This is a genomic window from Streptomyces thermoalcalitolerans (genome assembly GCF_039525155.1).
Taxonomy (GTDB): domain Bacteria; phylum Actinomycetota; class Actinomycetes; order Streptomycetales; family Streptomycetaceae; genus Streptomyces; species Streptomyces thermovulgaris.
The window spans coordinates 1-57306 of the sequence record NZ_BAAAHG010000011.1; the positions used below are offsets into that span (position 1 = coordinate 1).

The following is a 57306-nucleotide window of genomic DNA, read 5'->3' on the forward strand; positions in this document are numbered from 1 at the left end:
CCGGCTGGGGATCTATTCCCTGGCGAAGGCCAATATGCGCAAGATCTTTCCCGACCACTGGTCGTTCATGCTGGGAGAGGTCTGCCTGTACAGCTTCCTCATCATCATCCTCACGGGTGTGTACCTGACCATGTTCTTCGACCCCTCGATGAGCGAGGTGGTCTACCGGGGGTCCTATGTCCCGTTGCAGGGACAACTCGTCAGCCGGGCCTTCGACTCGGCCATGAACATCTCCTTCGACGTGCGCGGCGGTCTGCTCATCCGGCAGATCCACCACTGGGCCGCCATCGTCTTTCTCGCCGGCATGTTCGTGCACATGATGCGCGTGTTCTTCACCGGCGCGTTCCGCAAGCCGCGTGAGATCAACTGGCTGTTCGGGTTCCTGCTGTTCGTCCTGGGCATGTTCACCGGTTTCACCGGCTACTCGCTCCCGGACGACCTGCTCTCCGGCACCGGTGTCCGCTTCACCGAGGGCGCGATCCTGTCGGTGCCGGTCGTCGGCACGTACCTGTCGTTCTTCTTCTTCGGCGGCGAGTTCCCCGGCCACGACTTCGTGCCGCGGTTCTACGCGATCCACATCCTGCTGCTGCCGGGCATCATGCTCGGTCTCGTGGTCGCCCATCTGATCCTGGTCGTCTACCACAAGCACACGCAGTTCGCGGGCCCCGGGAAGAACAACGGCAACGTCGTCGGCATGCCGCTGCTGCCGGTGTACATGGGCAAGGCCGGAGGCTTCTTCTTCCTGGTCTTCGGCTTCCTCGCCCTGATCGCCGGCCTGGTGCAGATCAACCCCGTCTGGTCGATCGGCCCGTACCGCCCGGACATGGTGTCCACCGGCGCCCAGCCGGACTGGTACATGGGCTTCGCCGAAGGCCTGGTCCGGGCCATGCCCGGCTGGGAGATCAACTTCCTGGGACACACGCTCGCCCTGGGCGTGTTCGTCCCGCTGGTCCTCTTCGGCGTCATGCTCGCCGTGCTGGCGCTCTACCCGTTCATCGAGGCCTGGATCACCGGCGACAAGCGCGAGCACCACATCCTGGACCGGTCGCGCAACGCCCCGACCCGCACGGCCTTCGGCGTCGCCTGGGTCACCGCCTACATGATCATGCTGATCGGTGGGGGCAACGACATCATCGCCACGCACTTCCACCTGTCGATCAACGGGGTCACCTGGTTCGTCCGGATCGCCTTCTTCGTCGGACCGGTCGTCGCGTTCATCGTCACCAAACGGATGTGCCTCGGTCTGCAGCGCCGCGACCGGGAGAAGGTGCTGCACGGCCGTGAGACCGGCATCATCAAGCGCCTGCCGCACGGTGAGTTCATCGAGGTCCACGAGCCGCTCAGCCAGGAGCAGCTCTACACCCTCACGGCGCACCACCAGTACGAGCCGGCCGAACTCGGCCCGGCGGTCGACGAGAACGGCGTCGAGCGCAAGGTGGGCTTCATGGAGAAACTGCGCGTCAAGCTCAGCAACGCGTACTACGGCGAGGGCAGCCAGATCCCGAAGCCGACCGTCGAGGAGTACAAGGAGATCACCAGCGGCCGCGGCCACCACTGATCACACCGTCCGAACGGCCGCGTGGCACTCCTCAGCCCAGCGAGGGGGCAGTCCCACCGCGGGTCCGAGCGGACCGGCACACCGGACGCCCTTCGGCCGGGCGGGCAAGGGGTGGGGCGGCCGGCGGTGTCACGAGCCGTCGGCCGCCCCACCGAGTCTGCTCTCGATCCACTCGACGCCGAAGCGGACCACGTCGGGGGCTTCGAAGAGGTGGCTCACGGCGGCGCCCACGCGCCCGGTGCGTCCGATCCCGGCGGCCAGCATCTCCTCGGCGATGACCGTGAACGGCCATGTGCCCTCGGGCACCACCTTCCCGTACGGGAACGCCTCCGTCTCCGTGTCGACGTCCCGGAAGCGCCGCCACACACGGCGCCCGTCGACCATGATCGGCTGCTCGTACTCCACATACCGCTTGCCGGGCGCCTCGGCCAGCGCCTCCGCGTGGTGCAGCAGTGTCAGCGTGTCCAGCGGCGCGCCGAGAAGCAGCACCCGGCCGCCGTCGCGCACGAGCCGGCCGAGCGGACTGTCCGGGCCGTGCGGGTCGTCCCAGGGGTGGTCGTCCATCAGCCGGTGGGCGGCGGGTCCGACGGCGACGAAGCTTGCGTCGGGGTGGCGACTGCGCACCGCTCCCGGCCAGTGGCGCAGTGCCTCGGGGACCCGGCCGACGCTGTGGTCGGCCTCGCTGAGCCGCGGGTCGTACGCGGGCCACTCGGCCCGTGCCGCCTCCCGCCACTGCGGTGGCCAGTCGGCGAGGTCGTAGGGCGGGGCGTCGTTCCAGCCGCAGGACGCCATGAGCGTGCCGGTGTCGCCGACGGTGTCGAGGAGCGCCCCGATCAGTGTCCGGGTGCCGCCGACGACGTATCCGACGGCGGACATGCGGGTGTGCACCATGACGGTGTCGCCGGGACCGACGCCCAGTTCCCTCAGGTCGCGCACGAGACGGCCGCGGGTGACAGGGCCGCCGGCGCGCTCGATCAGTTCCTTCTCGTCCAGTTCCCTCGGTTCCTTCTCGTCCACGGACGCGAACTTAGCGGCCGACACCCCTCTGCCCCGGCACTTCGCGAGATCCGTCAGCCCGCCGACGCGCCTGAGCCGTCTCGATGCCCGGGTCGGTGCCGCTGCTGTGTGCTCTCCGGCCCGCGGCGCCGCACCAGTCGGGAACGAGGCTTCAAAAAGGCACCAAAAGGCGACGGCCGAGGGGCGTTGACGCTGTTGTCGCTCCGGTGCGCAAGGGGAAGAGCGGAGGAAGGGCACCGGTCCCGCCGTTCGGGGGCGGAGGCTCTCTCGCGTCCGGCCGCCGAGCCCGTACCGCAGGGGAGCGACAGGAGCTCCCGGTCGCACTCGGTGTGAGTTCCGGAACACCCGGAAGCAGTCGGCCGGACACACGAGTCGCTGTACTCTTCGAGAACCGCCCTTGACCTGGAAAGCAGGCAGGGAGCAGACACGATCAGGAGTTTCTCCGTGCTTCGTACCATGTTCAAGTCCAAGATCCACCGCGCCACCGTCACCCAGGCCGACCTGCACTACGTGGGATCGGTGACCATCGACGCGGATCTGCTCGACGCGGCCGATCTGCTGCCCGGTGAACTCGTCCACATCGTCGACATCACCAACGGGGCGCGGCTGGAGACGTATGTCATCGAGGGTGAGCGCGGGTCCGGGGTGATCGGTATCAACGGGGCCGCCGCCCACCTGGTCCACCCCGGAGACCTGGTGATCATCATCAGCTACGCCCAGATGACCGACGCCGAGGCGCGGGCGTTCCGGCCGCGTGTCGTGCACGTGGACGCCGACAACCGTATCGTGGCCCTCGATGCCGACCCCTCCGCGCCGGTGCCGGGGTCCGGCCAGGAGCGGAGCCCGCAGGCCGTGCCGGCCTGAGCGGTCCGGCCGGTCCGACCGACCAGGAGCGTGCCGATGAGCGACATCGAGATCCGCGACGACCGGGCGGCGGGCCGTCTCGAGGCGGTCGGTGACGGTGAAGTGGTGGGACGCGTCGAGTACTTCGTCCTCGACCGTCCCCGGCCCGCGCTGGTTCCCGTGCACACGGCCGTGGAGCCCGGGCACGAGGGGCAGGGCATCGCGGGCTCGCTGGTGCGCGAGCTGTACGCCACCGCGCGCCGGGAGGGCGTCGCCGTGGCCCCGCTGTGCCCGTACGTCGTCAGGTGGGCCGAACGCCACCGCGACGAGGCCTCCGCGGCCGGTCCCGGACTGCTGGAGGCCGCGCGGGAGTGGCTCGCCGCGCATCCCGGGCGGTTCTGAGGAGGCGGTGCTCGTGGCGTGTTCGTCCTGCCGCCGTCGGGTGACTGGCGGCACGGGGGCCGGGTAGGCGGGGAGTACAAGGGGGGAGCAGTCCAGAGTCCGCGTCGACCGACCGGCCGGAGGACGCCATGACGAACCCGAACCCCCGTCCCACCCCGCCGGACCCCGGGCCGGGGCCCACCCCGGGGCCGGACCCGCAGCACCCACCGCCACAGCCGACCCCCGTCCCCGAACCGGAGCCGCCCCCGGCCCCGCCGCCCCCTCCGGCGCCGGGCCCGCGTCCGGAACCCCCACCAGGTCCGCCCCCGGGTCCGCCGCCTCCCGGCCCTCCGCCCCCGGAACCCTCCCCGTCCCCGATCCCCCCGGGCCCGGAGCCGGTCCCGAATCCCGAGCCGGGGCCGCCCCTCACCTGACCCCGACCTCGACCCGCGAGGGCGTACGCATCCCGCCCCGCACACGCCGACGGTGGGCGGCACCGAGCCGCCCACCGTCTTCTTGTGCGAACTTCTTGTGCGAACCGGCCGTACGAGCCGGCCGGCCGCTGACCGTCGACCGTCGGCCGGCGCGGACCTACGCCGTGACCTCGGAGCGGTCACCGCCCCACAGCGTGTGGAAGGAGCCCTCCCGGTCCACCCGCCGGTAGGTGTGCGCCCCGAAGAAGTCGCGCTGCCCCTGCGTCAGCGCGGCCGGAAGGCGCTCGGCGCGCAGGGCGTCGTAGTAGGCCAGCGCGGCCGCGAAGCCGGGGGTGGGCACCCCCTGCCGCGTCGCCGCGACCAGCACCTCGCGCCAGTCGTCCTGGGCCGCCGCGATCTCCTGGGCGAAGGTCTCGTCGGACAGCAGGCTCGGCAGGTCCGGACGGGCGTCGTACGCGGCGCGGATCCGGTCCAGGAAGGCCGCGCGGATGATGCAGCCGCCGCGCCAGATGGCGGAGACCGCGCCGAGGTCGATGTCCCAGCCGTACTCCGCGCTGCCGGCGGCGATCTCGTGGAAGCCCTGCGTGTACGACACGATCTTCGAGGCGTACAGAGCCTGCTCCACCCGGTCCGCGAAGGCCCCCGCCTCGGACTCCGGCAGCGGCGACGCCTTCGGGCCCGCAAGTCCCCGCGAGGCCTCCCGCAGGGCCGTGTGCCCGGACAGGGAGCGGGCGAAGACCGCCTCCGCGATGCCCGACACCGGCACGCCCAGGTCGAGGGCGATCTGCACCGTCCAGCGGCCCGTGCCCTTCTGCTCGGCCTGGTCCACCACCACGTCCACGAACGGCTTGCCGGTCGCCGCGTCCACGTGGGACAGGACCTCCGCCGTGATCTCGATCAGGTACGAGTCCAGACGGCCCCTGTTCCAGGTGCGGAAGATCTCCGCGATCTGCGCCGGGGAGTAACCGGCGACGTCGCGCAGCAGCTGGTACGCCTCACCGATCAGCTGCATGTCGGCGTACTCGATGCCGTTGTGCACCATCTTCACGAAGTGACCCGCGCCGTCCGGGCCCACGTGCGTGACGCACGGCGTGCCGTCCGCCGCCTTCGCGGAGATCTTCTCCAGCATCGGGCCGAGGGACTCGTAGGACTCCTTCGAGCCGCCCGGCATGATGCTCGGCCCGTGCAGCGCGCCCTCCTCGCCGCCGGAGATGCCCGTGCCCACGAAGTGAATGCCCTGCTCGCGCAGCTCCCGCTCCCGGCGCCGGGTGTCCGCGAAGTGCGCGTTGCCGCCGTCGATGATCATGTCGCCGGGCTCCAGCAGCGGCGCGAACTCCTGGATCACCGCATCGGTCGGCTCGCCGGCCTTCACCATGATGACCAGGCGGCGCGGCCGTTCCAGCGCCGCCACGAACTCCTTGGCGGTCTCGGTCGCGATGAAGTCGCCCTCGTGTCCGAACTCCTCGACCAGGGCGTGCGTCCGGGACGGCGTCCGGTTGTGCAGCGCGACCGTGTAGCCGTTGCGTGCGAAGTTGCGGGCGAGGTTGCGGCCCATGACCGCGAGTCCGGTGACGCCGATCTGGGCTGTAGTGCTCATACCGCCTGCTCCTTGGAAATCAGGTGAATCATCAGGTGGAACGCCGGTGTCCCGCTGCCGGCGATGCCGATCGCGCCGCCGTCCATGCCCGCCAGTATCACCGTTTGTGTCCACACAGCCATCCTGACGTGCCGGTACGGCACCCGCACATCCGGACCCGGCACGCTTCATTACGCATGCGGATCTCCTCCGGCTCATTCCGTACGACGGAAGTCCGCGGCCCGGCGTGTCCGCGACCGATCCGGCCAACCGGGGGCGGTTATCGGTCACTTGGGAGGGCAAAGCGACCGAAGGCCGTCTTGTGGCGGCTTGTTCGCAGCGGTTACCTTCGCCGCTCCTGACGCTTGGCGAGAGGGCATCAGACATGGCCGCACGCGGCCGGCACCGCCGGTACCAGCCGAACAGGATCAATCGCGCCTCGCTCACCGTCACGGCGGGCAGCGCCGGAATGGCTCTTCCGCTCATCGGCGCCTCGGCCGCCGAGGCCGCCGACGTCTCCACCTGGAACCGGGTCGCCGCCTGTGAGTCCAGCGGCAACTGGAACATCAACACCGGCAACGGTTACTACGGCGGATTACAGTTCACCCAGTCCACCTGGGAGGAGTACGGCGGAACGCGGTACGCGCCCCGCGCGGACCTGGCCACCCGCGACCAGCAGATCGCCGTCGCGGAGAAGGTCCTCGAGGGGCAGGGACCCGGAGCCTGGCCGGTGTGCTCGGTACGAGCCGGGCTGACCCGTGACGGCGGCACCCCCGACATCCGTCCCGACGCCCGTTCCGACAGCCGTGCCGCTCGCTCCGGCGCCCGCCCCGTCGACGTACGGCCGCAGACCGCGCCCCAGGCGCGCGCCGGTACCGCCAGGATGTACACGGTGGTCCCCGGCGACACTCTCTCCGGCATCGCCGAGAAACGTCATGTCCCCGGCGACACTCTCTCCGGCATCGCCGAGAAACGTCATGTCCCCGGCGGCTGGCAGCAGTTGTACGCCGCCAACCGCACGACCATCGGCGACGACCCGGACCTCATCCTGCCGGGCCAGCGGCTCTCGCTGCGCGCGGCCTCCGCGTCGCAGCCGGAACAGAAGGCGCGGCCCAAGGAGCAGCAGAAGCCGCGGCAGGGGACCACGGCCCGCCCCGCCAAGAAGGCCGGGTCCACCACCGGTACGAGGGCCACCCGGCAGCGCTCGGCCTCACGGGCCCTCGTCGCTCCCGTCAGCGCCCCCGTCGGCACGGCCTACCGCGCCACCGGCCCCCACTGGTCGAAGGGCTACCACACCGGCGTCGACTTCGCGGTTCCCACCGGCACCTCCGTGAAGGCGGTCGCCGCCGGGCGGGTCGTCAGCGCCGGCTGGGGCGGCTCCTACGGCTACCAGGTGGTGATCCGGCACCACGACGGCCGCTACTCCCAGTACGGGCATCTGTCGGCGATCTCCGTGCGGCCCGGACAGACCGTCGCCGCCGGAAGCCGTATCGGCCGCTCGGGCGCCACGGGCAATGTCACCGGTCCCCATCTGCACTTCGAGGTGCGGACGGGCCCCGGCTTCGGCTCGGACATCGACCCGGTCGCCTACCTCCGGGCCGGGGGCGTCTCGCTCTGACGCGGAAGCGGCACCGGCCCGGGCGGGCGCCGGGACGCAGGGGGCGCGCAGTCACGGGCCGCCGTACGACCGGCCGGCGACGAGCGGCGGTTCGTCCCGCGCGGCGGCCTGCTCCCGCTCCGGCGGCACCGCGCCGGGTCGCCCGGCCGCCCCGGCCGGCGGCGGTTCCTCCACGGGCGCCGGCGCCGTGGACCCGATCCGCTCGGTCGTCAGCAGGATCAGCCCGCCCGCCGCCACCACGCCGCAGCCGAGCGCGAGCACGGTGCCCAGGGTGCCGTGGCGGAAGGTCTCGCCGAACAGCGTGAGACCGACCGCGGCCGCCACCACCGGGTTCACCACCGTCAGCGTGGCCAGCGGCGCCGCCAGACCACCGCCCCGGTACGACGCCTGCGACAGCAGCATCCCGGCCGTGGCCAGGACCCCGATCGCGGCCAGGGACGACAGCTCCGCCGCCAGGATGCCGCCCCTCCAGCCGGCCGTGACCGTCTTGGTGAACACCGAGGAGATCCCGAAGGCCGTGCCGGAACCGGTGGCGAGCAGCACGCTGCGCACCACCGGGTGCCGGTGCGTCGCCCGGCCCGCGACCGTCAGCGCCACGAGCACACCACCGGTCACCAGGGCCAGCAGCCCGCGCTGCGCGGCGCTCAGCGACCGCGCGTCGGGGGCGCCCACCAGGGTCAGCAGACCCGCCAGCCCCGTCGTCGCCATGAGCGTGCCCCGCCAGGCGGCGGACCCCGCCCGGCGGCCGGTGAACAACGCGGCCATGGGCAGCGTGAACACGATCGTCAGGGCGCCCAGCGGCTGGACCAGACTGAGCGGGCCGTACGCCAGGGCCATCACATGCAGCAGCCCACCGAGGCCGTTCAGCGCCACCGCCGCCCACCACAGCGGCCGGCGCAGCGGCGCACACCGCTCGCCGGGGCAGGACACCGCGACCCGCTCCTGCACGATCGCGCCGCCGGCATAGGCGACGGCGGACACGAGCGACAGCAGCACGGACAGCACGAGAGCGCTCATGAGCCGCTCCCGCGCGTGCTCCTCCGCGCGAGGCGGGAGCGGTGGAAGCGGTGGACCCGGCGTGACGAACGATCGGCCTCCATGCTCCGACACCCTGCCGCGCCGGACGCCTGCCGTCGTCGTCCTTGAGCAGTCATGTGGCCATACTCCTGGCGGAGTACGCCACGGCCCGCGGTCCTTCTCCGGACGGGCGGCACAAGACGGATCTCCCGCCAGGCTCCCGGGAACCCGCCGGGGTACTCCCTCAAGGGCCTTGGTACTACTGCTCGTGTGGACCTCGCCCCCGACCTCGCCGCCCTGCGCCCCCTCGGGGGCTTCTTCGTCCTGCGCACGGGCACCCCGCCCCACGGCCGCCTGCCCACCCTCGCCCAGGTGTACGCGCAGCCCGCCGCCGGCCCGCACGACACCCATCCTCTGGACGTACGGGTCCGCACGGTCGCCCACGGCATCCGTGCCCCCGAGCCCCGGGTCGCCGCCTCGATCGCCCATCAGGCGCTCGCCGCCCGGCTCTGGTCGGCCGCGCTCGGCTGCGCCGCGCTGTACGGCGGGGTCCCCGACCTGGACCCGCACCTTCTCCACTGGGACCCGGCCGCCCAGGCCCCCGACGACCTGTGGCTCACCGAGGTGCGTGCCCGCCCGGCGGACGCGTCCACGATTGCGGCCGTCGTCCTGCACGGCCACCTCGAACCCCTGGCGGCGGCCCTGCGCGCCCGCCATCGCCTCGCACCGGGCCTGCTGCGGGGCAACGCGGCCTCCGCGCTGGCGAGCACCGGACGTCTGCTCGCGGCATGGGCGCGCGACCACGGCCGCGCCGAAGCCGCCGACCGGGCCCGCGAACTGACCACGTGTCTCCTGACGCACCCCCTCCTCGGCCGTGCCGGCACCCTGACCGGAACCGCCTTCCGGCGGCGCAGCTGCTGCCTCTACTACCGGGTTCCCGGCGGGGGACTCTGTGGCGACTGCTGCTTCACACGGCCACCGGGTTCCTCCCCGAAAGCCGCGTCCGGACGGCCGGGGAGACGGCCGGAGGCCCGGACGAAGGACGGCGGGGGAGCGGCCCAAGAAGGCAACGGGGGAGCGGCGGCCGGGTAGGGCGCACACCGCCTCCCCGGCCCGGTGCGTCCGGTCGCGCTCGGGGCGGCACGGGAGCGGTCCGCCCCTGTGGGCGTGACCGTGGTGGGACACCGGCCGCCGGCCGCCTCGCCATGCGTCCTCTCGCTATGCGTCCTTTTTCGCCAAGTCCTTGGAGGGATGGCGGAATTCGTGCTGTCCTGCCGGCTGCCGATCGTGACAACGTTATTTCCGCACTGAAACAAACATGATCAAACTCCCTTACCCAACAAGAGCCGCCAGTCCCCTTCCCCCCCCCCCCCCCCCCCCGAGGAGGATCGTGCGCACCCGCCTCAGAGACCGACTCGCGTTGCTGCTCGCCGCGGTGCTCGGCTTCGCCGCGCTCACCGCGGCGCCCGCCGCGGCCGCGGCACCCGACGACGACCCGGTGGAGATCCACGGCCTGAAGGGCGAGTACTACACCCACTCCGCCCCCGGCACCTTCGACTTCCACGAGCTCAAGGCCACCGGGTTCGACCCGAACCTGGACTTCGACAACCTCGAACCCCGCCTGGCGTTCGCCACCGGACAGTCGGACCACGTCAGCGTCCGCTGGACCGGCCGGATCGTCCCGGAGAAGACCGGCCCCCACACCTTCTCGATCATCGGTGACAACGGCTTCCGCCTCTGGATCGACGGGCGGCTCGTCATCGACTACTGGGTCGACGAGTGGGACCGCGAACAGACCTCCGCCCCCGTGGAGCTGACCGCCGGCCGGGCCCACGACTTCAAGCTCGAGTACTTCGAGCACTACGGCGGTTCCAACCTGCACGTCCGCTGGACCGAGCCCGGCGGCACCAAGAAGCCCGTCCCTCAGTCCGCCTTCCGCCTGCCCGAGGGCTCCACCTACGACGGCGCCACCGCGGCCACCGTCCTCGGCGACGGCCGCACCCTGAAACTCGACTTCGCCCAGAGGCTCGCCGCCCCGCCCGCGGGTCTCGGCGACCACTTCCGGGCCGTGATCGGCGGCGCCGCCTGGCCGCTGGGCGACGTCCGGCAGGACCCGGCCGACCCGCGCGCCCTGCTGGTGACCCTGAAGGAACCGGTCGTCGGCAACAAGACCGGCACCGCCCGCGGCACCGCCGACATCCGCTACGACGGCAAGGGCGGCCTCGCCCGGGCCGACGGCACCCCGGTCGGCGCCTTCTGGAGCAGCGGCCCGAACCGCTCCACCCACGAGCTGCGCACCCCGTGGGCCGACCAGGTGGACCCGGACAACGTCCTGCCCGAGTATCCGCGCCCGCAGCTGACCCGCACTCAGTGGAAGAACCTCAACGGCCGCTGGCAGTTCGCCCCGGCACGGGCCGGTGAGCAGCCGCCCGTGGGCAGGAACCTGCCCGAGCGGATCCTCGTCCCCTACCCCGTGGAGTCCCAGCTCTCCGGCCTTCAACGGCACGAGGACCGCATGTGGTACCGCCGCACCTTCACCGTCCCGGCCGACTGGCGCATCGGACACGGCCAGCGGCTGCGGCTCAACTTCGGCGCCGTCGACTGGGAGGCCGTCGTCTACGTCAACGGCGTCAAGGTCGCCGAACACCGGGGCGGCTACGACAAGTTCAGCGCCGACATCACCGACGCCCTCAAGCCGGGCCGCACCCAGGAACTGATCGTCGGCGTGTACGACCCGACCGACGCGCGCAACGGCGAGAACCCGCCGCTGGGCAAGCAGAGCCTGAACCCGAGCGGCATCTGGTACACCCCCAGCTCGGGCATCTGGCAGACCGTCTGGATGGAGCCGGTCGCCCGCGACCACGTCGACTCCCTCAAGCTCACCCCCGACGTCGAGAAGGGCCGTCTCACCGTGGAGGCCAGGGGCGTCCGCGCCGGCCTGCCGATCACGGCGACGGCCTACGACGGCAAGCGCCCGGTGGCCGTCGCGTACGGACGCACCGGCAGCCCGCTCACCCTCACCCTGCGCAACCCGCGCCTGTGGACGCCCGACGACCCGTTCCTGTACGGCCTGAAGGTGACCGTGGGCGCCGACCACGTCGGCAGCTACTTCGGGATGCGCTCGGTCGCCGTCGAGAAGGTGAACGGCGTCCCCCGCACGCTCCTCAACGGCAAGCCCGTCTTCCTGATGGCCACCCTCGACCAGGGCTTCTGGCCCGACGGCCTGCACACCGCGCCCACCGACGCGGCCCTGGCACACGACCTGAAGGTGCACAAGCAGCTCGGCTTCAACTCCGTCCGCAAGCACATCAAGGTCGAGCCCGACCGCTGGTTCTACTGGGCCGACCGGCTGGGCCTGATGGTGTGGCAGGACATGCCCTCCATGACCCCCGGTGTGCGTCCGTCCGCCGCCTCCCGGGCGCAGTTCGAACGCGAGATGAAGGAGATGATCGACGAGCACGTCAGCCACCCGTCGATCGTCATGTGGGTCACCTTCAACGAGGGCTGGGGCCAGTACGACGAGGCCCGCATCGCCGAGCAGGCCAAGCAGTGGGACCCGACCCGGCTGGTCAACGGCATGTCCGGGATCAACCTGGGCGTCGACGGCGGCGCCGGCGACATCCTGGACGAGCACGGGTACCCGAGCCCCGCGCTGCCGCCCCGCCCGGACGGCAAGCGGGCCCTGGTCAGCGGTGAGTACGGCGGACTCGGCCTCGCCGTGCCGGGGCACGCCTGGTCGGTGCAGCAGAGCTACATCGACGTGAACCCGGAGACGTACACCGACGACTACCTCACCAAGCTGAACGAGGTGCGCGCGCTCGTCTGCCGCGGCAGCAACGGCGCGGTCTACACCCAGATCAGCGATGTCGAGGGCGAGCTCAACGGTCTGCTGACCTACGACCGCAAGGTGCTCAAGCCGGACGTGGCGCGGGTGAAAGCCGCTCAGGAGGCGCTGATCCGCGACGCGTCGCGCGCGACACCCGCGGGGTGCCCGGCCGGCTGACCCGCAGACCCGATCATGCGGGGAGCGACGTCTTTCCGGGAGGTCTCCCCGCATGAGAAGGATCCTGCGCCTGTGCGTGGCGGGGGCGGTGGCGGCGTCCGTGCTGACCACCGCCCCCGCCCCCGTACGAGCCGCCGAGGCACACGACGCCCGGCTCACCGAACCGGCCGGTCCGGTCGACCTGGTCAATCCGTTCATCGGCACCGCGAACGAGGGCAACACCTTCCCCGGTGCGGCCGTGCCCTTCGGCATGGTGCAACTCTCGCCGGACACCGGTCACTTCACCGGCTACGCCTACGCCCACCGCCGCATCCGCGGCTTCTCCCTGGTCCATCTCTCCGGCGCCGGCTGTCGTATCGGCGGCGACCTGCCGGTGCTGCCGACCCTCGGGGACGTCACACGGACGGACTACGCGCAGTACGCGGTCCCCTTCCGGCACGAGGACGAACAGGCGAGCCCCGGCTACTACCGGGTCGTCCTCGGCAACGGCGTCCGGGCCGAGCTGACGGCGACCACCCGCACCGGTGTGCAGCGGTACACCTTCCCCGCCACCGACCGGGCCAACGTCCTGCTCAACGCCGGGCAGGCGCTGCACCGGACGGTCTCCTCCGAGGTGGAGATCCTGGACGACCGCACCGTACGGACCACGATCACCGGCCGCGGCTTCTGCGAGGACACCGAACCGTACACGGTCCACACGATCACCCGTTTCGACCGGCCCTTCACCGCCTACGGCACCTGGGACGGCAGCACCGTCACCGAGGGGGCGAGAACGGGACGCGGGGGAGCGTACCTCCGCTTCGACACCACCCGTGACCGCACCGTCGAGGCGACGACCGCGCTGTCCTACGTGGACGCGGCCGGTGCGGCGGGCAACCTGCGTGCCGAGGGCGGCCGTTCCTTCGACGCCGTACGCGCCGCCGCCCGGCGTGCCTGGGAGGACCGGCTGGAGACCGTGCGGGTGCACGGCGGGAGCACCGCGCTGCGCCGCACCTTCTACTCGGCGCTGTACCGCTCCTTCCTCGCACCCAACACCGGCAGCGACGCCGACGGCCGCTACACCGGCTGGGACCGGCGCGTCCACCGGGCCGAGGGCTTCACCTACTACCAGAACTGGTCGCTGTGGGACACCTACCGCACCCAGGCCCAGCTCCTCGCCCTGCTGGCGCCGGACGAGGCACGGGACATGGCGATCTCCGTGATCAGGGTCGCGGAGGAGAGCGGCTGGCCGCCCAAGTGGGGCTACGCCACCGTCGAGACGAACGTCATGACGGGCGATCCCGTCACCCCCTATCTGACCACCGCCTTCCACCAGGGCCTGCTCGAGGGCTACGAGGAGCGGGCGTACCGCGTCCTGAGACGCAACGCCGACGGGGTGCCGCCCGCCGGCTCCCCGGCCCTGGGCCGCAACGCCAACCCGGACTACCTGACCCGCGGCTTCGTCCCGTACATCAAGGGGCACCGGCTGCCGAAGCCCGGCCACTCCGACCACGCCTTCGGGGCCTCGGCGACCCTGGAGTACGCCCTGTCGGACGCGATGCTCGCCCAGATGGCCCGCGCCCTCGGCCACCACGAGGACGCCGCACGGTACGCCGCCCGCTCCCGCGCCTATCGCCGTCTGTTCGACCCGTCGACCGGCTTCTTCCGCGCCCGCGGCACCTCCGGTGCCTTCACCGGGCCGGCGGACCCGGCGCGGAGCGTGGGCTTCCACGAGGGAACGGCCTGGCAGTACCAGTGGCTCGTGCCGCAGGACCTGCCCGGCCTGATCGAGCTCATCGGCGGCAGACGGGCCGCCAACGACCGTCTCGACGCGTTCTTCGCCTACGACCGGCTTCTGCGGGACCCGGAGCGGACCGCCCGCGAGGTGTGGGTGAACAAGCCGTACGCCTTCTACGGCGCCGCCACCTACAACCCGCTCAACGAGCCGGACCTCGCCGCGCCGTACACCTATCTGTCCACGGGACAGCCGTGGAAGACGGCCGACGTGGTGCACGCCGCGCTGACCCTGTACACCGACGAGCCCGACGGACTGACCGGGAACGACGACCTCGGCACCATGTCCGCCTGGTACGTGCTGTCCTCCATCGGCCTGTTCCCCGTCCAGCCCGGCCACCCCACCTGGGGGCTGTCCACACCGGTCTTCGAACGCGTCGACCTCCGGCTGGACCGGCGCCACCATCCGCGCGGCGGCCTCACCATCACGGCGCCGGGCACCTCGCGGACGAACCGCTACATCCAGACGGTCACTGCCGACGGAGTGACGTACGACCGGACGTATCTGACCACCGGCGCACTGCGCCGTCTCGGCACCCTGCGCTGCACCGTGGGCCCGCGTCCATCGGCGTGGGGGACGTCGCGGCAGGCCGCGCCGCCCGCGCTGCGATGACGGCGACACGCACCGAAGACCCCTGCGTCCCGCTGCTTTCTCCGGGAACGGGACTTAACCTGATGTTAACTGTGCGTATCTTGATCGTACTTGACCGTCATCAGTCAAGGGCGGTTGACCGCAGACTCATCCACCGTCGACGCGAGGCAAGCCATTGACCCCCGACCTGCTCGCTCCCCTCGACCTGGCGTTCTGGAACATCGAGTCCGCCGACCACCCGATGCACCTCGGCGCACTCGGGATCTTCTCGGCCCACTCGCCCACCGCCGGAGCGCACGCGGCCGACCTGCTGGCCGCCCGCGCGGCCGGCGTGCCCGGCCTGCGCATGCGCATCCGGGACGTGTGGCGGCCGCTCGACCTGCGCAGACCCCTCGCCCACGGCCTGCGCCAGCCGTTCAACTTCTTCGGCGGCGCCGCCCGCGAGCCCGACCCCGACTTCGACCCGCTCAACCACGTCCGGCTGCACGCCCCGGTCGCCGGCTTCCACGCCATGGCCGGCCGGCTCATGCAGCGCCCGCTGCAGCGCGACCGTCCGCCGTGGGAGGCCCATGTGCTGCCGGGCGAGGACGGCGTCTCCTTCGCCGTGCTGTTCAAGTTCCACCACGCCCTCGCCGACGGACTGCGCGCCCTGACCCTCGCCGCGGCCGTGCTCGACCCGATGGACCTGCCCACCCCGCGGCCCCGGCCGCCCGAGCCGAAGCGGGGACTGCTGCCCGATGTGCGCAAACTGCCCGGTGCGCTGCGCAACGCCCTGTCCGACCTGGGCCGGGCCCTGGACATCGGCGCCTCCGTCGCCCGCTCGTCCCTCACCACCCGCTCCACACCGGCCCTTGTCGCCGAGCCCACCGGAACCCGCCGCACCGCCGGGGCGGTCGTCGACATCGACGACGTGCACCTGGTGCGCAAGGCCGTCGGCGGCACCGTCAACGACGTGCTGATCGCGGTCGTCGCCGGTGCCCTGCGGCGCTGGCTCGAGGAGCGCGGCGACTCCAGCAAGGGCGTCGCGCCCCGCGCCCTGATCCCGGTCTCCCGGCGCCGGCCGCGCACCGCCTACCCGCAGGGCAACCGGCTCTCCGGCTATCTGATGGAACTGCCCGTCGACGTCCCGGACCCGCTGGGCCGCCTCGGCGCCGTCCGCAGCGCCATGGACCGCAACAAGGACGCCGGCCCCGACCGGGGCGCGGGCGCCGTCGCGCTGCTCGCCGACCATGTACCGGCCCTCGGCCACCGGCTCGGCGGACCGCTGGTCGGCCAGGCGGCCCGGCTCTGGTTCGACATCCTGGTCACCAGCGTGCCGCTGCCCGGGGTCGGCCTGAAGCTCGGCGGCCACCCGCTCACCGCGGTCTACCCCTTCGCCCCGCTGGCCCGCGGCCAGTCCCTGGCGATCGCGATCTCGACCTACCGCGGCCAGGTCCACTACGGCTTCGTCGCCGACGCCAAGGCCGTCCCGGACCTCGGCCTGCTGGCCCGCGCCGTGCCCGAGGAGGTGGAGACCCTGATCACGGTCTGCGGACCCTGATCGCCACCGTTTTCCCCCGGTGCCCGGCGCTGCCGTAAAATCCCCCGTTCGAAAGCGGGCGCGACGCGGAGCGCCGCACGGGTGATCAGGGAACGGCAGCACGATGACGGTGACAGACGACGGCTCGGCGACCACGGACGAGGCGGCGTACGGACCCGGCATCGACCCCGAGCGTCTCGCCGTGTGCCTGAGCGTGCTCGAGGAGCTCGACCGGCTCGAGGTCGACCACCCGGACGCGGTCCGGGTGCGCCGGGCCACCTCGCACATCTACCGCATGGTCAAGCGGCGCCGCCGCCAGGAGCGCCGGGCCGCCAAGACCGCGCACGACAGGGCGATCACGGAAGCCACGGCCACCGGCTCGGCCCAGCGGATCGACGACGAGACCGCGGGCATCCTGCCCTCGTCCAAGGTCGAGCCGGGAAGGATCGCGGGCATCCTGCAGCGCCCGCGCTCCTGCTACATCTGCAAGACCCGCTACGTCGAGGTCGACTACTTCTACCACCAGCTCTGCCCGCCGTGCGCCGCCGAGAACCGCGCCCGCAGGGACGCCCGCACCGACCTGACCGGACGGCGCGCCCTGCTCACCGGCGGCCGTGCCAAGATCGGCATGTACATCGCGCTCAAGCTGCTGCGCGACGGGGCGCACACCACGATCACCACCCGTTTCCCGAAGGACGCCATCCGCCGTTTCAAGGCCCAGCCCGACAGTGACGAGTGGATCCACCGGCTGAAGATCGTCGGCATCGACCTGCGCGATCCGGCCCAGGTGGTCGCCCTCGCCGACTCGGTCGCGGCCGAGGGCCCGCTGGACATCCTGATCAACAACGCCGCTCAGACCGTACGGCGCTCCCCGCAGGCCTACCGCGAGCTGATCGCCGCCGAGTCGGCCCCGCTGCCGGCCGGTGAGCTGCCCGCGTCCGAGGTGATCGGCACCTTCGGCTCCGGCGCGGTCGCCGCGCTGCCGGTGGCGGGCGCCGGCGCGCTGAGCGCCCAGGAGGTCACCGACCTGGCCCTGGTCTCCGGCTCGGCGTCCCTGGAGCGGATCGAGGCCGGCACGGCCATCGACGCGGGCGGCCTGGTGCCCGACCTGCACGACACCAACAGCTGGGTCCAGACCGTGGAGGAGGTCAGCCCGATCGAGCTGCTGGAGGTCCAGCTGTGCAACTCGACGGCGCCCTTCATCCTGATCAGCCGGCTGCGCTCGGCACTGGCGGCCTCGCCGGCCCGCCGTACCTACGTCGTGAACGTCTCCGCCATGGAGGGCGTCTTCAGCCGCGGCTACAAGGGCGCCGGCCACCCGCACACCAACATGGCCAAGGCCGCCCTGAACATGCTCACGCGCACCAGCGCCCAGGAGATGTTCGAGAAGGACCGCATCCTGATGACGGCCGTCGACACCGGCTGGATCACCGACGAGCGTCCGCACCCCGACAAGGTCCGCCTGGCCAAGGCCGGTTTCCACGCCCCGCTCGACCTGGTCGACGGCGCCGCCCGTGTCTACGACCCGATCGTGCGCGGCGAGGCGGGCGAGGACCTGTACGGCGTCTTCCTCAAGGACTACGCCCCTGCCAAGTGGTGAGCGGGGAGCCCCGGCGGCGCTCCCGCTTCGCGGCCCCGCCCCGCGGGGCGACGGTCACCGGTGCACGGTCTGCGCGGGATGCGCACGCCGGTCGGGCCGCAGCCGGCACCGCTCGTACCAGACGTCCCTGACGTCGCGCCAACCCGACTCGGCCGGCCGGGAGTTGCGCGCCGCGACCAGCTCCAGGACCGTGCGCCAGTCCTCCAGGACGCCGACGCCGCCGGCGCAGAGGGCGTGGGTGCGGGCCTCCTCGGCCGCCTGGCGCAGGGACAGGGCGTCCTCGTCGAGCAGATGACCGGGGGCCGCCGTGTGCTGCCGTACGAGGCGGGAGACGCGCTCGCCGAGCAGACCGCGGACCGCTTCGGCGGCGAGGGCCGCCGACTCCTTCGCGTCCCTCCGGGTGCCCGTCCCCAGCATGGGGCCGATGCCCTGGACCAGGCCCGCCACCTGGAGCTCCTTGTCGGCCGGGTGGCGCCGGCGCAACAGGGCGGCGGTGCGCAGCGCGTGCTCGTGCGCGTCGACACCGCCGCCGTGACCGTCCGGTGCGGTGACAGTGCCCCGGCAGGCGTACAGCAGGTTCATCAGCGCCTCGACGCTGCGCAGCTCCATACGTCGGTCCTCCGCGAGACGGCCGTCGTGGTGGGTCGGTGGGGCGGGGCGGGTCCGCGGCCCGGTCGACGGGCCGTGCTGTCCCGTAGCTGTTGCCCGCGTAACCCGCAGGTATGAATCCCGTGACGTCCATCATGTGACAAACCGGCTTGTAAACGGTCGAACCAACACGCGTGACTTCGGATGGTTACCCGCTCTTTACAGCCCTATCGAGCGGGGGGCCGCTCATTTGGTTAATCTGGAAGGGACGGGCAGCACCAAAGGGGTCCATCCACACCCATGGTCCGTCCCGGGGCGAGCAGGTGCACAACGGCCTGCCCGGACCTCAGTTGCCGGCGCCACCGCGTCCGAGATGCCGATGAAGCAAGACCCGAACGGGCGTCAGGTGCCGCCGCGCGAACGGCCGGATGCCCCGAGGGTGACCGACACATAAGGAGTGCGCGGTGACACCGGAGAAGACGAATCCCGACGAGCAGCCCACGGAACACACGGAGCGCACCAGCCGGAAGCCCGGGGACCTCGGCAGCCTCGACGTGTGGGCCCGGTCCGCTCCGATCCGCCTGGCGGGTTACGAGGACGACCTCGCCGAGCCGCACATCCTGCGCAGCGTGGACTGACCCGGCGGGCATCACCGTGTTCACCGATCACATGGTGTGCGAAACTCGCACCCATGCTGATCAGGGAAGCCACAGCCGACGACTGGCCGCACATCTGGCCCTTCTGGCATCGGATCGTCGCCGCCGCCGAGACCTACAGCTGGGACCCGGACACCTCGGAGGAGGAGGCCCGGGAGCTGTGGATGAATCCGGCCAAACGGGTGTACGTCGCCGAGGACGACACCGGGGCGGTCGTCGGCTCCGCCTATCTCACGCCCAACTACGGCGGCCCCGCCGCCCGTATCGCCAACGCGGGCTTCATGGTCGACCCCGACCGGTCCGGCCAGGGCATCGGCCGGGCCCTCGCCGAGCACGTCCTCGCGGCCGCCAAGGCCGCCGGCTACCGGGGCATGGTCTTCAACGCCGTCGTGGAGACCAACCCGGCCGTCAAGCTGTGGAGCTCCCTCGGCTTCCGGATCATCGGAACGGTGCCGGAGGCGTTCGAGCACCCCCGGCACGGCCTGGTCGGGCTGCACATCATGTACAAGGCGCTCTGAGGGGGGTGTTTTCCGGCTCCGGCCGTGCGGTCTGTCCGCCTGGATGATCCGGGGTGCGGCGTCTGGCGGGTGGGCCGACGGCACTGCCGGGAGGGGGGTGGTCCGCTTCCGTCGACGATGGCGGCGGAAGCACTGTTCTGCTCCGGTTGGTGCGGGTCACGGCGGTGACGGAGGCTCCGGCGAGCCCGGCAGAGCTCATCCGACCCGGTCGCTCGTCCCCCGATGGCCCGGCGCTCGAACACGTGGTCCGGCAGCCTCGAAGGCTGCCGGACCACGGTGAGTTGTGCGGTGCTGTCGCTCAGCCGGTGCAGCCGGGGACGGCTCCTGGCGGGGCGCAGTTGTTGGGCTTGTTGAGAGTGACTGTGGTGCCGTTCAGTGTGACGGTTCCGGACGCTTCGAAGATGCCGCCCCCGTCACCGGCCTTGTTGCGTGTGACGGTGCTGTTGTTGAGCGTCGTGGAGCCGACGGCGTTGAAGAGGCCTCCGCCGCGGGCGGTGCCGCCGTTGGAGACACGGACGGTGTTCTCGCTGATCTTGGTCCCTTCGATCAGCGCGGTGCCGCCGGTCCCGTTGTTGATGCCGCCGCCCTGGGCACTGCCGCCGCCGGACGCCTCGGCGATGTTGCCGCGCACCGTGCTGTTGCGCAGGGTGAAGTTGCCGTCGGAGGCGACCTGGATTCCGCCCCCCACCGCGGTGCCGCCGTTCGGGGCGGTGGCGATGTTGTCGGTGACGCGGGTGTCGGTCACGGTCAGAAGGGCGTTGTTCGCGACTCCACCGCCCTGAGCGAAGCCGCCCGGGGCGCTGGCGGTGTTGTTGCGGATGACGCTGCCGGTCACGGTCATCGTGTCCGGTGGGATGGCGCCGTTGGCCAGAGCGGCACGCGCGAAGCCGCCCGGGGCGCTGGCCTGGTTGTGGGCGATGGTGGTCTTCTCGATCGTCGCCCGGGCGAAGGTGACGAGGCCGGCGCCGAACGCGAAGCTCTGGGTGTTCTGGGTGACGCGGACGACGTTGTGGGTGAAGCGGCTGCCCTTCACCAGCAGCGGCCCATTGCTGGAGAGCCCGCCGCCCGCGGCGCTGCTCTGGGCCGTGCCGTTGTAGACGGCGGTGTTTCCGCTGACCTCGGTGTCGTTCAAGGTCGCCGTGCCGGTGCCCGCGCCGGTACCGGTCTCGATGCCGCCGCCCTCGGCGAAGGCGTCGGACTCGGCGGTGTTGTCGATCACCCGGCTGTGGTTCACTGTCAGCGGGCCGAGGCTGGAAATGCCGCCCCCACAAGCCCCTCCCGGGAAGTTGGGGCAGTCCGTCGCCTTGCCGCCGCTGATGGTGACCTTGTTGAGCGTCAGGCTTCCCGTGGTGGCCACGAGAAGGATGCGGAAGGCGGGGGCGGACTTGGCGCGCGTGATCGTCGCGCCGTGGCCGCTGCCGCCGGCTTTGTGGCTGCTGCCGCCGTTGATGGTGATGTCGCTGGTGATGGTCGGCAGGCCGTTGGCGGGGTTGGCGGCATCAGGGGCCGTCAGCTTGTAGGTGCACTTGGGGTCCAGATTGAGGGTGTCGGGGCCCGGTGAGCTGTTGGCCGCATTGATCGCATTGACGAGGGCCGGGACCGAGCACGGCACGGAGATGGTGGCCGCGTGGGCGACCGGTCCTGGAAGGGTGCCTCCGGCCAGGGCCGTCAGGCCGGCGGCGGCCAGGAGCCGGGTGGGACGCAAGCGCCGGCCGCCGAGGAGACGACCATGCGCTCGGAAGTTCTGCCACGACATCAAGGAGTTCCTCTCTTTCCCGCACCGGAAGGCTCTCCCGCACCGGAAGGCGCCCCTTCGGGCGTGCTTCGACCAGCGTCCGGGCGGCCGTCCCTCGCGGGCTGTTGACATGGCGGGCCGGAGCCAACCCGATCACGAGCCCCTGCCGCGAGCTCCCTGATGCGGCGCAAACCCGTCCGTGTCCACTGGAACGGGGGCAATTCCCCTGGTCCGTTCGTGCCGGCGGCAGCCGGGTGCCGGCGCTCCTGGGGATGTCCCAGGTCCGAGGACACGCTTCAAGGGCTCACAGACCGGCCGTCCGCCGCCACGGGCGCAGGGCCCCGAGCCGCTCCGCCAGGGCCGGCGGATCCGCCTCCGAGCCCGGACGGCCCACCGGCCGTACGGCGCAGAGGGCGCCGGAGGGCGGCGCGCCGGACGGCACGGCCATCGCGGGCCGGCCGGTCACGAGCGCAGCGCGGTTTCGGGCAGCCGGGTCGGCGGCAGGTACTCCCGCACATAGGTGCGGTCCCAGCAGGCGCCCGTCGCGCGCAGCTCCCGCCGGCTGGTGTAGCGGTAGCGGAACAGACGGGCGCGGACGTAGCGCGGTGGACTGTCGGGCGGGAAGGGGGAACGGCGCAGCAGCTTCAGGGTGTCGCGGTCGTTCTTCAGGAGCCGTTCCACCAGCGCACCGAACCAGACGCCGGCGTACGCCGGGGACAGCGCCGCGAACCACATCAGCCAGTCCAGCCGCAGATGGTAGGGCGCGAACTGGCGGGGCCAGCGCCGGGGGTCACCGGGCTTGCCCCGGAACTCGTACTCCCGCCAGTCCGCGTCCTCGCCCGGTGTGTCGTCCGGCGTGCCCTCGATCACCACCTCGTAGCGGACACGGCTGACGCTGCCGAACGCGCCGTAGGTGTTGACCAGGTGCAGCGGGTCGAAGGAGCGGTTCATGACCTGACGGCGGGAGACCATGTTCACCACGGGGCGGTAGCTGAGGAACACCACTAGCGCGGCGACGGCGAGCACCACGATCTCGTACCACAGGGGTGCCGCCGGCAGGGACGGCGGGCTCCCCGGGAACCGGACGGCCGACAGCGCCAGCGCGATCGTGAGCCAGTTCAGCCAGGAGAAGTTCCCGGACAGCACCAGCCACAGCTGGGTGACGATCATCAGTGCGGCCGCGACCGTGGCGATCGGCTGCGGGGCGAACAGCAGAAACGGCACCACCAGCTGCGTGACGTGGTTGGCGGCCACCTCGGCTTTGTGCAGGGGCCCGGGCAGATGGTGGAAGAACCAGCTCAGCGGCCCCGGCATCGGCTGTGTCTCGTGGTGATGGTGCAGACAGGTCAGCTTCCGCCAGCACGCGTCGCCGCGCATCTTGATCAGCCCGGCGCCGAACTCGACGCGGAAGAGGAGCCAGCGCAGCAGGAACAGCACCACCACGGGCGGGGCCACCTCGTCGTTGCCGAGGAAGACCGCCAGGAACCCGGTCTCCAGCAGCAGCGACTCCCAGCCGAAGGCGTACCAGGTCTGCCCGACGTTGACGATCGACAGATACAGCGCCCAGGGCACCAGCCACAGCAGCATCCCGCCCCACAGCGGCAGCCAGGAGTCCAGCCCCGCGAGCAGCGCCGCCGACACCGCGCACCCGGTCCACGCGACCGCCGCGCAGAATCGGTCGGAGTAGTGCAGATGGAACAGGCTCGGCGCCCGGCCGAACGGGACCTGCTCGACGAAACGGGGGATCGGCAGCATGCCGCGCTCACCGAGCAGCGCCCGGAACTGCAGGGCCGCCGTCAGGAACGCGACCAGATACACCGCGGCCAGTGCCCGCTGGAAGACCAGCCGGCTCAGCCAGTACTCGGGTGCGGTGAACCATTCCACGGCCGTGCGCTCCGCTTTCTCGGCTTTCTCGGCTTTCTCGGCTTTCTCGGCTTTCTTGGCCTGCGGCCCGGCGTGCCCCGGCGCGGGACACCGGACTCCGGCCACGGTCCGGGTCCGCCTCGCCCGTCCGGATGCTCTCGGCGAGCGAGGGGGAAACAGGTGCGGCACATAATGGTGACGGACCCCGGCTACCCCGTCCCCGGCTCGAAAAATCCGACAGAACCTGGCAAGGTGTCGCCCATGGCCGAACAGGGAGCGTCCTCCCTGTCCCTCTCGGAGGACTGGCCGGCCCACCCGGACCCCATCCTGGCGCTCAACCGCATGGGCAGCTTCGACTGGGACCTGGACGCCGGTCTGGTGCACATGGACGCCCAGGCGCACCGGATTTTCGACGTCACCCCCGAGGAGTACGACGGCCGCCCGGATCTCCTGGGCGACCGGCTGCTGCGGTCCGACCGCGAGCGCTTGGACTCGCTGGTGGCCCGGACGATGAAGGACGGCCGCGAGAACTACGGGGGCTATGTCCGGGTGCGCCGCCGCAGCGGCACCTTCCGCTGGACCTATGTCCAGGGCTACATCCGCCGTGACGACACGGGCCGCCCGCGCAGGATCATCGGGATCATCCGGGACGCCACCGAGGAACTCGACGAGAGCGTCGCCCGCCGTGAGAGGGCCGCCCGGGACACCGCCCGGCGCGAGTGGACCAACGTCGTGGAGGCCGCCACCACCGCCCTCGCCCGCGCGCACACCGTCCAGGACGTCATCGACGTCGTCAAGGACACCCATGGCCTGGCCCTCCTCGGGGCCAGGAGCCTGGTCCTCGGCCTGGTGGAGGGCGACCGCATCCGGCTGGTCGCGGAGGGACCCGAGGGCGCCTCGGTGCCCGGCACCCGCGTCACCCGGGTCGACGAGCCCTACCCGATGAGCGAGGCCGTACGCACCCTCGCCCCCCGTTTCATCGAGTCCCCGGAGGACTTCGCCGAGCGCTACCCCGTCCTGTGGCCGCACCTCACCGGCCTGGGCATCACCTCCGCCGCCTATCTGCCGCTGATCGCCCACGCCCGCCCGATCGGCGGCATGGGCCTGCTCTACAGCGACCGGCGCGGCTTCTCGCCGGAGGAGCGCGACCTTCTCATCAGCCTCGGCAGCAGCATCGCCCAGAGCCTGCAGCGGGCCATGCTCTACGAGCGGGAGAAGGATCTCGCCCAGGGCCTGCAGCAGGCCATGCTGCCGCGCACCATCCCCAGCGTGCCCGGCGCCGACGTCGCCGTCCGCTACCGCTCCGGTTACGCGTACGGCTCCCTCGGCCGCGACATCGGCGGCGACTGGTACGACCTCATCCCGCTGCCCGGCGACCGGGTCGGCGCCGTCATCGGCGATGTGCAGGGCCACGACACGCACGCCGCCGCCATCATGGGCCAGCTGCGCATCGTGCTGCGCGCCTACGCCGCCGAGGGCCACGCGCCGGCCACCGTGATGGCCCGCTCCTCCGTCTTCCTGCACGAACTCGACACCGACCGCTTCGCCACCTGCCTGTACGCGGAGGCGGACCTGTCCACCGGCGCCGTCCAGCTGGTCCGCGCCGGGCACATCGACCCGCTGGTGCGAAAGGACGACGGCTGCCACCGGGTCGTCGTCGAGGGCGGTCTGCCGCTCGGCCTGTCCGCCGAGTTCGACAGCCTGGAGTACCCGGTCGGCACCATGGAGCTCGGCCCCGGACAGTCCCTGGTGCTGTGCACCGACGGTCTGATCGAGTGGCCCGGCACCGACCTCGACGACGGCATGCGCACCCTCATCGAGTCCGTCGTCGAGGGACCCGAGGACGCGGAGCAGCTCGCCGACCGGCTCATCGACCTGGCCGAGGAGCGCGGCAGTGACGACGACGTGGCCCTGCTGGTGCTGCGTCGCCGTGGGCCCGGCGAGGCGGTGGCCCGTCGACCGGATCCGGCGGCACAGGGCCCGGCACCCTCCAGGCCCTGAACCGGGCCCGGCGCACAGTCCGCGCCGCGGTGCGCTCGCAGGGCCTGCGCGAGCACGCGCACGGGACCGGATCCGTGACCGGTGCATCACTCACCTGTGCTCTGGTGCGCATCAGCGCACGGGTGAGCGATGCACCGGCAGGGTCCTCGACGGGCACCGGCCGGCGGGGGAGGGGTGTGAGGAGGTGTGGGGGGTGAGGGTGGGGGTGGCAGGAACAGGGGGTGGGGGAGAGGGACGGAAGAGGCCGGGGTTCAGTGGACGTCCAGGGTCACCAGGCGCTGCCCCCGGTCCGTGCGCACCTCGAAGTGGTCGATCTCGTCCGGGTGCATCGTCGTACCGGCGGACATCGTGTGGGCCCGGCCGTCGCGCGTGGGCACCTTCCAGCCGGCCACGGTCTGCTCCGAGCTGTCGCGGCCGACCACGACCAGCCGGCAGGAGCGGGGACCGGCCCCGTCCTTGACCCGCACCTCGATGGCGCTGCCCCAGTCCCGGTCCGCGGCCTTGACCTCGGCCCACACCCCGGTGCTCGCGTCGGTGGCCGCCACCTGGACGGGCCTGTCGTCCTGTCCCGCGGCGAGCACCACCGCCGAGCCGCTCACGGCGAGCACCACCGAGGCGGCCAGGGCATACAGCAGCCGCCGCCGTCCGGCCCGGCGTCTGCGCGCCACTTCGCCGACCAGCCGGTCCAGCAGCCCGGGGCCGGGCTGGGTCATGGGGTGCACGAAGCGCGGCGTGGCCCTGCGGTACAGCATCAGCTGCCGTGTCGTCGGTCCGAACTCGGCGACGTGCGCCGCGCAGCGAGGGCACTCCATGAGGTGGTCCTCGAAGCGGAAGGCTTCCGCCTCGTCCAGCACGCCGAGCGCGTACGCGCCGACGTCGCCATGTCTTTCCAGGGACCTCATGCCGAATCCTCGTGCCTTCGGGTGGGGGTGGGGTGACTGCTTGCTCCCACCCGTACGCAGCGGACGGCTGAATCACTCAGGCAGGCACCGAATCGTAATCAAAGAGGTTCGGAGCGGCCGGGCCCGCGGATTGGCCGGAATCTAAAAAAGATGGATGGCGAGATGTCCGAGGGGCAGTCCGAGCTGCCAGGCGGGCGTCCACACCTTGGGTCCCTCGTCCTCTCCGACCGCCCCGGCGATGCCGCCCGGCACCGCGTCCAGGTCGGGCGCGAGCAGCTCGGTCTCCCGCAGCCACCGCCAGGCCGCCTCGGCCAGCGCCAGGTCGGGGGAGTGCGTCCCGCGGGCGTGCGCGTCGGCCGCGAGGTCGGCCAGCCGCTCGCACACCCAGTCCTGCCACGGCTGGTCGTAGGCGGTCAGCGACAGCCAGGTCTCCAGCTGTGAGACCACCCGGGTGCCGGAGAGCTCGCCGCCGGGGTCGGAGAGGAAGACGGTGAGCGCCAGCGCGTCCCGCCCGGCGCGGAACTCGAAGGACGACGGCGGCATCAGGTCGCCGGTCCGCAGCAGTTCGTCCGCGATGTACTCGGCGTACAACCACGCCATGGGGACGGTCAGTTCACCGCCGCCATGGCCGTCCGTGCTCTCTTGCCCTCTGTGCTGCATTCCTTCCTGCCTTCCTCCTGTGCGCGTTCCCGGCCCGGCCCCGGATGGGGGACTCGTCCGGAACACGGTTGAGGACAGCCGATTACCCGACGAAGGTCCGCAGCAAGGCGCTTTACGAAGACTTGACCCTGAAGTCGGTTTCATCGCAGGTCGGCCGCGTATCCCGGGAGCATCCGGCGCAGGGCGCGCAGCGCGTAGAACGCACGGGACTTCACGGTACCGGGCGGAATTCCCAGCGTTCGGGCGGCCTCCGCCACACTGGCCCCCTGGAAGTACATCAGCATCAGGACTTCACGGTGTTCCGGGGTGAGGGTCTTCACGGCCTCCCGTACGTCCAGCATCGCGGCGGCCCGCTCGGCGTGATCGGCGATGACCCGCACGTTCTCCAGATCGGCGTCCCCGACCTCCGGCGGCCGCGCCTGCCGGGCCCGGCGTGCGTCGATGGCGAGCCGGCGTGCGACGGTCAGCAGCCAGGGCCGTACGGAGTCGAAGGCGTCGGCGCGCAGCGCCTCGGGGTGCTGCCAGGCCCGCACGAGCGTCTCCTGCAACAGGTCCTCGGCACGCTGGCGGTCGCCGTCGCACAGGCGCAGCAGCAGCGCGAACAGCGGCCGCCCGTGCTCGCGCTGCAGGGCGGCGAGTTCGTGCTCGGCGGTCGTCGTGGTGTGCGAGAGAGTGATTCCGGCCGTCATGGCCGTATGGCATCGCAGAGGGCCGTACGGGGACAGGGAACGTGCACCGCTGTGCGACGGACGGTCGATCGTGTCGCCGAACGGTTCGACGAACGGTTCATCAGCCCCCTGTCGGCCCCTCGCTGTCCGTCGGACGGGCCAACGACGCACTGATCCCGTTTGCGGAAGCCGTCAGCTTCGTACCCATTTGTCTGTCCATACGACCGCTGTGGGGTGAACCGATGATCGCACGCAGACGGCAGGTGGGTCTGGTCGTGACGGCCCTCCTCGCCGCGGCCGCCGCCTGCCAGAACCATCACAGGGAGCAGCAGCACGCCTCGTCCGGACGTCCGGCCCCGTCGGCGTCGCGCACCGCGACGGCGCCCTCCGCGGGGGCGCCCTCCGCGTTCACGCTCGTCGCCTCCGGCAGCATCCTGCCGGACCCCTCGGTCGTCGACAGGGCCCGCTTCGACGGGGGCGGCGTGAGCCACGACTTCCGGCCGATGCTCGAGGACGTCCGGTCCGTCGTCTCCCGGGCCGACCTGGCGCTGTGTCACCTCGGCGTCCCGCTCGGCATGAACGTCCCCCACCCCGCCGCACCCCGTCCCGTGTCCCCGCCCGAGCTGGCCCAGGCACTCGCCGCGACGGGCTACGACAGCTGCTCCACCGCCTCCGAACACACCCTCGACGCCGGCATGGAGGGCGTCCGGTACACCCTGGACGTCCTCGACCAGGTGGGGGTGCGGCACGCCGGATCGGCCCGGGGCGAGGCCGAGGCACGCGGCACGCTCCTGCGGGCGGGCGGTGCGCTGGTCGCCCATCTGGCCTACACCGCCGACTCGAACGTTCCGCCCCCGCCCGGGCAGCCGTGGGCCGTCCGCCTGATCGACGAGGACCAGATCCTCGCCGACGCGAAAGCCGCCCGCGCGGCGGGCGCCGACGTCGTGGTCGTGTCCCTGCACTGGGGCCCGGCCTGGCAGGAGGCGCCCGACAAGCAGCAGACCGACCTGGCCCGCAGGCTCACCGGGGCGCGGACCGGCGGCCGCCCCGACATCGACCTGATCCTCGGGACCCGCGCCCATGTTCCGCAGCCGTACGAGAAGATCAACGGTACCTGGGTGGTCTACGGCACCGGCGACCAGATCGCCGGACAGCCGGCCGGCGAACGCACCCCGCGGGATGTGCGCTCCCGCCAGAGCACCCTCGCCCGCTTCACCTTCGCCCCGCCCGCCCGGCCGGGCGGGCGCTGGGAGGTGGCCCGTGCCGAGTTCCTCCCCGAGATGTTCGACCCGGACGCCGGCCGGGTGGTGAACGTGGGCGAGGCCATCGCCCGGGGCGCCGACCTGCAGGGGGTGCGGGACCGGCTCCAGACCGTGGTGCTCGGCCGGGGCGCGGCGAAGGACGGGCTGATGATGGGGCGGTGACGGGCCGGCGACGGGGCGGTGACGCGGTCAGTCGACGTCCACGTGGCCGAAGAGCGCGAGCATCTCGCGGAGGACGCGCAGACATGCCTCCACATCGGCCTGTGTCAGATCGCCCCCGACCTGACGCAGCAGCAGGTGCTCCCGGGTGAGCACCGCGGTGATCGCGGCCCGGCCCGCGTCCGTGAGCCGGATCAGCGGCGAGCGCCGGTGGGCCGGGTTCGGCACGCTCTCCACCAGGCCGCGCGCCGCCGCGTCGTTCACCATGCGCTGCACGAACTGCCGGCTGATCGCCTGCGCGCGTCCCATCTGCGGGACGGTCATCGGCCCGTGCTTGTGCAGCAGGTCGAGGACGGCCCGTATGCCGACGGACAGTCCTGCCGCGGCCTGGTCCTGCTCCACCTTGCGCTGCACACGCCGGTAGAGCGGGCCCACCAGGTCGAACACCTCGGTGAGGCGACGGCCGAGTTCGTCCGGGGGGAGAGGGGCATGGAGATCGTTCACCCGACCATCATGACACCTTGGTTGTCAAAATGGCGAGAAGATGACACCTTGATTGTCATGAGTGCTGTTGCGGATCTTCGTTTCTTCCCCTCCTCGGACGGCGACCTCGCCTACCTCGACCAGGGCAGCGGGGACCTGGTCGTCCTGCTGCACTCCGGATGGGTCGACCACCGGGTCTTCGACGCCCAGATCGCGGCGCTGGCCCCGGAGTTCCGGGTCGTCGCCCCGGACGTACGCGGCCACGGCTTCTCCGCCAACGCGACCAGGCCCTTCCGGTGGGCCGACGACCTCGCCGGACTGCTGCGCCACCTCGACGCCGGCCCCGCGGCCCTCGTCGGCCTCTCGATGGGCGGGGCCATCGCCACCGACACCGTGATCGAGTACCCGGAACTGGTCCGCGGGGTGATCGTCTGCGGCGCCGCGACCAGCGAGTTCCGGTACACCGACCCCTGGGCGCAGCGGATGCAGGCCGACTGCCTCCGCGCCCTGGGCGCCGGTGACATCGACCGCTGGCTCACGGCGCTCCTGGGCTTCGCGGCCGGCCAGAGCCGCACCCCCGGCGACCTCGGCCCGGACATTCCGCGCCGGCTGCGCGAGATGGCGCTGCACACCCTGTCCAAGCACACCCCCGACGAGAAGGACTGGCACGTCCCCCTGACGGACACCTGGGCACGCGTGCCGGAGATCGCCGTCCCGGTGCTCACCGTCAACGGCGCCCTCGACGCGCCCGACCTGATCGCCGAGGCCGAGCGCCTCGCCCGTACCGTCCCCGACGGCCGCTCCACGACGATCGAGGGCACCGCGCACTACCCGAACCTGGAGCGGCCGGAGGTCTTCAACGGGATCGTCGCGGACTTCCTCCGCGCGCTTCCGGCCCGCTGACGGCGCCCCCTAACGCCTGGCCAGTTCCGAGTGCCGGTACGAGTACGCGAAATAGAACACGCACCCCACGAGGAACCACACCGCGAACCGCACCCAGGTCTGCCACTGCAGGAAGGTGATCAGCCAGATCGAGAAGACCACGCCCAGCCCCGGCACGAACGGCATCCACGGGGTGCGGAAGCCGCGCGGCAGGTCCGGCTGCCGGTAGCGCAGCACGATCACCGCCGTGCACACCACCACGAACGCCAGCAGGATGCCGATGTTGGTCAGTTCGGCCGCCTCCGCGATCGGCAGGAAGCCTGCGATGGCGGCCGACGCCACCCCGACGATCCAGGTCACACGGGTCGGCACATGCCGTGTGGGGTGCGTCTTCGCGAACCACCTGGGCAGCAGCCCGTCCCGGGACATGGCGAACCACACCCGGGTCACCCCCAGCATGAACGTGAACATCACCGTGAGGATGCCGATGATCGCGCCCACCGCGATCAGGTCCGCCAGCCGGTTCAGCCCCACCGACTGGAACGCGGTCGAGAAACCGCTCTCCTTGTCGATGTACCGGTAGTTCTGCATACCGGTCAGCACCAGACAGGCCGCCACGTACAGGACCATCGCGATCACCAGCGAGTAGATGATCGCCTTCGGCATGTGCCGCTGCGCGTCCTTGGACTCCTCGGCCGCCGTCGACATCGCGTCGTAGCCGAAGACCGCGAAGAACACGGTCGCCGCACCCGTGAACGCCCCGCCGATCCCGTAGGGGAAGAACGGGTGGTAGTTGGCGGTGGTGATGTGGAAGGCACCGACCAGAACCACCACCAGCACCACCAGCACCTTCAGCCCCACGACGAACGTCTCGAAGCGGGCCGCGTTGCGGATGCCAAGGGTCAGCAGCCAGGCGATGAGCAGGCACAGGAGCGCCGCGAACAGATCCACCTTGTGCCCGGCGCCGGTGCCGGGCGCGCCCAGCATCCAGGCGGGCAGATCCGCGCCCAGGCTCTCGATCAGGAAGCCGAAGTAGCCGGAGATGCCGATCGCGACCACGGCCACGATCGCCGTGTACTCCAGCAGCAGGTCCCAGCCGATGAACCAGCCGGCGAACTCGCCGAGCACCGCGTAGCCGTAGGTGTAGGCCGAGCCCGCCTTCGGGATCAGTCCCGCGAACTCGGCGTACGACAGGGCGGCCGCCGCACTGGCCACGCCCGCGATGAGGAAGGACACCAGCACCGCGGGGCCCGCCGTGCCGTTGGCCACCGTGCCGGCGAGGGTGAAGATGCCCGCGCCGATGATGCCGCCCACGCCGATCGCCGTGAGCTGCCACAGCCCGAGCGTCCGCTCCAGCCGGGGGCCCTCGGCGGCTTCCGTCTCCTCGATGTGTTCAATGGGTTTGCGGCGGAAAATGCCCTCACCCGCCCGGAGTCCCGCCATGTGCCTCACCTCTTCGCATACGGCAACGGCTGACGGCGGATCGTACCGGCCCGGTACCGCCGGGGAGGAGAGAATCGCCACGCATACGGCCGGACCGGGGCGAGGCGACAACCGGTCGGGCCCACGGCTACGGCACCGCCGTCACCGGCCATCGTCCCGCCTTGACCAGGCGGACCGCGACCGGGCCGACGATCCGGTGGCCGGCCCGCTCGGAGGCGTCCACCACCGCGTCCGCCCGCAGGGGGCGGCGGCCCGCAGGGAGGAGTCGGAGCCGTCCGCACCGACGAGGACGACCTTCGGCCCGTCCGTTCCCCGCCCGAACCGGTGCGCCCGCGGCTCGTCCCGCTCCGGCTGCCCGTGCTGCTCCGTCACTCTTACGAGGCCGGGGAGGCCAGGGGAGGTGTGTGGACCGTGCCATGGACCGCGGGGTCCGGTAGCGTTCCGGGGTTCCAAGGAGGTGTGCCGACCGGGGGACGCTGGGCCGGGCGGGTGTTTTTCGTGCCGTTGTGCCCGTGGAGCGGTGGCGAGCCGGTCACTGATGAGTCATGCAGAAGGATCAGTTGCTCACGCGGCGCCGGGCATTGTTCGCCGGAGCCACCGCTCTCGGGGCGGCGGGAGCGGCCGGCACGGCCGGTCTGCTGCTCTCCGGTTCCTCCGGGCCCGCCCCCGCCCCTGCCGCGGGTCCCCCGGCGCACCGCTCCTTCAATCCCTCCGCCTACCGCCTCCTGCCCATGGCCGGCGGCGGCCGGCCGCACGAGCCCCTGACCACTCCTGTACGGCCTCCTGTACGGCGCGCACCGATCCTGCGCATGTCCGGCCGGGGCCGCACCATGCTGCTGACGTTCGACGACGGCCCCAACCCCGACTACACCCCGCGCATCCTGGACATCCTCGCGAAGTACAACGTCCGGGCGACCTTCTTCGTGTGCGGCGAGATGGCCGACTGGAACAAGGACCTGCTGGCCCGGATGGCCGACGAGGGGCACGCCGTCGGCAACCACACCTGGACCCACCCGCTGCTCACCAGGCGCACCCGGCGGCAGATCCGCGTGGAGCTGGAGAGCACCTGCGACATCATCGAAAAGGCGTACGGGCAGCGGCCCCAGTGGTTCCGCGCCCCCTACGGCGCCTGGAACCGGACGGTCTTCCAGGTGGAGGCCGAGCTGGGCATGGAACCGCTGGCCTGGACGGTCGACAGCCTCGACTGGACCACCCCGGGCACCAGCACGATCGTCCGGCGCATCGAGCGCGGGGCGGGGTCCGGGGTCGTGGTGCTCTCCCACGACGCCGGAGGCGACCGTACGCAGACCGTCCGCGCGCTGCGCACCTACCTTCCGCGGCTGCTGGACGAGGGCTACCAGTTCACCGTGCCGCACCGGGCCCAGACCTGACGCGTCCGCCCCACCGGTGCCTGGCCGACCGGTGCCCGGTCGACCGGTGCCCGCCTGGCCGGTGTCCGTCCGACGGGTGCCCGCCTGGCCGGGGTCCCCTCAGCGGACTCCGACCAGGCGGGCGAACACGACGACGTTTCCCTGATACCCGGTGGCCTCGTTGTAGCCGCCGCCGCAGGTGATGACCCGCAGTTCCGGCGTTCCCTTCGAGCCGTACACGCGGTCGCCGGGAAAGTTCTCCTTCTTGAACACCTCGACGCCGTACACCTCGAATACGGCCGTCTTTCCGTCCTGCCGGTGAATTTCGACGCGGTTTCCCTTCTGCACGGCGCCGAGCCCGTAGAACACCGCGGGTCCCGCCGAATTGTCCACATGGCCGTCGATGACGGCGGTGCCTTTCTCCCCCGGTGTGACCGCACCGGTGAACCAGCCGGCCAGATTGGGGTTCTCCGGCGGCGGCGCGGCGATCCAGCCGTCCTTGTCCACCCCGACCGGTGTGATGGGCGCGTCGACCTGGATCACGGGGATTCTGATCCGGTCGGGCACCGAACGGGGCAGGACGAGCTGAGGGGCCGTGCTCGCGGCCGAGGGGCTCGGTGTGCTGCTCGGATCGGGTGCGGCCGCCGTCGCGGGCTGGGGCGGGCCGACGTCGAACTCCCCCGAGCCGTTGCGGATGAGAGCGAGTCCGGTCAGCAGAACGAGCGCTATCACGCCCCATGGGGCACGCTTCTTTCGTGTCTCCTGCTCCTCCTCGGCGAACCGGAACCGCTCGCTCACAGACATTCACCATCCCCTTTCGACGCGGCCGTCGCCGTGTCATTCGCGCATACATGAACGCTATGTCCGGCGCGCGCGACCGGCGACGGGACGGACGCGAACGGGTGCCCCGCGCTTTTTCCGTGCGCCATCCGAGTCGCGCCACACGGGTCATTTCTGACGGTCCGTGACCTGCGGGGACATTCAACGGAGTGATGTCCCGGCGGTGTTCGCTCACCAGGACGGGCGAGCGTCGACATGCGCACCCGTACAGGGCATCCGAGGGTTGCGTTCGGGAGGCGCTGTCTCGCCGATCGTCCGGGTACGAGTCCCCGGGCCGCCTTCCGCGGAGGATCACATGCGTACTGCTCGTACCCTGTCGGCGCCTTTGGCGGTACTGGCCGCGGCGGTCGCCACCGCCGGACTCGCCGCTCCGGAGGCCATGGCGCAGGGCGGTGCTCTGCCGAGGGTCATCAGGGACGGCGGGGTGGGAGTGGGGCCCACCCCAGGACCTGGAGTGCCGGGAGCGGTGCCCGGTGTTCCGGGAGTCGGGCCCGGTGGGGTTCCGGGAGCGGTGCCGGGTGTTCCGGGAGTAGGGCCTGGTGGTGTTCCGGGGGTCGGGCCCGGTGGGGTTCCGGGGGTGGCTCCCGGTGTTCCCGGATTCGGTCCTGGTGTTCCCGGGTTCGGTCCTGGGGTCCCCGGATTCGGCCCCGGGGTTCCCGGAGTGGGGCCGGGCATCGGTCCCGGCCACGGTGGGCTCGGTGGCGAGGGCCGGGGGCGTGGCCCGGGCGGCGGATTCGGCGACAACCGGGGCGGGGGCAACGGGCGGGGGCCGGGCGGCGACTTCGACGGTTTCGGCCATGGCCGGGGCGGCGACGGCTTCGGCGACGGTCCGGGCTTCGACCCGGACTTCGGCCCGGGTGATGGTCCGGGGGGTGGCTGGGGCGGTGGGGGCGGCCACGGCCCGGCCGGCATCCGCAACATCGTGGCCACACCTGGCGTGATCGCCCGCGGCGGACAGCTGGCGGTCACGGTCGAGGGCTGCCGCAACGGCGGTGCCGTGGAGTCGCTCGCGTTTGCGAGGACACCGCTGCGACCGGTCAGCGACTTCGGGGACAGGGCCAGGGCCATCGCGACCATCCGCGAGGACGTCCACCCCGGGACGTACGACATCACGGCCGAGTGCGACGGCCAGAAGCTGATCCGTCCGCAGGCCTTCACCGTCATCGGCGGAGTCCGGGGCGGCATCGGCGGCGGCACCGTCACCGGTGCCACCCCGGCCGACATGGCCATCGGCGGCGGGCTGCTGGCCGCGGGCACCATCGGCGGCGGCATGTTCTGGCTGCGCCGTCGGCGCGCCGTCAGGCGCGTCTGACGCCGTCCGCCGCGGTCCCCGGGCTCCGGCCTCCGCCCGCGCGGAGGCCGGAGCCCTCTTCATGCGCTGTGAGCTCCTGTGTGGCAAGCCCCTGAGGGCAAGGTCTTCCGCATGACCTTCCGCACCTTCCGCACAACAAGGTCTTCGCCCCGGACCCGAGGGAGTCCGGGGCGAAGACCTGTGCCGAGGAAGGGAACGCCCGTCAGGCGGTGCTTCCTCCCTCGTCGGTGCGACGGCGGGAGAGGTAGTACGCCGCGCCGACCGAGCCGGCGACGAGCACGGTGCCCGTTCCGATCGCCTTGAGGTCGACACCGGAACCGGACCCGCCCTCGCCCGCCCGGATGCCATGGCGGAAGTGCTCCGGCCGGTGTCCGCCGTGACCGCCGTGACCGCCGAAACGGTCCTCGTCCTCTCCGCCGTAGCGGCCGTGACCGCCTCCGCCGCCGGGGCCGCCGCCTCCGCCGTATCCTCCCCCGCCGTAGCGGCCGTCGCCCCCGTAGGAGCGGCTGTCGCTTCCGTAGGAGTGGTCGTCACCGCCGTAGGCGACGGCGGCCGGTGCGGAGAAGGTGAGGGCGCCGAGCCCCAGCAGCGCGGCCGAGATGACGCGTATTACGCGCATGATGAATCCTCCGGTCCCCGAGGAGCAGCTGCGGACCCTTTCCGCCTGTGGTGGACATGCACCTCGATGACCGAAACGCTAGGAAGGTGTCCGCTGGGGCGCGATCGCACCCGGGCGAACGGGGCAATGCTGTGGGCTGCGCAGGGGACGTCGTTCCTGCGGGCAGGGAACGGAACTGATGTCCCGTCATGCTGTCGGACCGTCAGTCCGGAAGGTGCGGGAACAGGGTCAGGAAGGGATCGGTCGTCGCCGACATCCCGCGGCTGTAGGGGGCGTCGAAGTCCCAGATCAGGAAGAGCAGAAAAGCGATCAGCGCGGAGAACAGGCCTGCGAGGACCAGTTCGCGCGGTGTGCGCCGGATCTGCAGTGCGAACACCATCCCGATGGTGATGACGGCTCCCGAGATCAGCCCGAACCACACCACGCCCGGCATCGTCGGCCCGATGGCGTCGGCGCGTGCGGTGCGGGCCTGGGCGGCGGCGGCCACCTGGTCCACCAGCGGCTGGTAGGCCTGTGCCTCGAAGTCCGACTTCGGCTGGTAGTCGGTGACGTCGGCGCGGAGGCGGGCGAGCAGTTCGTCGCCCCGCTCGGTGAGCCGGCCGTGGTCGGTCATGCTCTTCCACTCGGTGGTGACGACATGTCCGACGTAGGCGTCGACGTCGGCGCGGATCCGGTCGCGGACGTCGGACGGGTAGACGCGGACGCGCTCGGAGACCTCGTACAGCGCCTGGGCCTCCGCCTGGACATGGTCCTGGGCGGCGGAGCGTGCCTCCCAGACGCCGGCGATGGCCAGGCCCAGGACGATGGCGTACACCACGCCGATCCACATCGTCATGTACTCGATGACGTCCGGGGTCTCGCTGGGATCCTCGTCCTCGCCCTTCCTGCGGTGCCGTACGAAGGTGATGACGATGACCACCGTGCAGGCGGCCAGCATCGCCAGCGTGAGAACAAGCCATTCCGACAACGGGTTCCTCCAGGAGTCAGCGCGGGCGGAGCGTGGCCACGGCGACCAGCGCGGGCACCGCGATGAGCAGGACGTAGGTGAGCGGCGACGGACTGCGCCGCGGCGCCGGCCGCGGCGGCTGGGAGCGGTGACGCGGGTAGGTCACCGGCGCGATGGAGGGCGGGGGTGGGGGAGCCGGTCGCGTGGCCGGGGGCGGCGACGGCGGGGGAGGCGGAGGTGCGGGCCGGGGCCGGGAGGTCTCGAGAACCGGTCGCGGGGACGGAGGAGGGGGAGGCGTGGGGGCCAGGGTGGGGCGTGGCTTCGGCGGGGCCGGCCGGGGAGCGGGCTTGGGCGGAGAGGGCTCGGGCGTGGGTGTCGGCGTGGGTGTGGGCGTCGGGGTCGGATCCGGCGTGGGCGTCGGGTCGGGTGCAGGGGGCGGTGGGGGACTCGGGGAGGGCGACGGCGTCGGCTGAGGGCAGGGGGGCGGCAGCGAGGGCCAGGGACCGCTGCCGGCCACCGCCACCGCCGTCATCGCGTCCGGGCCCAGGGAGGCGTATGCGCAGGCGTCGGCCGCGGCCGGGGCGGCCGGCCCGCCCACGCATGCCAGGGCCAGGACCGCCGGCGTCAACACCCTCAGCATCGGGGCGAATCGGGTCGGTTCAGGTCGTTGCACTCCATGCACGAGCGAGATCATGAGCTCTGGCGGGCCGAGGCGCGCCGCGGTGCCCGTGGATTGCCCCCGAAGGAGGGAAACAGCAGGTCAAGAGGTTTGAGCGGCCGATCGGCGCTCCGCCGTGGAGGAGCACGCGCGTACGGGTGGCCGGAGCGTGTCACAGGTTCCGGAAAGAAATTTCCGCCGCCGTTGAACACAACCGGCTTCCCCGTGCGTACCCAGTGTCGTGCGACGGCGCAGCAAGGCGCTGCGACATCCCTTTGGAGCATGTGGAGTTGACGATGAACACCTCCTGGCGGAGCGCCTCACTCGCGGCGGCTGCCGTGGCTGTGCTGGCGCTGATGACGGCGTGCGGTCAGGAAACCACTCCTTCGGTGGGCAGCCAGGTGGGTGCGACGGCCGGCGTCGGTGATCTCGGCAACGCCGGAACGGGCACCGGCACCGGGATCGGCGCCAGCAACCAGCAGGGCGCCGCGGGTGCGTCGAAGCCCGCCGGAGAGCTCAAGGTCTCCACCAACGCGGAACTGGGCGAGGTGGTGACGGACAGCGCCGGGATGACCCTGTACCGCTTCGACATGGACACGGCCGAGCCTCCGAAGTCCAACTGCGACGGCGACTGCGCCGCGGCCTGGCCGCCCGTTCCTGCCGACGACGCCACCGCCGGCGCCGGTATCGACAAGTCCCTGCTCGGGGAGGTCACCCGCTCCGACGGCACCAAGCAGCTGACGATCGGCGGCTGGCCCGCGTACCGCTACGCCAAGGACACCAAGGCCGGCGAGATCAACGGCCAGGGAGTGAACGGCAAGTGGTTCGCCCTGGCGCCCACGGGCAAGAAGGCCTCGCCGGCGAACCTGCCGGGTCTGTCGGTGAGGAGGACCGAGCTGGGTGACGTCGTCGTCGACAGGAACGGCATGACGGTCTACCGCTTCTCCAAGGACCAGGCATGGCCCAAGCCGGTCTCCGCCTGCACCGGTTCCTGCCTGGAGAAGTGGCCGGCCGTGGCGCCCGTCGACGAGAACGACGTCAAGGGCATCGCGAAGAAGGGCCTGATGTCCTTCACCCGGCCGGACGGGGTCAAGCAGATGACCATCAACTGCTGGCCCATCTACACCTTCTCCGGGGACAAGAAGCCCGGGGACGTCAACGGTCATGGCGTCGGCGGCACCTGGTTCGCCGTCGCGCCCGACGGCAAGCTGATCAAAGCGTCGAAGCAGGGACAGTAGGAAGGAACAGGAGGAACAAGAGCAACAGCAGGAGCAACAGGAGCAACAGGGATAACGGGTACACAGGAATAACAGGGACAGCAGGGACAGCTTTATCGAGTCAGGGCAGACCGGCCGCCCCCTCCGCGCCGCAGCGAGGGGGCGGCCTGTCGTGTGCGCGAAAAAAAAAAAGGGGCGCCCGGCCGTGACACGGGCGCGCGGGGCGGGCCGCGACCGCAGGTGATGACCAGGAACGGATGGTCAATTTCCGTTTTTGCTCGCCCTGTTGGCAGGCGATCAGTAGCCTTCGGCTCGAACACCGGATCGTTCTACGCCTTGGAGAGACAGCATGGAGCGCCCCGCCTGGGCCCCACGGAGCATCGACATCTCGGTGCCGAGCGTCGCGCGCATCTACGACTACTACCTGGGCGGTTCGCACAACTTCGAGGTGGACCGGGAAGCCGCCCGCAGGGCCATGGAGTTCATCCCGGGACTGCCCAAGATCATGCAGGCGAACCGGGCCTTCATGCGCCGCGCCGTGGAGTTCGCCCTGGACGAGGGCATCACGCAGTTCCTGGACATCGGCTCCGGCATCCCCACCGCCGGCCATGTGCACGAGATCGCCCAGGCGGTCCGCCCCGGCGCGCGCGTGGTGTACGTCGACCACGACCCGGTGGCCGTCTGTCACAGCCAGGCGGTTCTCGAGGGCAACGAGGACGCGGACGTGGTCGCGGCCGATCTGCGCGAGCCCCGTGAAATCCTCGAGAGCCCCCCGGTGCAACGGCTGCTCGATCTGAACCGGCCGGTTGCGCTGCTTCTCGTTGCCATACTGCACTTCGTGGAAGACGCGGACGAACCCTACAAGGCGGTGGCCCGGCTGCGCGACGCGCTCGCGCCCGGCAGCCTGCTCATTCTCACGCATGCCTCGTACGAGGGGATCCCGCTCCCGGAGGAGCGGAGCAGGGCCGCGGTCGACGTCTACAGGGACATCCGCAACCCGCTGATCATGCGCTCGCGCGAGCAGATAGCGCGGTTCTTCGAGGGGTACGAGATGGTGGAACCCGGGCTGGTGCCGTTGGCGTCCTGGCGGCCTCGTACGTCGTTGGAGGACGAGGACCCGTACGCCTTCTCCGGTTTCGCCGGCGTGGGGCGTACGGCGTGATCGCGGAACCGGACGGGCCGGAGGACAGACTGCGTCGGCTGACGACGATATGGAGCCGGGCGATCTTTCCGGTGACCTCCACATCGCTGACCCGCCCGGAGCTCGAGGAACGGCTCCTGCCGCTCACCCGCCGTCTGAGCAGGGCACTGCTGGCCAGGGTCTTCAGCGCCGCGGAGGGCGAGGCGGTCGGCGCCGCGCTGGTCGACGCGCACTGCACCGAGCCCGAGGCGCTCAGCCGCTCCCTGGACTGCCTCGACGCCTACCTCGTGCTCTACTGCGGAGAGGGCGGCGACCCGGAGGACCTGCGGGCCCGCTGCGCCCGGCTGCAGCACGCGATGGCGGCCGGTTTCGCACGGGCGCTGCGCGAGCGGACGCTGACCGAGCAGGAGGCGATCGCCCAGGCCGCACTGCGCGCCCAGGGCGTGGTCGCGCAGGCGCTGCACGCCAGCGAGGCGCGCTTCCGCGCGGTGTTCGAGGGCGCGGCGATAGGCATCGGCATCGCCGACCTGGAGGGCAACGTCCTGCAGGTCAACGGCGCGCTGCTGCGCATGTTCGGCGGCTCGGAGCAGACCCTGCGCTGCCGCAACGTACGGGACTGGACGCACGCCGAGGACGCGCCGCATGTGTGGCGGCTGTACGAGGAGCTGGTGCGCGGCGAACGCGAGCACTACCACGTGGAGAAGGCCTTCCAGCGGCCCGACGGGACGGTTCTGTGGACCAATCTGACCGTCTCCCTGCTCCGTGACGCCGACGGCAACCCCCAGTACCAGCTCGCCCTGATGGAGGACACCACCGAACGGCGGCTGCTCAACCTCCGGCTGCGCTACGAGGCCACGCACGACGCGCTGACCGGCCTGCCCAACCGCACGCTGTTCTTCGAGCGCCTGGAGAAGGTGCTGAACACGGGCGAGGGCCGGCACTTCGGCCTGTGCTATCTCGACCTGGACGGCTTCAAGACCATCAACGACAGCCTCGGACACGCGGCCGGCGACCGGCTGCTCGTCGAGGTCGCCGACCGGCTGCAGGCGTGCGTGACCGGCCCCGGGGAGATGGTCGCCCGGCTCGGCGGCGACGAGTTCGTCGCACTGACCACCGGGACCGGCACCCGGCACAGGGCCGACGCCCTTGCCGCCCGCATCATGAACGCGCTGATGGCGCCCATCCGCATCGACGGCCGTGAGCTGACCGTGCGCGGCAGCATCGGTGTCGTCGAGGGGCCGGTGGGGGAGCGCAGCGCGGCGGAGGTGCTGCGCAGCGCGGACATCACCATGTACCGGGCCAAGTCGGCCGGCGGCAACCGCTTCGAGCTCGCCGACCCCGAGGCCGACGCCCGCGCCATCACCCGGCACGGGCTGACCACGGCGCTGCCCACGGCCCTGGACCGGGGCGAGTTCTTCATCGAGTACCAGCCGCTGGTGCACCTCGGCGACGGCAGTGTGCGCGGCGCCGAGGCACTGGTGCGCTGGCTGCACCCGCAGTACGGCGTTCTCAGCCCCGACCGGTTCATCCCGCTCGCCGAGCACACCGGACTGATCGTCCCGCTGGGCCGCTGGGTCCTGGAGCAGTCGGTGCGCCAGGCCCGCGAGTGGCGGGAGCGGCACGGCGCTGCAGCCGCGGGACCCCTGCGCATCAACGTCAACCTCTCGCCCTGCCAGCTCCGTCACCCCGGTCTCGTCCAGGACACCGTCGAGATCCTGGAACGCGCGGGCGTGGAGCCGGACGCCCTCTGCCTGGAGCTCACCGAGTCCGCGCTGATCGGTGCGGACGACGACCTGCTCAAGCCCCTGCGGCGGCTCGCCGAGATGGGCATCGACATAGCGCTGGACGACTTCGGCACCGGCTACTCCAACCTGGCCAACCTGCGGCGGCTGCCGGTGAGCGTGCTGAAACTGGACCGTTCCTTCACCCAGAGCATGCAGCAGTTCCCGGCCGACCCCGTCGATCTCAAGATCGTCGAAGGGATCGTGTCCCTCGCCCACAGCCTGGACCTGGCGGTCACCGTGGAGGGCGTGGAGACCGGCGCCCAGGCCGAACAGCTCCGTCTGCTCGGCTGCGACACGGCCCAGGGCTGGTACTACGCCCGCCCGGGTCCTCCGGAGCGCCTTCACGAGCTGGCGCTGGCGGACGCGACGGGCTGAAGACCGAGGAGCCGGAGGCCGGAAGGGGGCCGATGGGAGGCCGGGGCCGGGGAAGGGGCCGGGGAAGGCCCGCCCCTTGTGCTCCGGTCACCGCTCCAGCAGCATCCGCTGCAGCTCCCGGGCCGCCCGGGGCGGATCCACGTCGCTGCGATGGGCCAGCGCGATCGTACGGTGCAGCCCCGGCCGGGCCAGCGGTGTGACCCGCAGGCCCAGGCCGGCGCGGGTCGCCACCATGCGCGGGACGACGGCGACGCCCAGGCCCGCCCGCACGAACCCCAGCACCGCGTCCATCTCGCCGCCCTCGACCGCGAAGTCCGGCTCGAAGCCCTCGGCGCGGCACGCGGCGACCGTCAGCTCCCGCAGGTCGTACCCGTGCCGGAACATCACCAGACGCTCGCCCTCCAGGTCCGCGATGCGGACCGCCCGGCGTCCCCGGCCGCCGGGCGGGGGCGCCTCCGGCGAGGACACCACCACCAGGTCCTCGCGCAACAGCTCCACCGTGGTCAGGGCGGGGGAGGGGGAGGGCAGCGGAAGCACGATCAGCGCCAGGTCCAGGGCACCGCGGGCCAGCTCCCGCACCAAGTCGTGCGAGCCGCCCTCCTCGATCAGCAGCCGGATGCCGGGATAGCGGTCGTGGAAGGCCCGCAGGACATCCGGCAGCAGGCCGGTGCACAGACTGGGAGTGGCCCCCAGCCGCACCCGCCCCCGCCGCAGCTGCACCAGTTCCTGCACCGCGTGCCGCGCCGTGTCCGCGTCCGCGAGGATCCGCCGCGCCAGCGGCAGCAACGCCTCCCCGGCGTCGGTGAGCGTGATGTTGCCCCGCGCCCGCAGGAACAGATCGGCGCCCAGCTCCCGCTCCAGCGCCTTGATCTGCTGCGACAGCGACGGCTGTGCCACATGGACCCGCTCGGCGGCCCGGGTGAAGTGCCGGGTCTCGGCAACCGCTACAAAGTACTGAAGCTGCTGGAACTGCACCCGGCCAGCATACGTCTTCATAGGGATTGCCTATCGAAACAAGCTGCACCATGTCTTGGACCGATAGGGCCTTTCGGCCCTACCTTCATGGGACATGGCATTGGCAACGCGGACGGACCGACGGCCGTCCATGGTTCGCACCATCTGGGGCTCGACCGTCGGCAAGAAGACCGTGATGGCGGTCAGCGGCTTGATCATGCTGCTGTACCTGGTCGTCCATATGCTCGGAAACCTGAAGATCTTCTTCGGGGCCGGAGAGTTCAACCACTACGCCCACTGGCTGCGGACCATCGGCGAACCGTTCATGCACTACGAGTGGACGCTCTGGCTCGTCCGGGTCGTCCTCGTGCTCGCGGTCGTCGCCCACGCCGTCTCCGCGTACCAGCTCAGCCGCCGTGACATCAAGGCGCGGCCGCAGAAGTACGTCCACTCCAAGCCCCGGGCGAGCTATGCCACCCGCACCATGCGCTGGGGCGGGGTCATCCTCGGTCTGTTCATCCTCTGGCACCTCCTCGACCTGACCACCGGCACCGTGCACTCCGACTTCCAGCCGGGCCGGCCGTACCAGAACGTCGTGGCCACCTTCTCCACCTGGTACGGCAACGTGATCTACATCGTCGCCATGCTGGCGCTCGGCCTGCACATCCGGCACGGCTTCTGGAGCGCCGCCCAGACCCTCGGCGTCGGCAGCCGCGCCCGCGACCGCGCCCTGAAGGCCGCCGCCAACGTCCTCGCACTGCTGCTCACGGCCGGCTTCATCGCCGTCCCGGTGGGCGTCATGACCGGAGTGGTGAGCTGACATGACCTCCTACGTCGACTACACGGTCGGTGCCCCGATCGCCGACACCAAGGCCCCGTCCGGTCCGATCCACGAACGCTGGGACAAGCGCCGCTTCGAGGCCAAGCTGGTCAACCCGGCCAACCGGCGCAAGCGCACGGTGATCGTGGTCGGCACCGGCCTCGCTGGCGGTTCGGCGGGCGCCACCCTGGCCGAACAGGGCTACCGCGTCATCCAGTTCTGCTACCAGGACTCCCCGCGGCGCGCCCACTCCATCGCCGCGCAGGGCGGCATCAACGCGGCGAAGAACTACCGCAACGACGGCGACTCCATCCAGCGGCTGTTCTACGACACCGTCAAGGGCGGCGACTTCCGCGCCCGCGAGTCCAATGTGCACCGCCTGGCGCAGATCTCGGTGGAGATCATCGACCAGTGCGTGGCGCAGGGCGTGCCGTTCGCCCGCGAGTACGGCGGCCTGCTCGACACCCGCTCCTTCGGCGGCGTCCAGGTCTCCCGCACCTTCTACGCCCGCGGCCAGACAGGCCAGCAGCTTCTGCTCGGCGCCTACCAGGCGCTGTCCCGGCAGATCGCCGCCGGCAACGTCGAGATGCACGCGCGCACCGAGATGCTCGACCTGATCGTCATCGACGGCCGGGCCCGGGGCATCGTGGCGCGCGACCTGGTCACCGGCAAGATCGACACGTACTTCGCCGACGCCGTCGTCCTCGCCACCGGCGGCTACGGCAACGTCTTCTACCTGTCGACCAACGCCATGAACTCCAACGCGACCGCCATCTGGCGGGCGCACCGGCGCGGCGCCTACTTCGCCAACCCCTGCTTCACCCAGATCCACCCCACCTGCATCCCGCGCACCGGCGACTACCAGTCCAAGCTCACCCTGATGAGCGAGTCGCTGCGCAACGACGGCCGTATCTGGGTGCCGAAGGCCAAGGGCGACAACCGTCCGCCGAACGAGATCCCCGAGGACGAGCGCGACTACTACCTGGAGCGCATCTACCCGTCCTTCGGCAACCTCGTCCCGCGTGACATCGCCTCCCGCGCCGCCAAGAACGTCTGCGACGAGGGCCGCGGCGTCGGCCCCGGCGGCCAGGGCGTGTACCTGGACTTCGCGGACGCGATCAAGCGGATGGGCCGGAAGGCCGTCGAGGCCAAGTACGGCAACCTCTTCGACATGTACCAGCGGATCACCAACGAGGATCCGTACGAGGTGCCGATGCGGATCTACCCCGCCGTGCACTACACGATGGGCGGCCTGTGGGTCGACTACGACCTGCAGACCACGATCCCCGGCCTGTTCGCGATCGGCGAGGCCAACTTCTCCGACCACGGGGCCAACCGCCTCGGCGCCTCCGCGCTGATGCAGGGTCTGGCCGACGGCTACTTCGTCCTCCCGCCCACCCTCAACGACTACCTGGCCCGCAACCCGAAGCTGGACCCGGTGACCGACGAGCACCCGGTGGTCCGGGAAGTGGTGGCGGAGACCGAGGACCGCCTCAAGAAGCTCCTCTCCGTCGACGGCGACCGCACTCCCGACTCCTTCCACCGCGAGATCGGCGAGCTGATGTGGGAGTACTGCGGCATGGCCCGCAACGACGCCGGCCTGCGCAAGGCCCTGCAGCGCATCCCCGAGATCCGCGAGGAGTTCTGGAAGCGCGTCAAGGTCCCCGGCACCGGCGAGGAACTGAACCAGTCCCTGGAGAAGGCCAACCGCATCGTCGACTACCTGGAGCTCGCCGAGCTCATGTGCCTCGACGCCCTGCACCGCACCGAGTCCTGCGGCGGCCACTTCCGCGAGGAGTCCCAGACCCCCGACGGCGAGGCGGCCCGCAAGGACGACGAGTTCTCCTACGCCGCGGCCTGGGAGTTCACGGGAACGGGCAAGGCCCCCGTCCTGCACAAGGAAGACCTGGTCTTCGAGTACGTCCACCCCACTCAGCGGAGCTACGCATGAAGCTCACCCTGCGCGTCTGGCGCCAGAAGAACGCCGACGCCGAAGGCGCCATGGCCACCTACGAGGTGGATGGCATCTCGCCCGACATGTCCTTCCTGGAGATGCTGGACGTCCTCAACGAACAGCTCATCCTCTCCGGTGAGGACCCCGTCGCCTTCGACCACGACTGCCGCGAGGGCATCTGCGGCGCGTGCAGCCTGGTCATCAACGGCGAGGCGCACGGCCCCGAGCGCACCACCACCTGCCAGCTGCACATGCGGTCCTTCAAGGACGGCGACACGATCGACATCGAGCCGTGGCGGGCGGCGGCCTTCCCGGTGGTGAAGGACCTGGTGGTCGACCGGTCGGCCTTCGACCGCATCATCCAGGCCGGCGGCTACATCACCGCCCCCACCGGCTCCGCGCCCGAGGCCCACGCCACGCCCGTACCGAAGGCGGACGCCGACTACGCCTTCGAGCACGCCGAGTGCATCGGCTGCGGCGCCTGCGTGGCGGCCTGCCCCAACGGCGCGGCGATGCTCTTCACCTCCGCCAAGATCAACCACCTCAACGTCCTGCCGCAGGGCGCCCCCGAGCGCGAGAGCCGCGTTCTGAACATGGTGGCCCAGATGGACGAGGAGGGCTTCGGCGGCTGCACCCTGACCGGGGAGTGCGCCGCCGCCTGCCCGAAGGGCATCCCCCTGACGTCGATCACCAACATGAACAAGGAGTGGCTGCGCGCGACCCGCAAGGCGGCCAAGCGGTAACCGCGCAGATCCTCGAGGAACGTTCGCCGAGGGGGCGGACGGGCGGGGCCGGGAGTGGTGCTCATCCCGGCCCCGCCTCGTATCTCCCCGGGAACGCAGGTCCCTGAGGACACAAGTCCCCAAGGACGCAGGCCCCCAAGGACGCAGGTTCCCGAGAACGCAGGCCTCCCGGGAAACACGGCCGTTGTCAGACCCCCTCTGTAGTCTGCGAGCATGATCGAACAGCAGGGGAGGGAGCGGTTCCTCGACGCCGTGACCGGTTTCGAGGCCGCTGTACGAGCACAGGACGCCGACCGGTCGCAGCACGCGTTCCAGGAGCTGCACACGTACTTCGGCCAGGCGGGGGACCACGAGATCGCGCAGGCCGGGCCCCGGCTCGCCGCACTGCTGCCCGAGGTGCCACCCGGACCGCGCGGCGTGGTGGCCGTGATGGTCGGCGCCTGCGTCGAACGCGGCGCGGACGCCACGCGCTGCGCACCGCACATCTTCGACGGGCTCGCCGACGCGCTCGCCGCCGCCGAGACGTTCTGCGAGCGCTGGGCGGAGACCGGAGGAGGGGACTTCCCCGAGCCGGACGCGGGCGACCCGGGACCGGAGATCGTGGAGCGGGTCGGCTGGGAGGCCGCCACGGGCTGGTGGAGCCTGCCCCAGTGGGAGATGGCGTCCGTGGCGATGCTGAACCACCCCGCGGTGCGGACCGGGCTCGACAGCGCCCGGCGCACGGAACTGCTGCGCGCACTGTCCGCCGTGGAGGAGGCCTCCGAGCACGTCTTCAAGTGCCTGACATACGCCCTGCTGGTGCTGGACGACGAACCACTGGTCGTCATCCACCGTCCCAGCGGCACCGGTTACGCGATGCGGATGCACGGCATCGGCGACAACTTCCAGCTGCACACGCTGCTCGCCGACGTTCTGGTGGGCGGCGGGCACATACCCGGCCAGGCGCCCTCCGCCGAGGAGGCGGCCGTGTGCCGTGACGCACCGGGCCAGGTCCTCACCACCGGCTCCTTCAACCTCGTCGCCCCCAGCGGGGAGTGGATCTGGAACGAGGGCACGCCCAGCGACATCCCCGTGGTCGACGGCGTCCGTCTGCTGGTCCTCGACCCGCCGCCGTACCAGCGGAGCTGGCCGGCGGGACGGTTCTTCCCCGGCATGACGGGCGACCTGGTCCTGGAGCGCGTCCTCGACGCGGCGGAGACCGAGCGGTGGGCGGCTCTGTGCACGTCGGGGCAGTGAGCCCGGCTGACCGTGCGGGAGGCCCTCCGGCCCGCCCGCCGTTCAACAGCCTCACACCGGGCCTCTTTGTGCCGGTCGCGCTCCGGTCGGCGGACCGGGGAGAACAGGACCGGCGGGCCGTACGCCACCGGCCGGCCCGCACCTCGTTCCCCCGGTCCGTGACCCGGAGAGTGCCATGACCGCTCCCACGAGGCCCGCAAGCCCTCCGCAGCCCGCGCGGCCCGGCAGGACCGGTCGGCCGAGCCCGGCTGGACGCACGCGGCGCTGATGGCGCAGGGAGCCAGAGAGCGCAGACGCCCGGCGCGGTGCCGGACCGGGTCCGGCACCGCGCCGGAGACGGAACCTCAGTCCCCGGCATCGCCCACGAGGACCAGACGCTCGGCGGCCTCCAGCCAGTCCAGGTACCAGCGGGCGAACGTCAGCGGCTCACCCGACGCGTCGAGCCGGGGCACCAGGTCCGTACCGTCCTCGTCGACCCGATGGTCCGCCCATATGCGACCGCGCTCGGGCCCGCTGAGGACCAGCCACTCGCGCAGGGCGCAGCCGCGGTGGCAGATCACGACGGCGCCGACGGTCCGGTCCGGGTTCCACATCAACTCGGCCCAGCGTTCGTCCCAGGCCTCCATGCGCGCGTCGAACTCCTCGAGCCCGTCGGGCCCGTCGAAGTCCTCTTCCTCCGGGCGCTCGTCCAGCAGAGCCCGCACCGCCGCCGCGTCCGGCCCGTGCACGGGGAACGGCTCGGCGAGCCGTGACAGGTCCGTGAGGTCCGCCCCGTCGCCCTCCCACCGCCAGCCGGCGCCGGTTCTGCGGAGAGGAAAGACGCCGTAGGCCGGACCGGCACCGCCCGCGCCCACGGTGAGGAGGAACTGCCGGTAGTCCTCGGGCAGCCGTATGCCGATCTTCGCCTCCAGATCGGCCGGCTCCGCCGCCGTCAGCGGCTCCTCGAGACGGAAGCCGTGTCCGTGCGCGCCGAACACCTCAGCGCTCTGCGGATGCGCACCGACCGCCGCCACACGCTCACGGACCCCTGCCCACATCTGCTGCTCGGTCATGCGCGGAGCGTACGTCCCATCCCTGACATCCCGGCCGCGGGCCGGCCCGCAGAACGGCTTCTTGGGCGGCCTTCGGGCCCTCCGTCCCATGGGGCGAAGTCGGCCTTTGTGAGATCGCTGCCGGGATGATCGGTTCGGGCCGGGCCCGGCGCCGGATAGCGTGTTGTTCGACGGATCACCAGGGGGAAGACGGGTCACCGGGGGGAAGATGGCCGCACCGCAGCACGACCCGCACGATGCGAGCAAGATGAACGGCCGGCTCGTGGCAGCCGTGATGGCCAAGGACTCCCACGCGGTATGGGAATGTCTCGGGAAGGCTGATCCGAACACTTCGGGCCCCGACGGCCTTCCGTTGCTCTGCACCGCCGTGGACGGCTTCGACCACAAGAGCACCGAGGCCCTGGTGGACTGCGGCGCCGATCCGGACGTCGTCCTGCCGGACGGGACGACACCGCTCCTGCGGGCCGTCGACCTCGGCTCCCCGGTGATGGTCGAGGTCACGCTCGGCAAGGACCCGCGGCTGCGGATCCCCGAGGCCGAGCGGAAGCGGCTGCTCGGCCTCGCCCGGGACTGGTACGAGACGGGGGAGGACGAGGAACTGCGCCGCCGTACGGGGGCTTCGGGCCCGGCCACCCGGAGACTGGTCACGGACGACGAGTTCACGGACATCGAGGAGGTCTCCCTCGGCGGGCTCACCGTCCGGGCGGGCCACAGCGGTGTTCTCACCGTGCTGGAGCGGGCGTTCTGGATCCTGCCGCCGGTGGCGGAGCTGGTGGCGCGCGCCGTCCCGTGTCGGAGCAAGCTGCACGCCAACTGGGCCGCCGTCCGCTACGCCCTCGCCTTCCGCAAGGGTCCGCAGGCATGGTCGGACCTGGCGGCCTTGCGTCACCACCCCGATCCTGTCCACCGCCGGCTGCTGGCCGACGTCCTGTGGTCCCGGAGCCTCGACGACCGTCCGGACACCGCGCAGGACGCCGAGTTCCTGGCGCAGTGGGCGCTCGACGAGCCGGACGGCGAGGTGCTCGCCGACGTCCTGGACGCCTACAAGGAGCACGACCACCCCGCCCAGGAGGCCATCGGCCTCCGCCACGCCGACCACCCGGACCCGCGCGTGCGCCGCGAGGTGTCGTACTGCCTGATGCAGACCCCACGGAGCGATGCCGCCACCGCCGCCCTGCTCACCCTGGCGCAGGATCCCGATTCCGAGGTCCGGTGCGCCGCCGCCCAGTCCCTCGCCCACCCGAGTGATCTGACTCCGGCGGTCCGGGAGGGCCTGCTGACCCTGCTCCGGGACCCGGACCCCGGCGTCCGGCGTCATGCCGCCGCATCCCTCTCCGGCTCCCACGACCAGACGACCGCCGTCATGGAGGCTCTCGTCGCCCTGCTGGACGAGGAGGACCAGATCCTGCGACTGGAGGCGGCCTACGCCCTTGCCGTCCGCGACGACCCGCGCACCGACTGGGCCTATGAACGGGTGGGCCCGCTCGGTCCCGGCTTCGAGCACGACCACCGCGTGTACGCCCACCGGAGCTATACATTCCGCAACCGGCCCGACGGAACCTGACGGCGGCGACGGTGCCGGAACGATCCGGCCTGGCATACCCCGTCCGTCCTGCTCCGCGCGAGCGTCCGCAGCCACAGGAACAGCCGCGGCGGCCGGTCACCGTCCGCCCACCTTGCCGGAGACCCATGAGTAAATTGGCGGACACACACGGCGGCGAGCCGTTCGCCAGGAACCTCGTACACCCCGACAAGCCGCTGCCGAGGGCTCCTGGACAATGCGGGCGCGTCGGGCGACGGACCGGGCCCTGGTGCCGGTGCCCCGGAGCAGATTGAAGCGGCGGGAGTCAGGTTCCGGGCAGAGGAGCGGTGTCGTCTTCCATCCGCGAGGCCGAGCGGCTCGGCAGCTCAATGTTCGGCGCAGTGCTCCCGCAACGCCTCGATCTCCCGGGTCCACAGCACCACGTCGTCACCGGCTTGTCGGCACGGGTACGCCGGGCCGGCTCGAGGACTTCTACGACTGTCCTTCTACGGTATGAACAGAGGCCTTTTTCAGGTGGACAGACCGTCCATGGAGTCACCGCTCACGCTCGCCGAGTACTCCGTCGAGTCGGCCCGGACTTCGAGGACGAAGCGCTTGGAGGACAGCGCGCGGCGCCGAGTCACCCTGGCGTCGCCGGTGAACACCATGCGCACCAGCTTCCGCACGTGCTTCGTGCGCACGTCCTCGAACGCGTAGTCGTCCAGCATGAGCCGTATGCTCTCAGGGTGATTGCGGGCACCCAGGGCGAGGACGTACACGTCGTGACCGTGGATGTCACCGCTCCAGTCCGCCACCCAGGCGTGATTGTCCCCTCGCTCGTGTAGCGCGGGGTCCCCCACGCTCAGCGACCGGAGGGCCGCTTCGAGTTCCACCGACGCGGGCGGCCGACGGCTCGTGACACCGCCGATCCATGAGGGTCCGTCAGGTTGCGGTCACGCCAGGCTTCGCGCGGATGCCGCGCCGCAGCCGGCCGCCGGCCCAGCCCCCCGAACACCGCCTCAGATACGGCGCACCGTGTGCAGTGACCTGGCGTAGAGGCCCGTGCCGTCGAGCAGCGAGGGACCGCCCAGGTCGGACATGGTGGGTCCGTTGACCGTCTTGCGGCTGGACAGGAAGCGGCGCTTGCCCGCCGCATCCCGCCCGAGGTAGATCCCGACGTGGTCGACCGTGACGGACACCTGGTCCTCGTCGTCCCCGGAGTCGGCGTTGAACAGGACGAGATCGCCGGGCTGGAGCAGGTCGGCGGCCGGCGGACGGGTGCCGTCGGTCCGGTCGATGAGCACACCGGGCGCGTGGTCGGCCATGTCGCGGGACTTCCGCGGTATCCGGCTCCCCGACGTGTCGGCCTTCGCGGCCATGGGCACGCCCATGTGGTAGCCGTAGATCATGCGCGTGTAGCCCGAGCAGTCGAGATTCCCGACCTGCTTGCTCGACGGACCGGTGTAGGTGCCGTCGGGGAACGTCCAGCCGATGCCCATGTACTCATGGAAGTCGGCGCCCTCCAGGCGGTACCCCTGCGCGTCCGGATAGCCGTAACCGGCCTCGCCCAGAACCTGTTTGCCCTGCGCCGGGCCGTCCCCGGCGGTGACCGCGGGGGCGCCCGCGAGGAACATCGCCGCACAGGCGAGCACATCCGGCGCGGTGGAGCCGGCCCAGCCGCGGATCGTCTGCTCCAGCTCGGGCGTCCAGGTGCCGTCGAAGGGCTCCGGCAGCACCCGCACCCAGTCGTCATGGGTGACGCTCGGCGGGGTGTGCCAGGTGGCGGCGTTCACCTCGAAGCGGCTCACCTTCAGGGTGACCGGCAGGTTGGCGCAGCCGCTGTTGGCCAGGACGCGCAGGCCCACCCGGCCCTTGCCGAACGTCGCGTCGTCGACGTCGAAGTTCCACGCGGACGGCTCGGCGGCGTCGGAGCGCCATGCCTTGGCCCGGATCCGGGAGCCCTCGCGACGCACCCGGATCGTCCAGTCCGTGTTCGCGGGGTTGTTCGTCGCCAGTGTGAGCGCCGAGGCCAGCTGGGTGACGGTGTCGTCGACCTCCTTCTCGATGCGGAACTGGACCGCTCCGCCGGTCGTGAAGGACAGCCGGGCCCGGTAGTTGTTGTGGGTGTCCTGGTAACCGAAGGTCAGCCCGTACGAACAGGCGTCACCGGTGGGCACCTTGTCGAACCTGGCCACGGACCGTACGTCGACGTCGGTGATCTCGTCGTCCCGCAGGCTGGCGTGCCGGCTGACGCCCGTGGTGGTGAGGGCGACCAGGCCGGTGCCCGGCACGACCGAGTAACTGTCGGAGCTGGAGGGGAGCGTGCTCCAGCTGCCGCCGCCGGGCGAGCTTCCCCAGCCCGTCAGCGTGCGCTGGAAGTCGTCCACGAAGGGCCGCTTGTTCTCGGTGAACGTCCTGCGCGGACCCGGCAGGACGACGGTCCGGGCACCGTGGGTCAGCAGCGCGACGCGCCTGCCGTTCGAGGTGACCTCCGTGCGGGCCGGGGTTCCCGGCAGCACCGTGGTGGTGAGCGGGGAGGTCAGGGTCACCGGCGTGAAGTACGAGGCATCCAGCGGAGCCAGAGTCACCGAGGAGCGGGCCGAGGTCAGACCGGCCGGTGGCGGGAGGGGATCGACCGACGCGGGGGCGGTGTCGGCGTGGGCCGAAGGCGCGGCCAGACCGGCGAGCGGGACGGAGGCGGCGGAGACGGCGAAGGCGGCGAGCAGACCGCGACGAGAAGGATGGATCATGGAGTCCATGATCCATCCTGCGTGTGCCCGAGGGCACTGAACTTTCCTGCCTCCGGCCCTACTTCGCCGCGAGTACCACGAACGCCGCCCACTCGTCCCGGCCGACCCGCAGCACCGGCCCGCCGCCCGCGGCCTTCGAGTCCCGTACGTACACGGCCTGTGAGTCGACGGCCACTTCCACGCAGTCGCCGCCGCCCGATCCGCTGTGGCTGCTCTTGAACCAGCGCAGCTCGTCGACGTGCTCGGATGCCTGCTTCACGCTCATGTCTCCCCAACCAGCCGTTCGATGAGCCGCGCGGACTCGGTGCTGTTCAGAGCCTGCGATCGCAGCTTGCCATACCGCAACCCGAAGGCGCTGACTTCTGCCGGATCGTGGACGACGCATCCGACTTCCTGCGACTCGATGTACCCGAGGTGCTGGTGTTCCCCGGTTTCCAGCACCACGAACGGCCCGTTGAGGCCGGAGTGGAAACCGCACGCGGCAGGCATGACCTGGATCTCGACGTTGCGCAACGCACCCACGTCCAGCAGGTGTTGCCATTGCTCCCGCATGAGTTCCCTGTCACCCACCGGATTGCGCAGCGCTTCCTCGCCGATGATGAACGACAGTTCGGCGAGCGGCATCCGCGACAGGAGCTTCTGTCGGCTCAGCCGTGCCTCCGTGTGCTGGTCGATGATCTCCTCGCTCAAGGGCGGGCAGTGCCCGGCGAACAAGGCCCGTGCGTACGCCTCCGTCTGCAACAACCCCGGTACCAGCAGCGGGTCGTAGGAGAAGCGACTCACCGCTTCTGCCTCGAACAGGGCGAAGTTGCGGAAGAACCGGGGCAACTTCGCCCGGTCCACCTCGTCCTGAAGCGCTTCCAGGGCTCCGTCCGCGTTCAACACCCGATCCGCCGCCACCGTGAATGCCGCCTTGGCCGGCCGCCGCCCCTGCTCGACCGAGGCAACCTGCTGCAGTGAGTAGCCGATGGCGTCGCCGAGTTGCTGCTGGTTCATCCCCGATCGCTTCCGCAGGTACTGGAGCAGCGCACCGTACGCCCTCCACACGCCCGGCAGGTCGGGCTTCTCGTCCCCGTTCCTCGCCGCCCGGCTGTTCCGCGTGTCCCGTGCCTTCACGCTCCCACGCCCTTTCGTCCCCTGGGGTGCAACCCCGCCCGCATTCACCCACGGCCGCGCTCGTCATCCGTACGCCACCGGGACATGTCCAACGCGGCCTCGCGGGACAAGGCACGGCGAACGCCCCGTACAGCAGTCGTACAGGCCACGTACGACCAGGACCACGTACGACCAGGGCACCCGTCGGCGCCCGGCGCGAGGAGAATGAGCACCGGTCAGTCGTCGTGCGGTGCTGTCGCGGCGCGGTCGGCTCGTCCGCCGGCGCCGAGGTGGCCCGTGGCGCGCAGGGGCCGTCCGGTGTCCAGGCGGGGCAGTTCGCGGCGGGACACCCGCAGGACGACGGGAGGCAGGGCCGCACGCGCCACCTGGAGCACACGCAGCCACGACGGTACGTAGACGGCGCTGCGGCGGCGTTCCACCGCGCGTGCCAGGCGGGCGGCGGCCATGTCGGCCGAGTGGACGGTGCGGACGAGCGGGGGCATGTGGGTGCGCAACTCGTGCATCGCGGTGAACCGTTCGGCGTCGCGGATCATGTCGGTGTCCACCCACGCGGGATAGGCGATGCCCACCGCGACCCCTTGGTGTGCCACTTCCGCCCGCAGCGCGTGGGCGAAGGCCTCCACGCCCGCCTTGGAGGCGCAGTAGGCGCTCATCATCGGGGTGGCGCCGAGCGACGCCAGCGAAGCGATCTGCAGGAAATAGCCGGCCGTCGCCACCAGGTCGGGCAGGAAGGCCCGTGCCGTATGGGCACTGCCCGTCAGGTTCACGTCGATGACCCGGCGCCACGACGCGGCATCCGAGGTCGCGAAAGGGCCGCCTTCGGCGATGCCAGCGTTCGCCACGACCACCGACGGCCGGCCGAGGCGTCCGCGGACCTCGCCTGCCGCATCGTCCAGCGCGGTGCTGTCGGTGACGTCGACTTCGATCGCCAGTGCCGCGGTGGGCAGGGAGGCCGCCAGCGTGCGCAGCCTGGGCCCCTCGTGGCCGAGGAGTGCCAGGCGTGCTCCGCGCCGGGCGAGTTCGCACGCCAGCGCCGCGCCCAGCCCGCGGGCGGCTCCGGTCACCACGACGGTCCGGTCCCGGAGGGGGCTGCCGTCCGTCACCGGCCGTTCCTTCGCCGCCGGTCCAGCCTCATGCCTGCCTCACGGACCATTCCCGCCAGATGGCGGGCCCTGGGGTTGCTTCGCGCCGGAGACTTTTCTTCGGGCTGCCCGCTCCGTTCGGTCCGCGGCATCGAGCGGGCTGGCGCCTTGCCCGGAGGGTCGAGGCAGCGGGTGGAGATGTGCACTCCGTCGACCAGGCGCCCGCCCGAGGCCTTGACGGCGGACAGGCAGAAGCGGACCCACATGTTGAGCTGGATCTCCTTCGCCAGACGCAGGTGCGAATACAGCAGGTGCACCAGGCGGCTGCCGGGGCAGGCCCAGAGCTCGATCTCGAACACCAGCAGGCCGCCGTCCCGCCGCGCGTGGAACTGCACCTGCCCGGCCTCCATGTGACCGCGCAGGGTCGCCAGGCGCAGGGAATGCGCGTCGCGGTGCACGACCCTGACGGGCCCGTTCCAGGGCCCCGGCATCTCCACCAGCAGCTCGTCCCCGACGTCCAGGCCGTGGCCACGGAGCTCACCCGTGTGGATGTCGACCACTTCCGTGGGGACGAAGTGCTTGAAGTCCCGGCAGACCCATGCGATGAGCTGGTCCGCCTCGAGGCCGGCCGCGGCGATGTTCACCCGGAAGAGACGGTGGTACAAGGGGCCGCAGCCGTCCTCGGGCTGCTGCACCCGGTCGTCGACCACGTCCGGGGACAGGGGCGGTGGGCGGTCCCGCTCGTCGCCCCGGCACTCGCCGCCGCGATGGAGGGGAGTGGTCTCCCAGAGATAGCGCCAGGTGACCAGCACCGTGCCCAGGAGCCACCGCCCCAGCACGGCGAGTACGCGAGGACAGCGGGGTTCCGGCATCCGCGCCCCCTCAGACCGGCGAAACATCGTAAAAAGGTATAAACACGTGTATACCCTGGTATAGCGATGGGGACAAAGTGGCGACGTCGCAAGCGGACGAATCCGGAGGCCCCCATGGTGGTTCGGCTCCTGCATCGGGTGGGCGTACGCCGCACCCACCTGCACCTCTCCTCACTCGCCGCGGTCGCTCTGTGCGTGACGCTGTGGGTGCGTGCGAAGACCGTCGACCAGGAACAACGGGGAAACGCCGAGCGCCGCGCACTCTTCGTGGGCCTGTGGCCGCCGACGCTGTGGCTGATCGGCGAGTCGTTGCCGGAATCCGAGTGACCCGAGTGACCCGAGTGGGTGACTGGAGGTTCGGGCGGATCGACGTCGTACGGGCGTGGAGAGAGCTCGCGGACGCACGCGTCAACTACTCGGCCGACGAGGTCCGCCAACCGTCCTGGAACATCGACACCTACCGCACCGTGCTGCCCTCGGAGCGGCCGGGCCCTCCGGAGCCGGGAGGGTCCTGGGAACATGCCCGCCGGCTGGTCCGCGACTACCAGTTCTCCCCGCCGGAGATCGTCCGGGCCCTGTACGACCCGACCACACCGCTGCTCGGCCGCGACATGCTGCTCGAGGCCCGCTTCCACGGCATGCACTTCTACTGCGGTGTGCGCGTCACCGAGGTGGTGGACGAGACCCGGGACACCACGGACCGCACCTGGGGCTGGGCCTACGAGACCCTGGAGGGCCACCTGGAGCGCGGCAAGGCCACCTACGAGGTGGTCAAACGGCAGAACACGGGCCAGGTGCAGTTCGTGGTCTCCTGCTACTCGCAGGGCGCCCCCACGCTGGACCGGATCACTTCCCTCGGGTGGCGGCTGTTCGGCCGCCGCACCCAGTTGCGGTTCTACCGCCGGTGCGGCGAACGCCTGCGGGGTTTCGTCGAGGCCGCGCTGCGCGACGGACACCCGGGCCTCGGACCGCCGGCCAGTGTCGGACACCTGGTGTGCGCGCCCTCCGACGCGAGGATGCGTCGCTTGGACGCACTGGCGGTCCGCCGCGTCGCCCCCGGCCGAGCCACCGGACACGCTGTCGGCGCCGGACCACCGGCTTCCTGAGCCCTCCGCTGCGGCGCATCGATGCGCACGTCGGCATCACGGAGCGGGCGTGCGCCCGGACGTCCACCCCACCCGCGTCCTCCTCG

50 protein-coding genes and 1 pseudogene are annotated in these 57306 nt (G+C 71.5%); 26 read left to right on the forward strand and 25 right to left on the reverse strand.

What is annotated here, in order from left to right; translation table 11 throughout:
- A partial coding sequence (qcrB, locus tag ABD224_RS09120) for a cytochrome bc1 complex cytochrome b subunit (protein ID WP_344048843.1) occupies window positions 1–1558 on the forward strand: 1558 nt, incomplete at its 5' end.
- A 129-nt stretch (window positions 1559–1687) separates the two neighbouring features.
- On the opposite strand, the gene aac(3)-VIII is transcribed toward qcrB, so the two are convergent.
- Window positions 1688–2551, reverse strand: a complete 864-nt coding sequence (gene aac(3)-VIII / locus ABD224_RS09125; protein WP_344048996.1) for an aminoglycoside N-acetyltransferase AAC(3)-VIII — start codon at window positions 2549–2551, stop codon at window positions 1688–1690.
- A 468-nt stretch (window positions 2552–3019) separates the two neighbouring features.
- On the opposite strand from aac(3)-VIII, the gene panD reads away from it, so the two are divergent.
- On the forward strand, window positions 3020–3439 hold the full coding sequence (gene panD, locus ABD224_RS09130; RefSeq protein ID WP_344048846.1) for an aspartate 1-decarboxylase: 420 nt from the start codon (window positions 3020–3022) through the stop codon (window positions 3437–3439).
- 36 nt (window positions 3440–3475) lie between these two features.
- A complete protein-coding gene (locus tag ABD224_RS09135; RefSeq protein WP_344048848.1) occupies window positions 3476–3820 on the forward strand; it encodes a GNAT family N-acetyltransferase in 345 nt (114 codons plus the stop codon).
- A 570-nt stretch (window positions 3821–4390) separates the two neighbouring features.
- On the opposite strand, the gene gndA is transcribed toward ABD224_RS09135, so the two are convergent.
- The gene (gene gndA / locus ABD224_RS09140; RefSeq protein WP_344048850.1) at window positions 4391–5830 is read right to left on the reverse strand and encodes an NADP-dependent phosphogluconate dehydrogenase; all 1440 of its coding nucleotides are present in this window, start codon (window positions 5828–5830) and stop codon (window positions 4391–4393) included.
- 364 nt (window positions 5831–6194) lie between these two features.
- Here gndA and ABD224_RS09145 point away from each other — a divergent pair, with 364 nt between their 5' ends.
- Entirely contained in the window at window positions 6195–7427 is a 1233-nt protein-coding gene (locus ABD224_RS09145) for a transglycosylase family protein (protein WP_344048852.1), read from the forward strand.
- A gap of 51 nt (window positions 7428–7478) precedes the next feature.
- Here ABD224_RS09145 and ABD224_RS09150 read toward each other — a convergent pair whose 3' ends face one another.
- The gene (locus ABD224_RS09150) at window positions 7479–8444 is read right to left on the reverse strand and encodes a DMT family transporter (protein ID WP_344048854.1); all 966 of its coding nucleotides are present in this window, start codon (window positions 8442–8444) and stop codon (window positions 7479–7481) included.
- A 270-nt stretch (window positions 8445–8714) separates the two neighbouring features.
- Between ABD224_RS09150 and ABD224_RS09155 the strand changes: the two genes are divergently transcribed.
- The 5 genes from ABD224_RS09155 to ABD224_RS09175 all read left to right on the forward strand — a co-directional run bounded on the left by ABD224_RS09155 (window position 8715) and on the right by ABD224_RS09175 (window position 17931).
- On the forward strand, window positions 8715–9536 hold the full coding sequence (locus ABD224_RS09155) for a (2Fe-2S)-binding protein (protein ID WP_344048856.1): 822 nt from the start codon (window positions 8715–8717) through the stop codon (window positions 9534–9536).
- 298 nt (window positions 9537–9834) lie between these two features.
- Complete coding sequence (locus ABD224_RS09160) at window positions 9835–12447, forward strand: PA14 domain-containing protein (protein WP_344048858.1); 2613 nt, start codon at window positions 9835–9837, stop codon at window positions 12445–12447.
- A gap of 52 nt (window positions 12448–12499) precedes the next feature.
- Window positions 12500–14833 (forward strand): GH92 family glycosyl hydrolase, encoded by a 2334-nt coding sequence (locus ABD224_RS09165; protein WP_344048861.1) that lies wholly within the window; start codon window positions 12500–12502, stop codon window positions 14831–14833.
- Window positions 14834–14987: 154 nt separating this feature from the next.
- Window positions 14988–16352: a wax ester/triacylglycerol synthase family O-acyltransferase gene (locus ABD224_RS09170; protein ID WP_344048863.1), complete on the forward strand. Its 1365-nt coding sequence runs from the start codon at window positions 14988–14990 to the stop codon at window positions 16350–16352.
- A 103-nt stretch (window positions 16353–16455) separates the two neighbouring features.
- On the forward strand, window positions 16456–17931 hold the full coding sequence (locus ABD224_RS09175) for an SDR family NAD(P)-dependent oxidoreductase (RefSeq protein WP_344048865.1): 1476 nt from the start codon (window positions 16456–16458) through the stop codon (window positions 17929–17931).
- A gap of 54 nt (window positions 17932–17985) precedes the next feature.
- Here ABD224_RS09175 and ABD224_RS09180 read toward each other — a convergent pair whose 3' ends face one another.
- Window positions 17986–18540: a hypothetical protein gene (locus ABD224_RS09180; RefSeq protein WP_344048867.1), complete on the reverse strand. Its 555-nt coding sequence runs from the start codon at window positions 18538–18540 to the stop codon at window positions 17986–17988.
- 443 nt (window positions 18541–18983) lie between these two features.
- On the opposite strand from ABD224_RS09180, the gene ABD224_RS09185 reads away from it, so the two are divergent.
- The gene (locus ABD224_RS09185) at window positions 18984–19157 is read left to right on the forward strand and encodes a hypothetical protein (protein ID WP_344048870.1); all 174 of its coding nucleotides are present in this window, start codon (window positions 18984–18986) and stop codon (window positions 19155–19157) included.
- Window positions 19158–19210: 53 nt separating this feature from the next.
- The gene (locus ABD224_RS09190; RefSeq protein ID WP_344048872.1) at window positions 19211–19693 is read left to right on the forward strand and encodes a GNAT family N-acetyltransferase; all 483 of its coding nucleotides are present in this window, start codon (window positions 19211–19213) and stop codon (window positions 19691–19693) included.
- A gap of 298 nt (window positions 19694–19991) precedes the next feature.
- Here ABD224_RS09190 and ABD224_RS09195 read toward each other — a convergent pair whose 3' ends face one another.
- From ABD224_RS09195 to ABD224_RS09205, 3 genes are all read right to left on the reverse strand, one after another.
- Window positions 19992–21449, reverse strand: coding sequence for a hypothetical protein (locus ABD224_RS09195; protein WP_344048874.1), 1458 nt, complete (start codon window positions 21447–21449; stop codon window positions 19992–19994).
- A gap of 283 nt (window positions 21450–21732) precedes the next feature.
- Window positions 21733–21894 (reverse strand): hypothetical protein, encoded by a 162-nt coding sequence (locus tag ABD224_RS09200; RefSeq protein ID WP_425580946.1) that lies wholly within the window; start codon window positions 21892–21894, stop codon window positions 21733–21735.
- Entirely contained in the window at window positions 21891–23312 is a 1422-nt protein-coding gene (locus ABD224_RS09205; protein ID WP_344048876.1) for a lipase maturation factor family protein, read from the reverse strand. The genes ABD224_RS09200 and ABD224_RS09205 overlap by 4 nt, the downstream gene beginning before the upstream one ends.
- A 240-nt stretch (window positions 23313–23552) precedes the next feature.
- On the opposite strand from ABD224_RS09205, the gene ABD224_RS09210 reads away from it, so the two are divergent.
- A complete protein-coding gene (locus ABD224_RS09210) occupies window positions 23553–25292 on the forward strand; it encodes a SpoIIE family protein phosphatase (RefSeq protein WP_425580947.1) in 1740 nt (579 codons plus the stop codon).
- A gap of 251 nt (window positions 25293–25543) precedes the next feature.
- Here the strand turns inward: ABD224_RS09210 and ABD224_RS09215 are convergent, their stop codons facing one another.
- The 3 genes from ABD224_RS09215 to ABD224_RS09225 all read right to left on the reverse strand — a co-directional run bounded on the left by ABD224_RS09215 (window position 25544) and on the right by ABD224_RS09225 (window position 27543).
- Window positions 25544–26194, reverse strand: a complete 651-nt coding sequence (locus ABD224_RS09215; RefSeq protein WP_344048878.1) for a zf-HC2 domain-containing protein — start codon at window positions 26192–26194, stop codon at window positions 25544–25546.
- Window positions 26195–26335: 141 nt separating this feature from the next.
- Entirely contained in the window at window positions 26336–26854 is a 519-nt protein-coding gene (locus ABD224_RS09220; RefSeq protein WP_344048880.1) for a hypothetical protein, read from the reverse strand.
- 140 nt (window positions 26855–26994) lie between these two features.
- Entirely contained in the window at window positions 26995–27543 is a 549-nt protein-coding gene (locus ABD224_RS09225; RefSeq protein WP_344048882.1) for a sigma-70 family RNA polymerase sigma factor, read from the reverse strand.
- A 221-nt stretch (window positions 27544–27764) separates the two neighbouring features.
- Here ABD224_RS09225 and ABD224_RS09230 point away from each other — a divergent pair, with 221 nt between their 5' ends.
- Window positions 27765–28946: a CapA family protein gene (locus ABD224_RS09230; protein WP_344048884.1), complete on the forward strand. Its 1182-nt coding sequence runs from the start codon at window positions 27765–27767 to the stop codon at window positions 28944–28946.
- A gap of 27 nt (window positions 28947–28973) precedes the next feature.
- On the opposite strand, the gene ABD224_RS09235 is transcribed toward ABD224_RS09230, so the two are convergent.
- A complete protein-coding gene (locus tag ABD224_RS09235) occupies window positions 28974–29447 on the reverse strand; it encodes a MarR family winged helix-turn-helix transcriptional regulator (protein ID WP_344048886.1) in 474 nt (157 codons plus the stop codon).
- Window positions 29448–29504: 57 nt separating this feature from the next.
- On the opposite strand from ABD224_RS09235, the gene ABD224_RS09240 reads away from it, so the two are divergent.
- On the forward strand, window positions 29505–30329 hold the full coding sequence (locus ABD224_RS09240; RefSeq protein ID WP_344048888.1) for an alpha/beta fold hydrolase: 825 nt from the start codon (window positions 29505–29507) through the stop codon (window positions 30327–30329).
- Between the two features lie 9 nt (window positions 30330–30338).
- Here ABD224_RS09240 and ABD224_RS09245 read toward each other — a convergent pair whose 3' ends face one another.
- A complete protein-coding gene (locus tag ABD224_RS09245; RefSeq protein ID WP_344048890.1) occupies window positions 30339–31751 on the reverse strand; it encodes an amino acid permease in 1413 nt (470 codons plus the stop codon).
- A 127-nt stretch (window positions 31752–31878) separates the two neighbouring features.
- Window positions 31879–32123, reverse strand: a pseudogene (locus ABD224_RS09250) (hypothetical protein).
- Between the two features lie 173 nt (window positions 32124–32296).
- Between ABD224_RS09250 and ABD224_RS09255 the strand changes: the two are divergent.
- Complete coding sequence (locus tag ABD224_RS09255) at window positions 32297–33142, forward strand: polysaccharide deacetylase family protein (RefSeq protein ID WP_344048893.1); 846 nt, start codon at window positions 32297–32299, stop codon at window positions 33140–33142.
- A 99-nt stretch (window positions 33143–33241) separates the two neighbouring features.
- Here the strand turns inward: ABD224_RS09255 and ABD224_RS09260 are convergent, their stop codons facing one another.
- Window positions 33242–33925, reverse strand: a complete 684-nt coding sequence (locus ABD224_RS09260) for a class F sortase (RefSeq protein WP_344048895.1) — start codon at window positions 33923–33925, stop codon at window positions 33242–33244.
- A 697-nt stretch (window positions 33926–34622) separates the two neighbouring features.
- On the opposite strand from ABD224_RS09260, the gene ABD224_RS09265 reads away from it, so the two are divergent.
- Window positions 34623–35273: a hypothetical protein gene (locus ABD224_RS09265; protein WP_344048897.1), complete on the forward strand. Its 651-nt coding sequence runs from the start codon at window positions 34623–34625 to the stop codon at window positions 35271–35273.
- A 202-nt stretch (window positions 35274–35475) separates the two neighbouring features.
- Here the strand turns inward: ABD224_RS09265 and ABD224_RS09270 are convergent, their stop codons facing one another.
- From ABD224_RS09270 to ABD224_RS09280, 3 genes are all read right to left on the reverse strand, one after another.
- Window positions 35476–35892 (reverse strand): hypothetical protein, encoded by a 417-nt coding sequence (locus ABD224_RS09270; RefSeq protein WP_344048899.1) that lies wholly within the window; start codon window positions 35890–35892, stop codon window positions 35476–35478.
- Between the two features lie 202 nt (window positions 35893–36094).
- Window positions 36095–36859, reverse strand: a complete 765-nt coding sequence (locus ABD224_RS09275) for a bestrophin-like domain (protein WP_344048901.1) — start codon at window positions 36857–36859, stop codon at window positions 36095–36097.
- A gap of 16 nt (window positions 36860–36875) precedes the next feature.
- Window positions 36876–37004: a hypothetical protein gene (locus tag ABD224_RS09280; RefSeq protein WP_344048903.1), complete on the reverse strand. Its 129-nt coding sequence runs from the start codon at window positions 37002–37004 to the stop codon at window positions 36876–36878.
- Window positions 37005–37792: 788 nt separating this feature from the next.
- Between ABD224_RS09280 and ABD224_RS09285 the strand changes: the two genes are divergently transcribed.
- From ABD224_RS09285 to ABD224_RS09295, 3 genes are all read left to right on the forward strand, one after another.
- A complete protein-coding gene (locus tag ABD224_RS09285) occupies window positions 37793–38734 on the forward strand; it encodes an SCO0930 family lipoprotein (protein WP_344048905.1) in 942 nt (313 codons plus the stop codon).
- 328 nt (window positions 38735–39062) lie between these two features.
- Window positions 39063–39875, forward strand: coding sequence for an SAM-dependent methyltransferase (locus ABD224_RS09290; RefSeq protein WP_344048907.1), 813 nt, complete (start codon window positions 39063–39065; stop codon window positions 39873–39875).
- Window positions 39872–42013: a putative bifunctional diguanylate cyclase/phosphodiesterase gene (locus ABD224_RS09295; RefSeq protein WP_344048909.1), complete on the forward strand. Its 2142-nt coding sequence runs from the start codon at window positions 39872–39874 to the stop codon at window positions 42011–42013. Before ABD224_RS09290 ends, ABD224_RS09295 begins: the two co-directional genes overlap by 4 nt.
- Before the next feature lie 87 nt (window positions 42014–42100).
- Here the strand turns inward: ABD224_RS09295 and ABD224_RS09300 are convergent, their stop codons facing one another.
- The gene (locus ABD224_RS09300; protein ID WP_344048997.1) at window positions 42101–42988 is read right to left on the reverse strand and encodes a LysR family transcriptional regulator; all 888 of its coding nucleotides are present in this window, start codon (window positions 42986–42988) and stop codon (window positions 42101–42103) included.
- 130 nt (window positions 42989–43118) lie between these two features.
- Between ABD224_RS09300 and ABD224_RS09305 the strand changes: the two genes are divergently transcribed.
- The 4 genes from ABD224_RS09305 to ABD224_RS09320 all read left to right on the forward strand — a co-directional run bounded on the left by ABD224_RS09305 (window position 43119) and on the right by ABD224_RS09320 (window position 47720).
- Window positions 43119–43787 (forward strand): succinate dehydrogenase, encoded by a 669-nt coding sequence (locus tag ABD224_RS09305; RefSeq protein WP_344048910.1) that lies wholly within the window; start codon window positions 43119–43121, stop codon window positions 43785–43787.
- 1 nt (window position 43788) lies between these two features.
- A complete protein-coding gene (locus tag ABD224_RS09310) occupies window positions 43789–45738 on the forward strand; it encodes a fumarate reductase/succinate dehydrogenase flavoprotein subunit (RefSeq protein WP_344048911.1) in 1950 nt (649 codons plus the stop codon).
- Window positions 45735–46484, forward strand: coding sequence for a succinate dehydrogenase/fumarate reductase iron-sulfur subunit (locus ABD224_RS09315; RefSeq protein ID WP_344048912.1), 750 nt, complete (start codon window positions 45735–45737; stop codon window positions 46482–46484). Before ABD224_RS09310 ends, ABD224_RS09315 begins: the two co-directional genes overlap by 4 nt.
- Window positions 46485–46697: 213 nt before the next feature.
- A complete protein-coding gene (locus ABD224_RS09320; protein WP_344048913.1) occupies window positions 46698–47720 on the forward strand; it encodes a hypothetical protein in 1023 nt (340 codons plus the stop codon).
- Window positions 47721–48064: 344 nt separating this feature from the next.
- On the opposite strand, the gene ABD224_RS09325 is transcribed toward ABD224_RS09320, so the two are convergent.
- Entirely contained in the window at window positions 48065–48772 is a 708-nt protein-coding gene (locus ABD224_RS09325) for an SMI1/KNR4 family protein (RefSeq protein ID WP_344048914.1), read from the reverse strand.
- A gap of 208 nt (window positions 48773–48980) precedes the next feature.
- On the opposite strand from ABD224_RS09325, the gene ABD224_RS09330 reads away from it, so the two are divergent.
- Window positions 48981–50336, forward strand: coding sequence for a HEAT repeat domain-containing protein (locus ABD224_RS09330; protein WP_344048915.1), 1356 nt, complete (start codon window positions 48981–48983; stop codon window positions 50334–50336).
- A 488-nt stretch (window positions 50337–50824) separates the two neighbouring features.
- On the opposite strand, the gene ABD224_RS09335 is transcribed toward ABD224_RS09330, so the two are convergent.
- The 6 genes from ABD224_RS09335 to ABD224_RS09360 all read right to left on the reverse strand — a co-directional run bounded on the left by ABD224_RS09335 (window position 50825) and on the right by ABD224_RS09360 (window position 56114).
- Complete coding sequence (locus tag ABD224_RS09335; RefSeq protein WP_344048916.1) at window positions 50825–51109, reverse strand: hypothetical protein; 285 nt, start codon at window positions 51107–51109, stop codon at window positions 50825–50827.
- A 204-nt stretch (window positions 51110–51313) separates the two neighbouring features.
- Window positions 51314–53053, reverse strand: coding sequence for an NlpC/P60 family protein (locus tag ABD224_RS09340; protein WP_344048917.1), 1740 nt, complete (start codon window positions 53051–53053; stop codon window positions 51314–51316).
- Window positions 53054–53102: 49 nt separating this feature from the next.
- Window positions 53103–53309 (reverse strand): DUF397 domain-containing protein, encoded by a 207-nt coding sequence (locus tag ABD224_RS09345; RefSeq protein WP_344048918.1) that lies wholly within the window; start codon window positions 53307–53309, stop codon window positions 53103–53105.
- Window positions 53306–54160, reverse strand: a complete 855-nt coding sequence (locus ABD224_RS09350; RefSeq protein WP_425580948.1) for a helix-turn-helix domain-containing protein — start codon at window positions 54158–54160, stop codon at window positions 53306–53308. The genes ABD224_RS09345 and ABD224_RS09350 overlap by 4 nt, the downstream gene beginning before the upstream one ends.
- Before the next feature lie 215 nt (window positions 54161–54375).
- Window positions 54376–55263, reverse strand: a complete 888-nt coding sequence (locus ABD224_RS09355) for an SDR family oxidoreductase (RefSeq protein ID WP_344048919.1) — start codon at window positions 55261–55263, stop codon at window positions 54376–54378.
- The gene (locus tag ABD224_RS09360; RefSeq protein ID WP_344048920.1) at window positions 55260–56114 is read right to left on the reverse strand and encodes a DUF1990 domain-containing protein; all 855 of its coding nucleotides are present in this window, start codon (window positions 56112–56114) and stop codon (window positions 55260–55262) included. Before ABD224_RS09360 ends, ABD224_RS09355 begins: the two co-directional genes overlap by 4 nt.
- 114 nt (window positions 56115–56228) lie before the next feature.
- Between ABD224_RS09360 and ABD224_RS09365 the strand changes: the two genes are divergently transcribed.
- Both ABD224_RS09365 and ABD224_RS09370 read left to right on the forward strand, forming a co-directional pair.
- Window positions 56229–56441 carry a hypothetical protein gene (locus ABD224_RS09365; protein WP_344048921.1) on the forward strand — a complete coding sequence of 71 codons (213 nt, stop codon included), beginning with the start codon at window positions 56229–56231 and terminating at the stop codon, window positions 56439–56441.
- Between the two features lie 14 nt (window positions 56442–56455).
- Window positions 56456–57220: a DUF1990 family protein gene (locus tag ABD224_RS09370; protein WP_344048922.1), complete on the forward strand. Its 765-nt coding sequence runs from the start codon at window positions 56456–56458 to the stop codon at window positions 57218–57220.
- Window positions 57221–57306 lie beyond the last annotated feature (86 nt).

What these genes read in the sequence shown, in the direction of transcription:
- ABD224_RS09135 (WP_344048848.1), top strand. Translation starts at nt 3,476, where the DNA reads ATGAGCGACATCGAGATCCGCGACGACCGGGCGGCGGGCCGTCTCGAG.
- gndA (WP_344048850.1), bottom strand. Translation starts at nt 5,830, where the DNA reads ATGAGCACTACAGCCCAGATCGGCGTCACCGGACTCGCGGTCATGGGC.
- ABD224_RS09145 (WP_344048852.1), top strand. Translation starts at nt 6,195, where the DNA reads ATGGCCGCACGCGGCCGGCACCGCCGGTACCAGCCGAACAGGATCAAT.
- ABD224_RS09150 (WP_344048854.1), bottom strand. Translation starts at nt 8,444, where the DNA reads ATGAGCGCTCTCGTGCTGTCCGTGCTGCTGTCGCTCGTGTCCGCCGTC.
- ABD224_RS09165 (WP_344048861.1), top strand. Translation starts at nt 12,500, where the DNA reads ATGAGAAGGATCCTGCGCCTGTGCGTGGCGGGGGCGGTGGCGGCGTCC.
- ABD224_RS09175 (WP_344048865.1), top strand. Translation starts at nt 16,456, where the DNA reads ATGACGGTGACAGACGACGGCTCGGCGACCACGGACGAGGCGGCGTAC.
- ABD224_RS09180 (WP_344048867.1), bottom strand. Translation starts at nt 18,540, where the DNA reads ATGGAGCTGCGCAGCGTCGAGGCGCTGATGAACCTGCTGTACGCCTGC.
- ABD224_RS09190 (WP_344048872.1), top strand. Translation starts at nt 19,211, where the DNA reads ATGCTGATCAGGGAAGCCACAGCCGACGACTGGCCGCACATCTGGCCC.
- ABD224_RS09195 (WP_344048874.1), bottom strand. Translation starts at nt 21,449, where the DNA reads ATGTCGTGGCAGAACTTCCGAGCGCATGGTCGTCTCCTCGGCGGCCGG.
- ABD224_RS09210 (WP_425580947.1), top strand. Translation starts at nt 23,553, where the DNA reads ATGGCCGAACAGGGAGCGTCCTCCCTGTCCCTCTCGGAGGACTGGCCG.
- ABD224_RS09215 (WP_344048878.1), bottom strand. Translation starts at nt 26,194, where the DNA reads ATGAGGTCCCTGGAAAGACATGGCGACGTCGGCGCGTACGCGCTCGGC.
- ABD224_RS09220 (WP_344048880.1), bottom strand. Translation starts at nt 26,854, where the DNA reads ATGCAGCACAGAGGGCAAGAGAGCACGGACGGCCATGGCGGCGGTGAA.
- ABD224_RS09225 (WP_344048882.1), bottom strand. Translation starts at nt 27,543, where the DNA reads ATGACGGCCGGAATCACTCTCTCGCACACCACGACGACCGCCGAGCAC.
- ABD224_RS09230 (WP_344048884.1), top strand. Translation starts at nt 27,765, where the DNA reads ATGATCGCACGCAGACGGCAGGTGGGTCTGGTCGTGACGGCCCTCCTC.
- ABD224_RS09240 (WP_344048888.1), top strand. Translation starts at nt 29,505, where the DNA reads ATGAGTGCTGTTGCGGATCTTCGTTTCTTCCCCTCCTCGGACGGCGAC.
- ABD224_RS09245 (WP_344048890.1), bottom strand. Translation starts at nt 31,751, where the DNA reads ATGGCGGGACTCCGGGCGGGTGAGGGCATTTTCCGCCGCAAACCCATT.
- ABD224_RS09255 (WP_344048893.1), top strand. Translation starts at nt 32,297, where the DNA reads ATGCAGAAGGATCAGTTGCTCACGCGGCGCCGGGCATTGTTCGCCGGA.
- ABD224_RS09260 (WP_344048895.1), bottom strand. Translation starts at nt 33,925, where the DNA reads ATGTCTGTGAGCGAGCGGTTCCGGTTCGCCGAGGAGGAGCAGGAGACA.
- ABD224_RS09270 (WP_344048899.1), bottom strand. Translation starts at nt 35,892, where the DNA reads ATGCGCGTAATACGCGTCATCTCGGCCGCGCTGCTGGGGCTCGGCGCC.
- ABD224_RS09285 (WP_344048905.1), top strand. Translation starts at nt 37,793, where the DNA reads ATGAACACCTCCTGGCGGAGCGCCTCACTCGCGGCGGCTGCCGTGGCT.
- ABD224_RS09290 (WP_344048907.1), top strand. Translation starts at nt 39,063, where the DNA reads ATGGAGCGCCCCGCCTGGGCCCCACGGAGCATCGACATCTCGGTGCCG.
- ABD224_RS09305 (WP_344048910.1), top strand. Translation starts at nt 43,119, where the DNA reads ATGGTTCGCACCATCTGGGGCTCGACCGTCGGCAAGAAGACCGTGATG.
- ABD224_RS09310 (WP_344048911.1), top strand. Translation starts at nt 43,789, where the DNA reads ATGACCTCCTACGTCGACTACACGGTCGGTGCCCCGATCGCCGACACC.
- ABD224_RS09315 (WP_344048912.1), top strand. Translation starts at nt 45,735, where the DNA reads ATGAAGCTCACCCTGCGCGTCTGGCGCCAGAAGAACGCCGACGCCGAA.
- ABD224_RS09320 (WP_344048913.1), top strand. Translation starts at nt 46,698, where the DNA reads ATGATCGAACAGCAGGGGAGGGAGCGGTTCCTCGACGCCGTGACCGGT.
- ABD224_RS09325 (WP_344048914.1), bottom strand. Translation starts at nt 48,772, where the DNA reads ATGACCGAGCAGCAGATGTGGGCAGGGGTCCGTGAGCGTGTGGCGGCG.
- ABD224_RS09330 (WP_344048915.1), top strand. Translation starts at nt 48,981, where the DNA reads ATGGCCGCACCGCAGCACGACCCGCACGATGCGAGCAAGATGAACGGC.
- ABD224_RS09340 (WP_344048917.1), bottom strand. Translation starts at nt 53,053, where the DNA reads ATGGACTCCATGATCCATCCTTCTCGTCGCGGTCTGCTCGCCGCCTTC.
- ABD224_RS09345 (WP_344048918.1), bottom strand. Translation starts at nt 53,309, where the DNA reads ATGAGCGTGAAGCAGGCATCCGAGCACGTCGACGAGCTGCGCTGGTTC.
- ABD224_RS09360 (WP_344048920.1), bottom strand. Translation starts at nt 56,114, where the DNA reads ATGCCGGAACCCCGCTGTCCTCGCGTACTCGCCGTGCTGGGGCGGTGG.
- ABD224_RS09365 (WP_344048921.1), top strand. Translation starts at nt 56,229, where the DNA reads ATGGTGGTTCGGCTCCTGCATCGGGTGGGCGTACGCCGCACCCACCTG.